Origin of the sequence: Halomonas korlensis, assembly GCF_900116705.1 — a bacterium.
GTDB lineage: Bacteria > Pseudomonadota > Gammaproteobacteria > Pseudomonadales > Halomonadaceae > Halomonas > Halomonas korlensis.
In genome coordinates this window covers 55532-110608 of record NZ_FPBP01000011.1, presented here as the reverse complement: position 1 = coordinate 110608, position 55077 = coordinate 55532, and the positions used below count along the sequence as shown (strand labels likewise).

General features: G+C 63.1%; 57 protein-coding genes, 1 tRNA gene, 1 pseudogene and 1 riboswitch (1 of these 60 running past the window's edge). Of the genes and pseudogenes, 15 read left to right on the top strand and 44 right to left on the bottom strand.

Annotation, left to right across the window (positions count from 1 at the left end; genetic code table 11):
- From betB to BM341_RS14650, 3 genes are all read left to right on the top strand, one after another.
- Window positions 1–262, top strand: the final stretch of a protein-coding gene (gene betB, locus BM341_RS14660; protein ID WP_089796812.1) for a betaine-aldehyde dehydrogenase. It extends 1208 nt beyond the left edge of the window; the window shows 262 of its 1470 coding nt (coding positions 1209–1470); its start codon lies off the left edge, out of view; its stop codon occupies window positions 260–262.
- Between the two features lie 174 nt (window positions 263–436).
- Window positions 437–2164 carry a choline dehydrogenase gene (betA, locus tag BM341_RS14655; RefSeq protein ID WP_089796811.1) on the top strand — a complete coding sequence of 576 codons (1728 nt, stop codon included), beginning with the start codon at window positions 437–439 and terminating at the stop codon, window positions 2162–2164.
- A gap of 199 nt (window positions 2165–2363) precedes the next feature.
- Entirely contained in the window at window positions 2364–4811 is a 2448-nt protein-coding gene (locus BM341_RS14650) for an acyl-CoA dehydrogenase (RefSeq protein ID WP_089796810.1), read from the top strand.
- A 98-nt stretch (window positions 4812–4909) separates the two neighbouring features.
- Here BM341_RS14650 and BM341_RS14645 read toward each other — a convergent pair whose 3' ends face one another.
- From BM341_RS14645 to BM341_RS14630, 4 genes are all read right to left on the bottom strand, one after another.
- Complete coding sequence (locus BM341_RS14645) at window positions 4910–6826, bottom strand: SLC13 family permease (RefSeq protein ID WP_089796809.1); 1917 nt, start codon at window positions 6824–6826, stop codon at window positions 4910–4912.
- A gap of 3 nt (window positions 6827–6829) precedes the next feature.
- The gene (locus BM341_RS14640) at window positions 6830–8158 is read right to left on the bottom strand and encodes an aspartate aminotransferase family protein (protein ID WP_089796808.1); all 1329 of its coding nucleotides are present in this window, start codon (window positions 8156–8158) and stop codon (window positions 6830–6832) included.
- Between the two features lie 17 nt (window positions 8159–8175).
- Window positions 8176–9153 (bottom strand): NADPH:quinone reductase, encoded by a 978-nt coding sequence (locus BM341_RS14635; protein ID WP_089796807.1) that lies wholly within the window; start codon window positions 9151–9153, stop codon window positions 8176–8178.
- 64 nt (window positions 9154–9217) lie between these two features.
- Entirely contained in the window at window positions 9218–9787 is a 570-nt protein-coding gene (locus BM341_RS14630) for a hypothetical protein (protein WP_089796806.1), read from the bottom strand.
- A gap of 183 nt (window positions 9788–9970) precedes the next feature.
- Between BM341_RS14630 and BM341_RS14625 the strand changes: the two genes are divergently transcribed.
- A complete protein-coding gene (locus BM341_RS14625; protein WP_089796805.1) occupies window positions 9971–10759 on the top strand; it encodes a glycerophosphodiester phosphodiesterase family protein in 789 nt (262 codons plus the stop codon).
- 15 nt (window positions 10760–10774) lie between these two features.
- On the opposite strand, the gene BM341_RS14620 is transcribed toward BM341_RS14625, so the two are convergent.
- From BM341_RS14620 to cobT, 13 genes are all read right to left on the bottom strand, one after another.
- Window positions 10775–12217, bottom strand: coding sequence for a cobyric acid synthase (locus BM341_RS14620; RefSeq protein ID WP_089796854.1), 1443 nt, complete (start codon window positions 12215–12217; stop codon window positions 10775–10777).
- Window positions 12218–12228: 11 nt separating this feature from the next.
- On the bottom strand, window positions 12229–12840 hold the full coding sequence (cobO, locus tag BM341_RS14615) for a cob(I)yrinic acid a,c-diamide adenosyltransferase (protein ID WP_089796804.1): 612 nt from the start codon (window positions 12838–12840) through the stop codon (window positions 12229–12231).
- A 102-nt stretch (window positions 12841–12942) separates the two neighbouring features.
- On the bottom strand, window positions 12943–13710 hold the full coding sequence (locus tag BM341_RS14610) for an ABC transporter ATP-binding protein (protein WP_089796803.1): 768 nt from the start codon (window positions 13708–13710) through the stop codon (window positions 12943–12945).
- A complete protein-coding gene (locus BM341_RS14605) occupies window positions 13710–14678 on the bottom strand; it encodes a FecCD family ABC transporter permease (protein WP_089796802.1) in 969 nt (322 codons plus the stop codon). Before BM341_RS14605 ends, BM341_RS14610 begins: the two co-directional genes overlap by 1 nt.
- Before the next feature lie 12 nt (window positions 14679–14690).
- Window positions 14691–15605, bottom strand: coding sequence for a cobalamin-binding protein (locus BM341_RS14600; RefSeq protein WP_245784287.1), 915 nt, complete (start codon window positions 15603–15605; stop codon window positions 14691–14693).
- Window positions 15586–17421, bottom strand: a complete 1836-nt coding sequence (locus tag BM341_RS14595) for a TonB-dependent receptor domain-containing protein (protein ID WP_089796800.1) — start codon at window positions 17419–17421, stop codon at window positions 15586–15588. Before BM341_RS14595 ends, BM341_RS14600 begins: the two co-directional genes overlap by 20 nt.
- 141 nt (window positions 17422–17562) lie before the next feature.
- Window positions 17563–17787: riboswitch (cobalamin riboswitch) on the bottom strand.
- A 41-nt stretch (window positions 17788–17828) separates the two neighbouring features.
- Window positions 17829–18275 carry a bifunctional adenosylcobinamide kinase/adenosylcobinamide-phosphate guanylyltransferase gene (locus BM341_RS14590; RefSeq protein ID WP_089796799.1) on the bottom strand — a complete coding sequence of 149 codons (447 nt, stop codon included), beginning with the start codon at window positions 18273–18275 and terminating at the stop codon, window positions 17829–17831.
- Window positions 18227–18868, bottom strand: coding sequence for a histidine phosphatase family protein (locus tag BM341_RS14585; RefSeq protein WP_089796798.1), 642 nt, complete (start codon window positions 18866–18868; stop codon window positions 18227–18229). Before BM341_RS14585 ends, BM341_RS14590 begins: the two co-directional genes overlap by 49 nt.
- Window positions 18820–19599: an adenosylcobinamide-GDP ribazoletransferase gene (cobS, locus tag BM341_RS14580; RefSeq protein WP_089796797.1), complete on the bottom strand. Its 780-nt coding sequence runs from the start codon at window positions 19597–19599 to the stop codon at window positions 18820–18822. The genes BM341_RS14585 and cobS overlap by 49 nt, the downstream gene beginning before the upstream one ends.
- On the bottom strand, window positions 19596–20174 hold the full coding sequence (locus BM341_RS14575) for a bifunctional adenosylcobinamide kinase/adenosylcobinamide-phosphate guanylyltransferase (RefSeq protein ID WP_089796796.1): 579 nt from the start codon (window positions 20172–20174) through the stop codon (window positions 19596–19598). Before BM341_RS14575 ends, cobS begins: the two co-directional genes overlap by 4 nt.
- A complete protein-coding gene (gene cobD, locus BM341_RS14570; RefSeq protein WP_089796795.1) occupies window positions 20171–21292 on the bottom strand; it encodes a threonine-phosphate decarboxylase CobD in 1122 nt (373 codons plus the stop codon). Before cobD ends, BM341_RS14575 begins: the two co-directional genes overlap by 4 nt.
- A complete protein-coding gene (gene cbiB / locus BM341_RS14565) occupies window positions 21289–22272 on the bottom strand; it encodes an adenosylcobinamide-phosphate synthase CbiB (protein ID WP_089796794.1) in 984 nt (327 codons plus the stop codon). Before cbiB ends, cobD begins: the two co-directional genes overlap by 4 nt.
- Window positions 22272–23318 carry a nicotinate-nucleotide--dimethylbenzimidazole phosphoribosyltransferase gene (gene cobT, locus BM341_RS14560; protein WP_089796793.1) on the bottom strand — a complete coding sequence of 349 codons (1047 nt, stop codon included), beginning with the start codon at window positions 23316–23318 and terminating at the stop codon, window positions 22272–22274. The genes cbiB and cobT overlap by 1 nt, the downstream gene beginning before the upstream one ends.
- A gap of 142 nt (window positions 23319–23460) precedes the next feature.
- Here cobT and BM341_RS14555 point away from each other — a divergent pair, with 142 nt between their 5' ends.
- The 3 genes from BM341_RS14555 (at window position 23461) to BM341_RS14545 (ending at window position 26413) form a co-directional block, all read left to right on the top strand.
- Window positions 23461–24537, top strand: coding sequence for a PA0069 family radical SAM protein (locus BM341_RS14555; RefSeq protein ID WP_089796792.1), 1077 nt, complete (start codon window positions 23461–23463; stop codon window positions 24535–24537).
- Window positions 24538–24691: 154 nt separating this feature from the next.
- Window positions 24692–26023, top strand: coding sequence for a sulfite oxidase (locus tag BM341_RS14550; RefSeq protein WP_217646245.1), 1332 nt, complete (start codon window positions 24692–24694; stop codon window positions 26021–26023).
- Between the two features lie 9 nt (window positions 26024–26032).
- Window positions 26033–26413, top strand: a complete 381-nt coding sequence (locus BM341_RS14545; RefSeq protein WP_217646244.1) for a hypothetical protein — start codon at window positions 26033–26035, stop codon at window positions 26411–26413.
- Window positions 26414–26469: 56 nt separating this feature from the next.
- Here BM341_RS14545 and BM341_RS14540 read toward each other — a convergent pair whose 3' ends face one another.
- The 14 genes from BM341_RS14540 to BM341_RS14475 form a co-directional block, all read right to left on the bottom strand.
- Window positions 26470–27261 carry a DUF2797 domain-containing protein gene (locus BM341_RS14540; protein WP_089796852.1) on the bottom strand — a complete coding sequence of 264 codons (792 nt, stop codon included), beginning with the start codon at window positions 27259–27261 and terminating at the stop codon, window positions 26470–26472.
- A gap of 49 nt (window positions 27262–27310) precedes the next feature.
- Window positions 27311–27595 (bottom strand): YeaC family protein, encoded by a 285-nt coding sequence (locus tag BM341_RS14535; protein ID WP_089796790.1) that lies wholly within the window; start codon window positions 27593–27595, stop codon window positions 27311–27313.
- A 12-nt stretch (window positions 27596–27607) separates the two neighbouring features.
- Window positions 27608–28462, bottom strand: coding sequence for a rhomboid family intramembrane serine protease (locus tag BM341_RS14530; protein WP_089796789.1), 855 nt, complete (start codon window positions 28460–28462; stop codon window positions 27608–27610).
- A 187-nt stretch (window positions 28463–28649) separates the two neighbouring features.
- Window positions 28650–29636: a metallophosphoesterase gene (locus tag BM341_RS14525; protein ID WP_089796851.1), complete on the bottom strand. Its 987-nt coding sequence runs from the start codon at window positions 29634–29636 to the stop codon at window positions 28650–28652.
- Between the two features lie 19 nt (window positions 29637–29655).
- The gene (locus BM341_RS14520; RefSeq protein ID WP_089796788.1) at window positions 29656–30555 is read right to left on the bottom strand and encodes an NAD(+) kinase; all 900 of its coding nucleotides are present in this window, start codon (window positions 30553–30555) and stop codon (window positions 29656–29658) included.
- A 63-nt stretch (window positions 30556–30618) separates the two neighbouring features.
- Entirely contained in the window at window positions 30619–31488 is an 870-nt protein-coding gene (locus tag BM341_RS14515; protein ID WP_089796787.1) for a DMT family transporter, read from the bottom strand.
- A gap of 111 nt (window positions 31489–31599) precedes the next feature.
- A complete protein-coding gene (locus BM341_RS14510) occupies window positions 31600–33279 on the bottom strand; it encodes a glycerol-3-phosphate dehydrogenase/oxidase (RefSeq protein ID WP_089796786.1) in 1680 nt (559 codons plus the stop codon).
- A 140-nt stretch (window positions 33280–33419) separates the two neighbouring features.
- The gene (locus tag BM341_RS14505) at window positions 33420–35159 is read right to left on the bottom strand and encodes an ABC transporter substrate-binding protein (RefSeq protein WP_089796785.1); all 1740 of its coding nucleotides are present in this window, start codon (window positions 35157–35159) and stop codon (window positions 33420–33422) included.
- A 56-nt stretch (window positions 35160–35215) separates the two neighbouring features.
- Window positions 35216–35488, bottom strand: a complete 273-nt coding sequence (locus BM341_RS14500) for a DUF2160 domain-containing protein (protein WP_089796784.1) — start codon at window positions 35486–35488, stop codon at window positions 35216–35218.
- A gap of 13 nt (window positions 35489–35501) precedes the next feature.
- Entirely contained in the window at window positions 35502–36395 is an 894-nt protein-coding gene (locus BM341_RS14495; RefSeq protein WP_089796783.1) for a carbohydrate ABC transporter permease, read from the bottom strand.
- A gap of 1 nt (window position 36396) precedes the next feature.
- Entirely contained in the window at window positions 36397–37278 is an 882-nt protein-coding gene (locus BM341_RS14490; protein WP_089796782.1) for a carbohydrate ABC transporter permease, read from the bottom strand.
- Window positions 37271–38371 carry an ABC transporter ATP-binding protein gene (locus tag BM341_RS14485; protein WP_089796781.1) on the bottom strand — a complete coding sequence of 367 codons (1101 nt, stop codon included), beginning with the start codon at window positions 38369–38371 and terminating at the stop codon, window positions 37271–37273. Before BM341_RS14485 ends, BM341_RS14490 begins: the two co-directional genes overlap by 8 nt.
- Before the next feature lies 1 nt (window position 38372).
- Window positions 38373–39461: an ABC transporter ATP-binding protein gene (locus tag BM341_RS14480; protein WP_089796780.1), complete on the bottom strand. Its 1089-nt coding sequence runs from the start codon at window positions 39459–39461 to the stop codon at window positions 38373–38375.
- A 496-nt stretch (window positions 39462–39957) separates the two neighbouring features.
- The gene (locus BM341_RS14475) at window positions 39958–40488 is read right to left on the bottom strand and encodes a YqaE/Pmp3 family membrane protein (RefSeq protein ID WP_089796779.1); all 531 of its coding nucleotides are present in this window, start codon (window positions 40486–40488) and stop codon (window positions 39958–39960) included.
- 235 nt (window positions 40489–40723) lie between these two features.
- Between BM341_RS14475 and BM341_RS14470 the strand changes: the two genes are divergently transcribed.
- The 3 genes from BM341_RS14470 (at window position 40724) to BM341_RS14460 (ending at window position 42938) form a co-directional block, all read left to right on the top strand.
- On the top strand, window positions 40724–41131 hold the full coding sequence (locus BM341_RS14470) for a CBS domain-containing protein (RefSeq protein ID WP_089796778.1): 408 nt from the start codon (window positions 40724–40726) through the stop codon (window positions 41129–41131).
- A gap of 323 nt (window positions 41132–41454) precedes the next feature.
- Window positions 41455–41528 (top strand) — tRNA-Gly (locus tag BM341_RS14465).
- Between the two features lie 159 nt (window positions 41529–41687).
- A complete protein-coding gene (locus BM341_RS14460) occupies window positions 41688–42938 on the top strand; it encodes a tyrosine-type recombinase/integrase (protein ID WP_089796777.1) in 1251 nt (416 codons plus the stop codon).
- A 230-nt stretch (window positions 42939–43168) separates the two neighbouring features.
- Here the strand turns inward: BM341_RS14460 and BM341_RS14455 are convergent.
- From BM341_RS14455 to BM341_RS14445, 3 genes and pseudogenes are all read right to left on the bottom strand, one after another.
- Window positions 43169–43432, bottom strand: a pseudogene (locus tag BM341_RS14455) (IS5/IS1182 family transposase); the annotation flags it as partial.
- A 292-nt stretch (window positions 43433–43724) separates the two neighbouring features.
- On the bottom strand, window positions 43725–45788 hold the full coding sequence (locus BM341_RS14450) for a right-handed parallel beta-helix repeat-containing protein (RefSeq protein ID WP_089796776.1): 2064 nt from the start codon (window positions 45786–45788) through the stop codon (window positions 43725–43727).
- A gap of 289 nt (window positions 45789–46077) precedes the next feature.
- A complete protein-coding gene (locus tag BM341_RS14445) occupies window positions 46078–46350 on the bottom strand; it encodes a hypothetical protein (protein WP_139233024.1) in 273 nt (90 codons plus the stop codon).
- Between BM341_RS14445 and BM341_RS14440 the strand changes: the two genes are divergently transcribed.
- Window positions 46337–46636, top strand: a complete 300-nt coding sequence (locus BM341_RS14440) for a hypothetical protein (RefSeq protein WP_089796774.1) — start codon at window positions 46337–46339, stop codon at window positions 46634–46636. The two genes, BM341_RS14445 and BM341_RS14440, sit on opposite strands and share 14 nt — an antisense overlap.
- Window positions 46637–46674: 38 nt before the next feature.
- Here BM341_RS14440 and BM341_RS14435 read toward each other — a convergent pair whose 3' ends face one another.
- The 10 genes from BM341_RS14435 to BM341_RS19065 all read right to left on the bottom strand — a co-directional run bounded on the left by BM341_RS14435 (window position 46675) and on the right by BM341_RS19065 (window position 51462).
- Window positions 46675–46878: a DUF7940 domain-containing protein gene (locus BM341_RS14435; RefSeq protein WP_089796773.1), complete on the bottom strand. Its 204-nt coding sequence runs from the start codon at window positions 46876–46878 to the stop codon at window positions 46675–46677.
- Entirely contained in the window at window positions 46878–47132 is a 255-nt protein-coding gene (locus BM341_RS14430) for a hypothetical protein (protein ID WP_089796772.1), read from the bottom strand. The genes BM341_RS14435 and BM341_RS14430 overlap by 1 nt, the downstream gene beginning before the upstream one ends.
- Window positions 47133–47142: 10 nt before the next feature.
- Complete coding sequence (locus tag BM341_RS14425; RefSeq protein WP_089796771.1) at window positions 47143–47682, bottom strand: glycoside hydrolase family 24 protein; 540 nt, start codon at window positions 47680–47682, stop codon at window positions 47143–47145.
- A gap of 159 nt (window positions 47683–47841) precedes the next feature.
- Window positions 47842–48468 carry a hypothetical protein gene (locus BM341_RS14420; protein WP_139233023.1) on the bottom strand — a complete coding sequence of 209 codons (627 nt, stop codon included), beginning with the start codon at window positions 48466–48468 and terminating at the stop codon, window positions 47842–47844.
- A gap of 257 nt (window positions 48469–48725) precedes the next feature.
- The gene (locus BM341_RS19070; RefSeq protein ID WP_245784286.1) at window positions 48726–48863 is read right to left on the bottom strand and encodes a hypothetical protein; all 138 of its coding nucleotides are present in this window, start codon (window positions 48861–48863) and stop codon (window positions 48726–48728) included.
- Window positions 48860–49051: a hypothetical protein gene (locus tag BM341_RS14415; RefSeq protein WP_139233022.1), complete on the bottom strand. Its 192-nt coding sequence runs from the start codon at window positions 49049–49051 to the stop codon at window positions 48860–48862. Before BM341_RS14415 ends, BM341_RS19070 begins: the two co-directional genes overlap by 4 nt.
- A 184-nt stretch (window positions 49052–49235) precedes the next feature.
- Complete coding sequence (locus tag BM341_RS14410) at window positions 49236–49547, bottom strand: helix-turn-helix domain-containing protein (protein ID WP_089796768.1); 312 nt, start codon at window positions 49545–49547, stop codon at window positions 49236–49238.
- Between the two features lies 1 nt (window position 49548).
- On the bottom strand, window positions 49549–50169 hold the full coding sequence (locus BM341_RS14405; RefSeq protein WP_089796767.1) for a replication protein P: 621 nt from the start codon (window positions 50167–50169) through the stop codon (window positions 49549–49551).
- Window positions 50153–51181 (bottom strand): DnaT-like ssDNA-binding domain-containing protein, encoded by a 1029-nt coding sequence (locus BM341_RS14400; RefSeq protein ID WP_089796766.1) that lies wholly within the window; start codon window positions 51179–51181, stop codon window positions 50153–50155. The genes BM341_RS14405 and BM341_RS14400 overlap by 17 nt, the downstream gene beginning before the upstream one ends.
- Complete coding sequence (locus tag BM341_RS19065; protein ID WP_139233021.1) at window positions 51178–51462, bottom strand: hypothetical protein; 285 nt, start codon at window positions 51460–51462, stop codon at window positions 51178–51180. Before BM341_RS19065 ends, BM341_RS14400 begins: the two co-directional genes overlap by 4 nt.
- A 492-nt stretch (window positions 51463–51954) precedes the next feature.
- Between BM341_RS19065 and BM341_RS14385 the strand changes: the two genes are divergently transcribed.
- The 4 genes from BM341_RS14385 to BM341_RS14370 all read left to right on the top strand — a co-directional run bounded on the left by BM341_RS14385 (window position 51955) and on the right by BM341_RS14370 (window position 54275).
- Complete coding sequence (locus BM341_RS14385) at window positions 51955–52443, top strand: helix-turn-helix domain-containing protein (RefSeq protein WP_089796763.1); 489 nt, start codon at window positions 51955–51957, stop codon at window positions 52441–52443.
- 1005 nt (window positions 52444–53448) lie between these two features.
- Window positions 53449–53661, top strand: a complete 213-nt coding sequence (locus BM341_RS14380) for a hypothetical protein (protein ID WP_089796762.1) — start codon at window positions 53449–53451, stop codon at window positions 53659–53661.
- A 7-nt stretch (window positions 53662–53668) separates the two neighbouring features.
- Entirely contained in the window at window positions 53669–53962 is a 294-nt protein-coding gene (locus BM341_RS14375) for a hypothetical protein (protein ID WP_089796761.1), read from the top strand.
- A gap of 22 nt (window positions 53963–53984) precedes the next feature.
- A complete protein-coding gene (locus tag BM341_RS14370) occupies window positions 53985–54275 on the top strand; it encodes a hypothetical protein (RefSeq protein WP_089796760.1) in 291 nt (96 codons plus the stop codon).
- The last annotated feature ends 802 nt before the right edge of the window (window positions 54276–55077 follow it).

The following is a 55077-nucleotide window of genomic DNA, read 5'->3' as shown; positions in this document are numbered from 1 at the left end:
GATCGAGCGCGCTAACGACACGTATTACGGACTGGCCGCCGGGGTCTTCACGGAGAACCTGAATCGCGCCCACCGCACCATTCACCGGCTGGAGGCCGGCATCTGCTGGGTCAACACCTGGGGGGAATCGCCGGCCGAAATGCCGGTGGGCGGCGTCAAGCAGTCCGGTGTGGGCCGCGAGAACGGCCTCGAAACCCTTGCCCATTACACCCAGACCAAGTCGGTGCAGATCGAGATGGGACCCTTCGAGTCGGTGTTCTGAAACCCATCCAGACCTAGCTACCCCAGGCCTCGCCTAGGGGCGCCGGGAGCAGGTCAAAGCGAGGGTCATTCGCCAGGGAAGGCGAATGTAGCGCCCAGGGATGGGTTCACAGCGCCCTCGCGAGGACCTGCCCACGGAATAGCCCCGCTTCAGTTTTCGCCTTGGAAGATCCCCATGTCCCAGATCCGCGAATACGACTACATCATTATCGGCGCCGGTTCGGCGGGCAACGTGCTGGCCACCCGCTTGACCGAGGACCCAAAGGTCGAGGTGCTGCTGCTCGAGGCCGGTGGTCGCGACCATCGCTTCGACTTCCGCACCCAGATGCCCGCGGCGCTGGCCTTTCCGCTGCAGGGCAAGCGCTACAACTGGGCCTTCGAGACCGACCCCGAACCGCACATGAACGGCCGCCGCATGGAATGCGGGCGCGGCAAGGGACTCGGCGGCTCCTCGCTGATCAACGGCATGTGCTATATCCGTGGCAACGCCCTGGACTACGACCACTGGGCCCGTCGCCCGGGGCTCGAAGACTGGAGCTATGCCGACTGCCTGCCCTACTTCAGGAAGTCCGAGAGCCGTGATATCGGCCCGAACACTTACCACGGCGGCGACGGTCCGGTGAGCGTCACGACGCCCAAGGAAGGCAACAATCCGCTCTATCGCACCTTCATCGAGGCGGGCAAGCAGGCCGGCTACCCGGAGACCGAGGACGTCAACGGCTATCAGCAGGAAGGCTTCGGGCCCATGGACCGCTTCGTCACGCCGCATGGCCGGCGCGCCTCCACCGCCCGCGGCTATCTCGACCAGGCCAAGGGCCGCCCCAACCTGACCATCGAAACCCACGCCACCACCGACGTGATCGAATTCTCGGGCAAGCGCGCCGTGGGGGTGCGCTACTTTATTAAGGACAATCTCAGGGGCAATCTCAAGGGCAATCTCAAGGGCCAGCCGCGACAGGTTCGCGCCCGCTGTGAAGTGCTGCTATGTGGCGGCGCCATCGCCTCGCCGCAGATCCTGCAGCGCTCGGGCGTCGGCAATCCCGAGCACCTCGCCGCGCTGGACATCCCCGTGGTCCACGAGCTGCCCGGGGTCGGCGAGAACCTCCAGGATCACCTGGAGATGTATATCCAGTACGAGTGCACGCAGCCGATCTCGCTCTACCCGGCGCTGAAGTGGGTCAACCAGCCGAAGATTGGCGCCGAGTGGCTGCTGCTCGGCAAAGGTGTCGGCGCCAGCAACCAGTTCGAGGCGGCCGGCTTCATTCGCAGCCGTGACGAGGAGGCCTGGCCCAATCTGCAGTACCATTTCCTGCCCATCGCCATCAGCTACAACGGCAAGAGCGCGGTGCAGGCCCACGGCTTCCAGGCCCACGTCGGCTCGATGCGCTCCGAGAGCCGCGGCCGCATCCGCCTGACCTCCCGCGATCCCCAGGCCGCCCCGAGCATCCTGTTCAACTACATGGCGAAAGAGAAGGATTGGCAGGAGTTCCGCGACGCTATTCGCCTGACCCGCGAGATCATCGCCCAGCCCGCCTTCGATGCCTATCGAGGTCGCGAGGTCTCGCCGGGGCAGAACGTCCAGAGCGATGCCGAGCTCGACGCCTTCGTGCGCGAACACGCCGAGACCGCCTACCACCCCTGCGGCAGCTGTCGCATGGGCGAGGGTAACGACGCGGTGGTCGATGGCGAAGGCCGCGTCCACGGCCTGGAAGGCTTGCGCGTGGTCGATGCTTCGCTTTTTCCCGTCATTCCTACCGGCAATCTCAATGCGCCGACCATCATGCTGGCCGAGAAGATCGCCGACCGGATACGCGGCCGTGAGCCACTGCCCCGCAGCACGGCGCCCTACCATGTCGCCAATGGCGCGCCGGCGAGACAGGCCCCACAACGCCGCCTGGCCTGAGCGCCGAGTTCCGCCGCCTCCGGCGCAACCCATCCAACACGCCCGCGTCGGCTGACAGCCGATGTGGGGCGTTTGCGTTGAGACGGCAACGATTTCGGGCATGGTCAGTTGCAGAACAATGGGCTAGTCTGTGAGAATTCAAACAACTGTTCGAAATCATTGCCCGAAACCATTGCCCACATCACGATGGAGATCTTCCATGCTCACCTTGATCCTGCTCCTGCTCGCGGTGGCCGGCCTGCTGGAAGTCATGCGGCGCGAGGCCGGCGCCCTGCCTGCTCTCGGCGTATTGGCCGTTCTCGGCCTGATCGGTCTGATCACTGGCGCCACAGTGACTAGCATCTGGCTGCTGCTCGGTGCCGCCGGTATCGCCGCCGTCGGCCTGCCGGCGTTGCGCATCCGCTGGCTGTCGCCACGGCTGTTCGCCGTTTTCAAGAAGGTCGCCCCGAGGGTATCGGATACCGAACGCACGGCCCTCGAGGCCGGCACCGTTGCCTGGGACGGCGAGCTATTCTCCGGGCGCCCGAGATGGGACCGCCTGCTGGGCGTCGAGGACACAGGGCTCTCGCAAGAAGAACAGGCCTTCCTCGACACGCAGTGCAGCGTCGCCGCCGGCATGTGCAATACCTGGGAGATCGCCAAGGAGCGGGCGGACCTGCCCCAGGAGCTGTGGGATTACCTGAAGCGGGAAGGCTTCTTCGGCATGATCATTCCCAAGCAGTATGGCGGCCTGGGCTTTTCCGCCAAGGCCCAGTCGCTGGTGCTGCAGAAGCTCTCGGTCAGCGAGACATTGATGGTCACCGTCGGCGTGCCCAACTCACTTGGGCCGGGTGAGTTGCTGCTCAAGTACGGCACGCAAGCGCAGAAGGACCACTACCTGCCGCGCCTGGCCGATGGTCGCGAGATTCCCTGCTTCGGCCTCACCGGCCCGCGCGCCGGCAGTGATGCCACCTCGCTGCCCGATACCGGCGTGGTCTGCCGGCAGATGATCGACGGCGAGGAAGTGCTGGGCCTGAGGCTGAATTTCGAGAAGCGCTGGATCACCCTGGCCCCCATCGCCACCGTGATCGGCCTGGCCTTCCGTCTCTTCGACCCCGAGCACCTGCTCGGCGACGAGGAAGATCGCGGCATCACGCTGGCGCTGATACCCCGCGACACCCAGGGCATGGAAATCGGGCGTCGACATCACCCCATTGGCAGCCCCTTCCTCAACGGGCCGATCAAGGGCCACGACCTCTTCGTGCCGCTTTCCACCATCATCGGCGGCAACGAGATGATCGGTCAGGGCTGGCGCATGCTGGTCGAATGCCTCTCCATCGGCCGCTGCATCACCCTGCCCTCCGGCGCCACCGGCACCGCTCGCTACGCCGTCGGCTGGAGCGGCGGCTTCGCACGCATCCGTCGTCAGTTCAACGTGCCGGTGGCGGAAATGGAGGGCATTCAGGAGCCCCTGGCGCGCATGAGCGCCCTGGCGTACATTGCCCGCTCCGCGGTCTATCAAACCGCCAACACCATTGATCACGGCGAGAAGCCGGCGGTGCCCTCGGCGATTCTCAAGAGCCAGCTCACCGAGTTCCAGCGGTTGATCCTGAGCGATGCCATGGATATCCACGGCGGCAAGGCCGTCACCCTGGGGCCGCGCAACTACCTGGGCATCGGCTACAGCGCCAATCCGGTGGCGATCACCGTGGAAGGTGCCAACATCATGACTCGCAACCTGATGATCTTCGGCCAGGGCGCCATTCGCTGCCATCCCTACGTGCTCGAGGAACTGGCCGCCAAGGACGCCGACAACCTCGAGTCCTTCGATCACGCCTTCTTCGCCCATGCCGGTCTGGTCTTCGGTAATGCCGCTCGCGCCCTCACCCAGGGGCTGGGCCTGGGCAGGCCGAGCACGCCCTTTGACACCGTCGCCGCGCCCTACGCCCGGGACGTCGCCAGGCTCTCTGCCGGTTTCGGCCTCTGCGCCGACGCCGCCATGGCGAGCCTCGGCTCCTCCCTCAAGCAGCGCGAGATGCTCTCGGCGCGCCTGGGCGATGTGCTCTCCAATCTTTATCTGGTGTCGATGACCCTCAAGGGCTGGCAGGAAGGCGATCAGGTCGAAGGCGAGGCAGCCCTGTTGCACTACGGCTGCACCTACCTGCTTGAGCGCGCCGAACAGGCCTTCGATGAAGTCTTCGACAACCTGCCCAACCGAGCCCTGGGCCGGCTGCTGCGGGTCCTGGTGATGCCCACTGGCCGGCGCTGGAAGCGTCCTCACGATGATCTGGCCCGCGAAATTGCCCAGGCCGTGTCGCGGGATACCGCCCTGCGTCGCTACCTGCTGGATGTGACATGGCAGCAAAACGACGGCTCACGCGACAATCCGCTGGCGCACTACAATGCCCTGCTCGCCACTCAGGAGCGCGCCGAGGCCCTCTACCGCACCGTCAACAAGGCCCACGCCAAGGGTGAAATACCGGCGCAGGCCCTGCACCCGGAGCAGCGTGTGGAAGCCGCGCTGGCCAAGGGCCTGATCAGCGAGGAAGACGCCGTCTTCATGCGCGAGCGCGAGGCCGAGGTACTGGAACTGCTCAGCGTCGATGACTTCGACTACGACGCGTTCGCCACCGACAAGGCCAACATCCTGCGTCACAATGCAGCATGACCCCGGCCGCCTGTTAACGTCCATCATCCCAAAGCGCCCAGGCACTGCCTGGGCGCTTTGGTATCTACCCTTTCAAGGACCCCGATCAAGGCGCGACCTTACAGCGGCCAGACCAGCAGAATCATCGGGATGGCCACGACCATCACTACCAACGACAGCGGCAGGCCGAGCTTCCAGTAGTCCCCGAAGCGGTAGCCGCCCGGGCCCATCACCAGCGTATTGGACTGATGTCCGATGGGTGTGAGGAAGGCGCAGGAGGCACTGACGGCGACGGCCATCAGGAAGGGGTCCGGTGAGGCATCAAACCCGTTGGCCAGGCTGGCGGCGATGGGCGCCATCAACAACGCCGCCGCGGCATTATTGATCACATTGGAAAGCAGCATTGAAAGCATAAAGAGCCCGACCAGCGTCATTATCACCGGCCAGCCGCTGCCCAATGCCAGCATCGCATCGGCGATAAGCGCCGCCCCACCGCTGGTTTCGAGCGCCTGGCCGACCGGAATCATCGCCCCCAGCAGCACGATCACCGGCCCGTCGATGGCCTGATAGCCCTCGCGCAGCGGCAGCACGCCCACCAACAGCGACACTAGGGCCGCCGTAGCAAGCGCTACCGCGGCCGGCAACAGGTCGAACAGCATGATCAAGATCGCGGCGGCAAAGATGGCGATCGAGACGATCAACAGACGCGGGTGGCCAAGGTTCAGGTTGCGATTGGCCAGCGGCAAGCAGCCCAGGGTGGCCAAGCTCTCGGTAATGTCACTGACCCCGCCCTGCAGTAACAGCACATCGCCGGCACGAAAGCGAATATCGTGGAGACGCTGCTTGAGACGTCCACCATCGCGCGCCACCGCCACCAAGTGCAGGCCGAACTGGTTGTGAAGACGCAACTGGCTGACGGTCCGGTTGATCATCATGGAGTCGTTGCGCACCACGCCTTCGATCAGCTGCAGCTCCTCGGCATCGACAACCTTGTTACGTAGCCCCTGCGTGGGCTTTTCATCCTCTCGCGTCTGGCCCTGTTCGTTTGACGCCCGAGCGCGCGTGTCGCTCTCAGTGGGTACCTCGGCGTGGTCCACCTTGGCGTCGCTCGCCTCGGCATCCTCATCCGATTTTGCACTGAGCAGGAGTCCTGCCTTGTTCTCGAGCTGCTTCATCTCCTCGGGGCCGGCTTCCACCAACAACACATCGCCCTCGCGTAGGCTGCCGTAAAAGGCATGTCCCGCACGTTGCCGACCGTCGCGCACCACGGCCAGCACCGGAATGGTTTCCTCCAGCTCGGCATGCAGGTCAGGCAGGGTCCAGCCTACCGCCTTGGCCTCCTTGCCGACTTCCACTTCGAAGAGATAATTCGCCGTATCGAACATTTCCTCCCGGGAAGCCTTGCCGGCACGCTGCGGGGTCAACCGCCACCCAAGCAGCACGATAAAGGCCAGGCCGATCCCGGCGACTGCCGCCCCCACCGGCGTGAAGGAGAACATCTCGAACGTCTCGCCGGTGACCGATTCACGATAGGTGGAGATGATGATGTTTGGCGGGGTGCCAATCAGCGTGGTCAAGCCCCCGAGCAGCGACCCGAAGGCCAGCGGCATCAGCAGCAGAGAAGGCGAAACGTCGTGCTCCCTGGCCATTCGCATCGCCACGGGTAGTATCAGTGCCAGGGCGCCGACGTTGTTCATGATCCCCGACAGCACCGCCACGGTGCCGGTAAGCACCAGCAGCTGCAGCAGGAGCCGATCGCCTGCCTTGAGCACCTGCACGGCGATCATGTCGACGACTCCTGAGCGCTCGAAACCGCGACTCAATACCAGCACCGCAGCCACCGTGATCACCGCCGGGTGGCCAAACCCCAGGAACGCCTCGTCACTCGGGACCAGGCCCAGCATGACCGACCCCAGCAGCGCAGCCAGGGCCACCAGATCGAAGCGGAAACGTCCCCAGGCGAAGGCGGCCAGTGTCAGACCAAGAAGAATGAAGACCAGCGTACTTGCCGACAGAAACGGCCAGCTATCCGACATGCTTCACAAGCTTCCCAGCGCATCGCGTATGGCGTGGTCGAGCTTGTCGGTGAGCTCGTCCAGATGAGGCTCTTCGAGGATGAAGGGGGGCGCCAGCAGGATATGATCACCGGACCGACCATCGAGTGTGCCTCCCATGGGATAACACATCAGCCCATGCCCCATGGCGGCTTTCTTGATCCTCGCATGAAGCTTGAGTTCGGGATCGAAGGGCTGCTTACTGTCGCGATCCTCGACCAGTTCGATACCCCGAAACATCCCCCGCCCGCGAATGTCGCCGATATGCGGGTGTGAACCGAAGCGCTCGACCAGGCGCTCATGCAGGCTCTCGCCCAGGCGCGTCACCTGGGGCAGGAGATGGCGATCCTCGATGGCATGCTGCACGGCCAGCGCCGCCGCGCAGGCCGTCGCATGACCGATATAGGTATGGCCGTGCTGGAAGAACCCCGAACCATTGGCAATGGCCTCATGGATCCGACGGCTGACCAGGGTGGCGCCGATCGGCTGATAACCGGCACCGAGCCCCTTGGCAACGGTGATCAGGTCAGCCGTCACGCCTTCCTGCTCGGCGGCGAAGAGCGTGCCGGTGCGCCCCATGCCACACATCACCTCATCGAGGATCATCAGGATGCCGTGACGATCGCAGATCTCGCGCACTCGAGTGAAATAATCCGGAACCGCCGTCACCGCGCCCAGGGTCGCCCCGACCACCGGCTCGGCCACGAAGGCCATCACGTTCTCCGGGCCCAGACGCTGGATTTCCTCCTCGAGCTCGGCGGCCAGGCGAATGGCGTAGCCTTCCAGGGTTTCGCCCGGTCGCAGGCCGCGATAGGCATAGCAGGGGCTGACATGGCTGACATTGATCAGCAGGGGTTCGAACTGGCGTCGCCGCCACTCATTGCCGCCCGTGGCCAGGGCGCCGAGGGTATTGCCGTGATAGCTCTGGCGGCGGGCGATCAGATGCTTGCGTTCGGGCTGGCCGATCTCGATGAAGTACTGGCGGGCAAGCTTCAACGCAGCCTCGATCGCCTCCGATCCTCCCGAGACGAAATACACCGACTCCAGCCCCTCGGGGGCGCGCGCAATGAGATGGTCGGCGAGCGCCTCCATCGGCTCGGTGGTGAAGAAGGAGGTATGAGCATAGGCCACCTGACCTATCTGATGACGGACGGCCTCGATAACGTCGGCATCGCTGTGGCCAAGGCAGGACACCGCGGCGCCGCCGCTGGCATCCAGGTAGCGTTTGCCCTGGCTGTCGATCAGATAGGGGCCTTCCCCCTTGACGGCCATCGGGTAGCGTTGCGTCAGGTTGCGGTGGAATACGTGACTCATGGCTCACTCCCTCGGGGTCAAGGCAAGAGGATCGTCGATCCGGTCGTCTTTCTAGCCTGCACGGCATCCTGGGCCTTGCCCGCCTCTTCCAGCGGGTAGCGCTGGGCGATGTCGATCTTCACCTTGCCGCTCTCCAGCATGGTGAAGAGGTCGTTGGCCATCATCTCCAGGCGCTCGCGAGTATCGGCATAGCCGTTGAGACTCGGGCGAGTGGCGAAGAGCGAGCCCTTCTGATTGAGAATGCCGATGTTGACGCCGTCAACCGGCCCCGACGAATTGCCGAAGCTGACCATCAGCGCGCGTGGCTTCAGGCAGTCCAGGGACAGCTCCCAGGTATCCTTGCCCACCGAGTCGTAGACCACGTCGCACATCTCCCCGCCCGTCAACTCGCGCACCCGCTCGGCCACGTCCTCACGGGTGTAGTCGATGGTCGCCCAGGCGCCGTTCTTCTCGGCGAGGGCCGCCTTCTCGGGCGAGCTCACGGTGCCGATCAGCTTCACGCCCAGCTCGCGTGCCCATTGGCAGGCGATCGAGCCGACACCACCAGCGGCGGCGTGGAAGAGAATCGTCTCGCCACCCTTCAGCGGGCAGGTCTGACGCAGCAGGTACTGCACGGTCAGGCCCTTGAGCAGGCAGGCCGCGGCCGTGTCGAAATCGACGGAATCCGGCAGCACCACGACCTTGTCGGCGGGTAGGGTATGGTACTCGGCATAGGCGCCCAGCGGGCCCTGCGCATAGGCGACGCGGTCACCCGTCTTGAGGTGCGTGACGCCCTCGCCCAGCGCATCCACCACGCCGGCGCCCTCGGTCCCCAGGCCCGAAGGCAGGGAGGGCGCGGGATACAGGCCAGTGCGGAAATAGATGTCGATGAAGTTCAGGCCGATCGCCTCGTTCTTCACCCGGACCTCGCCAGGGCCGGGATCGGACGGGGAGACATCGACGAGTTCGAGAACCTCGGACCCACCGGTGTGGGCGAACTGAATGCGTTTGGCCATGAAGCGCTTCCTTGGGTTGATAACGAGAAATCATGCGCTATCCAAACGCCGAACGCCCCGGCGGTCAAGTCAGGGTTTCGGGGAACGCCGCCAGGCCATCGACAAAGCGACGCTTTTCGCTCTCGAATGTTTTCGGATCATGCTTGAATTGTCGGAGTACGATCTCGTCGTCGACCCGCAGGGTCGCGGCGAGATCGGCGAGACGCCGGGCGGGGTGGCGAGAGGTCACACCGATTCGCTCGCTGTCGCCGCTGGAAAACCACCGCGTGATGCCGCAGCGGCGATAGAATGCCTCCTGATCGGCATCGGCGGCGCTCACTTGCAGCGGCGCCTTGAGCGCCAGCTCGTTGATCAGCCGGCGGCGCGGCTCGTCATCCTCGGTGAGGCTGCAGGCCAGGGCCAGCGTCATGCCCTCTCCGGTCTCGTCCAGCACCAGCAAGGCCAGCGCCAGCGGTGCTCCCTCGCCGTTCACAAGTGCCAGCAGGCGCGCGGCCTGCTCGACGAACAGCACCCGACGGGTGCCGGCAAACGTCACCAGCGGCGCCAATCCCGCCGCCTTGCCGTAATGTTCGGCACATAACCGTGCCAGGCAGGCATCGCGGTTGGCCTCGTCGGTGACATGCAAGACGTTCATTGCGCTACCCTTTGATCTCGTTATGATCACGTTCGGCGCGAAGCCTATCATAACGTCATCTCGCTGGCGCGGCGGCCATACTGCCCGGCGGCGGAGAGCCGGCGCCTTCGCGACGTTCATGCGATTGTCATTTTCCAGACACAGACTCGACCCTTGTCTTTCGCACCCTATGGGACTGCTTACATGCCGAATGCCACTACCGCCAGCGCGCTTCCGCGTACCATTGCTCACCGCGGGCTCTCGGCCCGGGCACCGGAGAACACCTTGACCGCCGTTCGCGAGGCCAAGCGGGCCGGCTGCGACTGGGTCGAGCTCGATGTGCAACTGCTCGGCGACGGCACGCCGGTAATCTGGCACGACAACGGCGTAAGGCGCTGCTCGAACACCCGCGGCAAGCTGGCGAAACTGACGCTCGACAAGGCAAGAGCCCTGGACGTCGGCAGCTGGTTTCATAAGGACTGCGCCGGCGAGCCCATGGCCACCCTGGAAGAAATGCTGGCGCTGATCGGCTCGCTCGACATGGGGCTCAATCTGGAACTCAAGGTCAACCGGGGTCGCAGCGGCCAGGCGCTGGTCGACACCGCCCTGCCCATGGCGCTGAAGGCACTGCCGGCAGAGCAGCTGGTGGTGTCGTGCTTCGACGTCCAGACCCTTTCGGCCGCGCGTGCCTTCCAGCGTGACGCCGAGCTGCTGCGCATCGGCCTGCTATACGACAAGCTTCCCGCGGGCTGGCGAAAGGAGGCCGAAAGGCTCGACGCCTTCAGCCTGCATCTCAACTGGCGCAAGCTGAAGAAGAAGGATGCCCGCGACATCAAGGACGCTGGCTATGCGCTATTCTGCTACACCCCCAACGACCCGATAGCGTTCCAACCGATCTGGGACTGGGGTGTGGATGGCGTGATCAGCGACGATCCCGCACTGTTCACCCAGTACCTGCCCGACGGAAAGCCATCCTGCTCACCCAGCCCATGATATCCAAGGGCGTTTTTAGTCAAGCAGCGCCGTGAGGGCCGCCATATCCAGGTGCGCCTCCACGGCATCGGCCAGGCGGTCCAGCTCGCGCTGGCGATGCTCGCGGTAGTCCACCGCCTCGGTGTCGGGCTGCGCCAACCCCAGGCGTGCGAGTAGCGCCCGGCACGCCAAGGGCCAGTCGAAGAGCCCATGCAGATAAGTGCCCATGACCTGGCCATCCTCGCTGACCGCGCCATCCATCCGACCGTCCAGCTCGATCAATGGACGCGCGAGCGCCGGGCCTTCGCTCACGCCGTTGTGGATCTCGTAGCCGCCTACCGGCACGCCTTCGGGCAGCACCCGCCCCTTGACATTGCGCAGCTGCTTGCCGGCCACCATGCGGGTCTGGAAATTCAGCCAGCCGAAGCCCGGGCTCGATCCTGCCGGCCCCTCGAGGCCTTGCGGGTCATGAATCCACTCACCGAGCATCTGAAACCCACCGCAGATGCCGAGCAGCTTGCCGCCATAACGCAGGTGGCGCTGAAGCGCTGGCTCCCAGCCCTGGGCGCGCAGCCATTGAAGATCGCTGCGCGTGCTCTTGCTGCCCGGCAGGATGATCAGATCCGCCGGCGGGACGGGCTGGTTCGGGCCGACGAACGTCAGCTGCACCTGGGGATGCAGCCGTAGTGGGTCGAAATCGTTGTGGTTGCTGACGCGCGGCAGGGCCGGCACCACGACGCGCAAGGCCGGCTCACCCGTGGTTGTTCTACCCTCGCGCCCGATGCTGTCCTCGGCGTCCAGCAGCAGGCCCTGCAGGTAGGGAAGCGTACCCAGCACCGGCTTGCCGGTGCGCGCCTCGAGCCAGTCGAGCCCCGGCTGCAACAGCGCCATATCGCCGCGAAAGCGGTTGACGATAAAGCCCCAGGTGCGCGCCTGCTCGGACGCGGAAAGCAGCGCCAGGGTGCCGACCAGCTGGGCGAAGACGCCGCCGCGGTCGATGTCGCCGACCAGCAGCACCGGACAATCGACCATCTCGGCGAAGCCCATGTTGGCGATGTCGTTGTCGCGCAGGTTGATCTCCGCGGGGCTCCCGGCCCCCTCGGCGATGACCACGTCGTAACGGCTCGATAACGCCTGCCAGGCGGCCATCACCGAGGCCCGCGCCTCAGCCTTGAAGGCGTGATAATCCAGCGCATCCATGTGGCCATGCACCCGGCCGCGCAGGATCACCTGGGCGCCGCGATCGGTCTCGGGCTTGAGCAGCACCGGATTCATGTCGCTGTGGGGCGCGAGCCCGCAGGCCAGCGCCTGTAGCGCGGTGGAGCGGCCGATCTCGCCACCGTCCACGGTCACTGCGCTGTTGAGCGCCATGTTCTGCGGCTTGAAGGGCGCCACCGAGACCCCGCGGCGCGACAGCGCTCGACATATCGCCGCAACCACGGTGCTCTTGCCGGCATCCGAGGTGGTGCCTTGGATCATCAGGGTACGACTCAAAGCTCGATGCCTTTCTGGGCCTTGACTCCCTGATCCTTGAAGGCGTGCTTGACGACCTTCATTTCGGTGACGGTATCGGCCAGCTCGATCAGCTGCTGGGGGGCACGACGCCCGGTGGCGACCACGTGCTGCATCGCCGGACGCGCCTGCAGGTCGTCGAGAACCCGATCGAGGTCCAGGTAGTCATGACGCAGGGCAATGTTCAGTTCATCTAGCAGCACCAGTTGGTAGCGGTCGTCGGCAAGCATGCGGCTTGCAACCTCCCACGCCGCCTCGGCCGCCGCTACGTCGCGCTGGCGATCCTGGGTGTCCCAGGTATAGCCCTCGCCCATCACGTGGTAGTCGACGCCCGGCAGGTCGCGGAAGAAGGCTTCCTCGCCGGTGCTGAACTTGCCCTTGATGAACTGCACCACGCCCACCTTCATGCCATGGCCCAGGGCACGCGCCAGCATGCCGAAACCCGAGCTGCTCTTGCCCTTGCCGGGGCCGGTGAGCACCAGCAGCACGCCCTGCTCCTTCCGTGCGTGATCGATACGCGACTGCATGATCTTCTGCTTGGCGGCCATGCGCCGGGCATGGCGTTCGGGGTCCTTGGCGTTTTCTCGCATGCTACATCTCCCGTTCAGGGTTTAGTCCAGTTCAGGGCCAGGGGGACTCGCGCCTCGCCGCATAGATAGTGGGTGAGAAACAGCTGGTGAAAAGAGCAGACCTTATCTCGCAGGGACGAAAACCGGCGCGCCATCGATCTCGGCGGTCGCCAGGCGTTGGTCATAGAGCCGTTCCAGGGCACTCGGCACCAGCATGTCGCTTGCCGGCCCCCAGCAGGCCTCGCCATCGGGATAGAACAGCAAAAGGTGGTCGCACCAGCGGGCGGCCAGGTTGAGGTCGTGCAGGCACATCAACACCACCTTGCCCGCAGCCGACTGCTCGGCCAGCAGCGCCATGACCGCCGTCTGATGGTGAAGGTCGAGATGGTTGGTGGGCTCATCGGCCAACCACAGCTGCGGCGATTGCGTGAGCACGGTGGCGATGGCAACGCGCTGACGTTCGCCTCCCGACAGCGTGTTGACCAGGCGGTGCTTCAGATGCGCGACATCCAGCCGTTCGAGCGCCTCCTCGGCGAGGCGCACGTCATCACCACCCTCCATTTGCCAAGCCGACAGGTAGGGATGGCGACCGATCAACGCCGTTTCCAGCACCGTGGCGGGAAAGCCGTCCTGGCGCTCCTGGAAGATCATGCCCAGCTGGCGAGCGACGCGCCGCCGTCGCAGGTTTGCCAACGGCTGGCCGTCCAGTTCCACTTGACCGGCCCGCGGGTCACGCAGCCCGGCCAGGGTATGCAACAAGGTGGTCTTGCCGGCGCCGTTGGGACCCAGCACGCCCCACACCTGCTCCGGCGCCAGGCAAAGATCCAGCGCCCTGCCGTCCGCTCGTCCGGGCACGTCGATCACCAGCCCGCGCGTCTCGAGTCGGCTCATCAGCGGCTCCGGTACAGCAGGTAGAGGAAGGTCGGCACGCCGATCAGCGCGGTGATCACGCCCACCGGCAACTGCTCCGGGGCGATCACGGTACGCGCCAGGGTGTCGGCCAGCACCAGCAAAGTGCCACCGGCCAGCGCGCAGGCGGGCAGGATCAGACGCTGATCGTTGCCCAGCACCAGGCGCAGCATGTGGGGCACCACCAGCCCCACGAAGCCGATGCTCCCCGCCGTGGTGACCGCCATCGCCGTCAGCAGGCTGGCGGTGATGTAGATCGTCCACTCGAGCGGGCGAACCGCGACGCCCAGCGCCGCCGCCTGCATCGGCCCGCGAGCCAGCACATTCAGGCTGCGCCCCAGCGGAAAGCCCAGCAGGCAGACCAGCACCAGTACCAGCAGCGAGGGCATGGGTGTGCGGGCATAGGCGAGATCGCCCATCAGCCAGTAGAGCATGCCCGGCAGGCGCTCGGCGGGGCTCAGCGCCAGCATCAGTGTGACGACCGCCCCCCAGCCGGCGGCAACCACCACGCCCGTCAACAGCAGCCGCGAAGGCGTCCAACTGCCGGTGCCGTGGGCGAGACCGAATACCAGCAGCGTGGAGAGCAGCGCACCGGCGAAGGCCGAACCGGAGATCACCATGCCGCCGAGCCCCGCCAGCATCGCCGCCAGTGCGCCGACTGCCGCGCCGCCGGACAGGCCCAGCACGTATGGATCGGCGAGCGGATTGCGCAGCAGCACCTGCATGAGCGCCCCGGCGACCGCCAGCAGCCCGCCGGTGGCGAAGGCGGAGAGCGAACGCGGCAGGCGCAGCTCGAGAATCAGGGTGCGCGACAGGGCATCGCCGCCGCCGCCCAGCACCGCCCACAGCTCGCCAAGCGCCAGGTTGGCGCTGCCGACGCCGGCCGACAGCGCTAGCGCCGCAAGCGAGGCGGCCAGCAGCAGCGCCAGGGGCAGGGTCAAGCGACGCATGGCGCCTCGCGATCAGCGTCTAGCACGGGCCACCTCCAGTTTCTCGCAGAGTATCCGGCTGCCCTCGAGCAAGCGCGGGGTGGGCCGCTGGATCAGCGACGGCGGCACGAAGAACAGGTTGTCGCGGTCGACCGCGGTGAGGCCGGGATACTGAGACCAGTGGTCAAGCCAGTCGCGATTCTCCTCGCCCATGCCGCCGGCGATGATCGCCTCGGGGTCGGCGTCCAGCACCGACTCGTCGTCGATGCGCGGCACCAGTCGCGACTGCTCGCCGAAGACGTTGTATCCCCCGCACAGCTCGATGACCTTGCCGATCAGGTGGACATCATTGACGGTCATCAGCGGCTCGTCCCAGACCTGATAGAACACCGGCACCGTCGCCGCGTCGGCATGACGCGCCGCGAGCCCCGACATGCCGTCGCGAAACGTCTGGGCGACCCGGTCGCCCTCGTCTTGCGTGTCCGCCAGCCGCGCCAGGCGCTCGATGCCGGTCGACACTCCCTCGAAGTCGCGCGGTTCGATGTAGAACACCGGCATGCCCAGCGACTCGATGGTCTCCAACTGCTCGGCGGGATTGCCGGTCACCCAGCCGACCACCAGGTCCGGCTGCAACGACACCAGGGTTTCCAGATCGACCCGCGTGTGGCTGCCCACCGACGTGACCTCTTTCGCCTCGGGCGGATAATCGCTGTAGGACACCACCGCCACGACCTTGTCGCCGGCCCCGGCGGCATAGGTCAGCTCGGTGGCCCCCGGCGACAGCACCGCGATGCGCTCGGCAGGCGCTTCGAGACACACCTCGCGCTGGCGATCGTCGACAGCGCAGACCTCATTGGCGTGCGATACCCCCGTCAGCCACGGCACAACGGCCAGGACGAGCCCGCCAAGACGCCGAGGCCAGGCACGCTTACTGGCCAAAGTGGACACTGACGAAGGCGGAACGGCCGGCGTTGAGATAGTCTTCACCATCCAAGAATCGGGCTGTTGCATACTCTCGATCAAAGGCGTTCTCGACGGTCACCCGGGCCGACCACAACGGCGCGAATTGCCAACCGGCGCGCAGGTTGAGCAGGCCATAGCCCGCCAGCCGGTTCTCGTTGGCCGCATCGTCATAACGATGGTTCTGAGCGATCCAGGAGCCACCCAGAGACCAGTCGCCCAACTCGCGGTCGATATCCAGACGCAGGCCCTGGGTCGCTCGGCGCCGTAGGCGATTGCCGGCATTCTCACCACTCCGGTTCTCTGGATCGGTATAGGTCAGTGCCGCCTGGAGGGTCCAGTCATCGATCTCGGCACCAGCGGATAGCTCGATACCCCGGATTCTTGCCTCGTCGACATTGAAGGGAGCAAACCTTCCGTTCTGTAAGGTGAAGGAAATCAGATCATCGATTTCGGTCTGGTAGGCTGCGATGTCCCAGAAGAGGGACTGGTACTGGCCTCGGACACCCACCTCGAAGGTTTCGGAGGTCTCGGCCTCCAAATCGGGATTCGCGAAATTGGGAAAGTACAGGTCATTAAAGGTCGGGGCCTTGAACGCCGTGCCGTAGCTGGTGCGCAGGGTATGGAAATCATCAAGCTCATAACCCGCTGTCAGGCTACCGGTGACTTCCTCACCAAAAGCCTCGTTGTCGTCATGCCGCAGGCTGGCCTGAAGGGAAAGCGGCGTAACGTCCAGCAGCCCCTGAGCAAAGACCGCCGTATTGTCTCGACTATCCTCTTCGAAAGCCGTCGTGCCGCTAACCCTGTCTTCGCTGTGTTCGATGCCGGCGACCAGTTCATGGGCTCCCAGGTACAGGGTATTCTCCCAGCGCGCCGTTCGGGTTCGAGTATCGAATACCGAATCCCCGAAACTATCGACCGTGTCACTCTCATCCCTCGCTTCACTCAAGCTGAGGCGACTGCGCCAATCATCCGTAAGGGGTGCCTCGGCATAGACACCTGCCACCTGCTGGACAAAGTCGGTGTCTCCACCATCGAATTCGGTATTGCCTCTAGAGCGGAGTGCCAGAACACCAAGTTCAGCGCCGCCGTCGAAGGTATGCGCTACTCGAGCCAGGGCCGAGGTGCTGTCGTAGCCCTTGTCGTCTCCCCCGCGTCGAACGGGTGCGCCATCCGTGTCGAAACGGCTGGCGGCAAAGCTGTAACGCGTGCCGTCACTCTCTCCGGAAAATGTGGCGCTGCCTCGCTGGGTGTTGAAGGAGCCTCCACCCAGAGAGACACCGGGACTGGGGCCACCCTCCTCCGCTTGGCGCGTGAATAGCTGTACCACGCCGCCCACCGCGTCGGCGCCGTAGAGGCTGCCGCGCGGCCCCCGCACGATCTCGGCGCGCTCGAACAAGCGAGGGTCCAGGAACTGCCAGGCGGCGGCGCCAGCGGTAGCCGATCTCAGGCGAATACCGTCGATCAACAAAACGTTCTGGTCGTTGCTGGTGCCGCGGATATAGACGCTGCTGTTCTTGCCGAAGCTACCATTCGAGGTCACATCAACCCCCGGCTGGCCACGCAGCAGGTCGGTCATGCTGGCGGGGTCCTGACGGCGCAGGGTGGCCTCGTCGAGTACCGTGACCGAGGCCAGGCTCTGATCGGCGGTACGCGGGGCAAGGGCCGCGGTGACGACCACGGGGTTGAGGCGCTGGGCCTGATCGCCGGAGCCGGACGTCTCGGTCTGCGCCTGAACGGCCAGCGGAAGGGTCGCCAGGCTGAAGGCAGCCAGGCCATGCAGCGCAGAGGTTCTGGTTTTCATGGGGATTCCCTTGCTCGCCGTACTCACCCGTACGGCAATATTTTTTGCAGTCACCGGGACGGCAAGGGATCGAGGAGGAGGGACAACCAGCAGAATGTGCAACGGCGACGCCAGCCCTGCCTCGACGTCGCCCACCGCGACCCGGCATTGAACTCTCGGGCCGGTCTCCGGGCTGACGAGCGGAAGCAGGGTTGAACCTGGCTTCCCGAACGGCTGCCTTCCCGTGCCTTTAGCACAGTGGCGTAATAGCCGTTCTTGTCTCGATCACCGTTGCGGGGGCAGCGTCGGGATGGCCTGGAAAGGCGCACCGACTTCCCGTTTCACTGGCAGCAACTTGCCACCAGCACCTGAGAGAGAGCGTAACCTAGCAACCTCCAGCCAAGCCGTCAACGCGGGTCAACAGCACTTCATGCTGTCGGCACATCCGCTGATAGACGGTGCACGAGACCATGACGCACATACCAGACCGCCTCGCAGCAGGCCGCCGCGTCCTGGGCCAGCCACCCGGCCAGGTCGCGAAGCCGACGCTCTGCCCTGTCGATCGGCACGATGCCGCGGCCCATTTCCGGCAGGATCAATAGCACGCTGACGGCCGTCTCGCGCTCGAGGTCCCGCCAGTTTGCCAGGAGCGTGCGCAATCGCTCTCGGAGCGAATCATCCGCCGGTTCCTCGACAAGCCAGGCCGCCAACCACCGCTCCCAGCCTTCCAGTACCACCACGCCCTGACGGGGCAGGGACTCACGCCATGCCTCGAGGGCCTTGCCGTCGTAGGCGGAATGCCAGCAGGCCCCGGGGAAGCGCGACCTTACGGCGTCTCGCTTGCCGGCGCAGGCACCGCCGATGAAGAGCTGCATTGCCAGCCTCCTGATGAATTGACGAGCACGAAAAGGCGACCCTGGGCCTGGGTGACATTACCCTCCCAGAAGTCGATGGTCTCGAAGCGCCGGCGCAGTTCGCGGATGACCCCGCCGTGCGACACCACCAGCACGCGACGCTGTCCGCCGCCTTCGGCCGCGGCGAACACCTCGTCCAACCAGTCGCCGAGCCGCTCGCGCAGGGCGAAGGTGGACTCGCCCCCCGGCGTGGGCTGCTCGCCCCGGCTGTCGATCCAGGCGCGGTAGGCGGGATCGTCCTTGAGCTGGTCATAACACAGACCTTCGTAGTCGCCGAAATCGAGCTCGCGCAGGCGGGCATCGACATGCACCTCGGCCATCGGCTCGCGGCCCTCCATGACATGTGCCAGGGTCTGGCGACAACGCGTCAGGTCGCTGCAGTGGATGGCGTCGAAGTGCTGGGTCGCCAGGCAGTCCCACAGACGATCGAGCCCCGCGGTGGCCGCCGGCCAGTGCAGCGCGATGTCACGACGGCCCTGGTAGCGGCGCTCGAGATTCCACGCCGTTACCCCATGACGGACCACCACCAGCTCCAGGCAATCAGCAGCAGGCATAGTTCTCCTCCCTCAATGGCGGCACCGACCATATCGCCGTTGATGCCCTTGAATGTTCGCATCATCAGGCCGCCATAGCCCACCAGGAAGATGAGCAGGCCGGCCACCATCCACAGCCAACCCCACAGCAGACCCGGCGATACTCCAATCGACCAGAGCGCCATCAGCACCAGCGGCAGCGCGGCAAAACCGACATCGCGATGCCTCAGATGCTGTTGCCAGGCCCAGGCCAACCCCTCGCGCCGCGCGCAGGGCGCCACCCCGAGCAGCGCCACCGCACCAAAACGGCCCAGCGCCGGCACGACGACCAGAAGCCAAAGCGGCATGCCGCTATCCAGCAGCGCCCACAGCAGCATGCCTTTCCAGGCGAGCAGGAAGACCAGCGACAGCATGCCGAAGCTGCCGACCTGGGGGTCCTTCATGATCGCCCAACGGCGCTCCAGCGGCGTGTTGCTGCCCAGCGCATCGGCGATGTCCATCAGCCCGTCGAGATGCAGCCCGCCGGTGAGCGCCACCCAGAGACTGAGCAGGACCAGCGCCAGCAGCGGTGCCGGCAAGCCCTGCAGGAGCAACGCGACACCCGCCAGCAGCGCCCCGATCAGCGCGCCGACCAGCGGATAACAGCGCAGCGCCCAGCGGCTCGTCTCGCGGTTCCAGGGACATTCGATGGGCACCGGAAGCCGCGTCAGAAACTGGATCGTCAGCAGCAGTCCATACCCGGCGGCTCTCATGTCCCCTCCCAGGGGTTTTCCCACGCGATTTTTCCCGAGTTCTTCAATGAGGTCTTCCACTCGATCGGGTAGCCGGCGATCACTTCGATCACCCGGTCGGCCTCGCGGGCCAGCTGTCGGTGGCGACGTTGCAGGAAGGCGAGATAATGCCAAACCGCCGGATCGCGGGGCGGCAGGTCCTCGTTGAGATCGTTGGAAACCACGACCAGACCGATAGTCTTCAGCCGGGCCTTGTCGAGCAGGGCCGACAGCATCCGCCCGCCCTCTGCCTCGGGTAACCCGCTGCCATACAGCCACTGGCTGGCCCAGAGCGTCAGGCAGTCGAGCAGCACCGTACTGCCCGCCTCCACGCCGGCCAGCGCCTCGTCGAGCGCCACCGGCGCCTCGAGGGTGATCCAGCCATCGCCGCGCTCCCGGCGGTGACGCGCGATCCGTGCCGCCATTTCCGCGTCCGACGCCATCGCCGTGGCCAGGTAGTAACGTCGCCCGCCGTGCCGGCGATGCCATTCCCGCGCCAGCGTCTCGGCGACCTGACTCTTGCCGGAGCGCGCCCCGCCACTGACGAAGGCGATCATGTCGGGCCTCTCGCACCCAGCACCGCCAGCAGGCGGTCGTTGTCGGCGCGGCTCCTCAACGCCAGGCGCAGCCAGCCACCGTCCAGGCCGGGGAAGTTGCGGGTATGGCGCGTCAGGATGCCCGCCTGCAACCACGCCTCGAAGAGGGCGTCGGTGGTGCTCGGCCCCGCCGCCGGTTGCAGCAGGAAGAAATTGGCTCGGCTCGGCACGACCTTGAGCCCCGCCGCGGCCAGCCCGGCCTGGAGGCGAGGCTGCTCGACCCCGAGCCAGTCACGGGTGCGAGCCCGATAATCATCATCGGCCAGCAGCGGCGCCACCAGCTCGGCGGCGAAGTGATTGACACTCCACGGCATCTGCAGGCTTGCCAGGCGCGACACGCTCGCCGCATCGCCCAGCAGGTAACCGAGGCGCAGACCGGGAACGGCATAGTGTTTGGTCAGGGAGCGCAGCAGCAAAAGGTTAGGGTAGCGCGCCAGGAGGGACGTCAAGCGCTCATCGCCCATCACGAAATCGACGAAGGCCTCGTCCACCACCAGGTGGCAGCCATGCCGCTGCGCCGCGGCCAGCATGGCCTCGACCCGCTCAAACGGCACCAGCGTGCCGGTGGGATTGTTGGGCCGGCAGAGAAACAGCACGTTGCAGCGCGACATGGCCACCCGCGCCGCCGCTTCGTCGAGTTCGAAGCACTCGCCACTGAGCGCGACCTCTTCAATCGCCAGCCGATAATGGCGGCAGGCCCGCGCGTATTCCGTGAAGGTCGGCTCGACGATGGCCGCGCGTCCGCCGGCATGCCGGGCGGCGGCGAGAAAGATCGCTTCAACCCCGCCGTTGGTCAGCAGCACCTGCTCGGGGGTCACTCCCTCGTGCTCGGCAATGGCGCGGCGCGCATCGCCATAGTCAGGATCGGGATAACGGCCAAGCCCCTCGCAGGCCGCGGCCAGCCAGCGACCGAGCCAGGCCGGCGGGCCGAGGGGATTGAGGTTGGCACTGAAATCCGTCACCGCATGATCGGCGGGGAGGCCGAAACGCGCGAGCAGCGGCGCAACCTGCCCGCCATGCTCGGGCCACGCCGCGCCAGGCAACGGCGCGTCCGAACGATGTGCCTCTGAGCGACTCATAACCACGCCTGCCTCGTCAGTACTGCCAGGATCATCAACAGTGTGAAGACTACCCAGCCACCGTGCATCATCAGCACCGCGCGAGGAATATGCGCGACGCCGAGTGGTTCACGCACCACCCCCAGGGTCGGGCGATGCGAGGCAACGCCGGCGTAGGTGCTGGTACCGCCGAGTTGCACGCCGAGCAGCCAGGCCACCATGGCTTCCGGCCAGCCGGCGTTGGGGCTTGGGTGGCCCGGCGCGTCGCGCCAGGTGCCGGCCAGCGCAGCACGTCGGTGCATGCCGGGCATGACCAGCGCGGCGAGCCACAGGCAAAGGGCCGTCAGTCGCGCCGGCAGCCAGTTGACCAGGTCATCGAGCCTGGCGGCGGCAAAACCGAAGTCGGTGTAACGCTTGTTGCGATAGCCGATCATCGAATCCAGGGTATTGACGGCCTTGTAGGCCAGCGCCAGCGGCGCACCGCCGATCAGCGCCCAGAAAAGCGGCGCGGTAATCCCGTCGACGGTGTTCTCGGCCACGGTTTCCACGGTGGCGCGGGCAATCTCGCGCTCCTGCAGGTCGGCCGTATCGCGGCCCACGATCATGCCGAGCGCTCGTCGCGCCGCGGGAAGCTGGCCATGTCGCAAGGGCTCGGTGACGGCGCGCGCGGCCTTGCCCAGTCCCTTGATCGACAGCGTCGTCGACAGCAGCCACAACTCGGCCACCAGGGCCAGCCCGGCGTGCAGTCGAGAGAGCATCAAAAGCCCCGCCCAGGTCACCAGGTAGACACCGATGACCACGCCGACGGTCAGCATCAGGCCATTGCGGCGCCGAATCGACCCCGGGCCGCGATTCCATAGCCGCTCGCCTTGGCTGATCAGCTTGCCGATGGCGACCACCGGATGCGGCACCGCAGGCGGGTCGCCGACGAGCAGATCCACGACGATCGCCCCCAACAGCAGCCAGAGTCCCCAGAGCGTCAAGGGTTCGACGGTCACCATCACCGCGTGTCGCCCGCGGCCACACCGGCGGCGTCGAAGGTTGCCATCTCGGCGAGCATGCGGGTGGCCGCCTGCAGCAGCGGGAAGGCCAGGGCGGCGCCGCTCCCCTCCCCCAGCCGCATCTGGAGATCCAGCAGCGGCGTCGCCGCCAGGGCCGACAGCGCTACCTCATGGCCGGGTTCGCAAGAACGGTGAGCGAAGATCAGATAGTCACGTGTTGCCGGGCAGAGCCGACACGCCAGCAGCGCGGCCACGGTGGCGATGAAGCCATCGACGAGGACCGGACGGCGACGCGCCGCCGAGCCGAGGAAGGCCCCGGCCATGGCGCCGATTTCCAGCCCGCCCAGTTTGGCCAACAACTCCAGGGGATCGTCCGGATCGGCCTGCCTTGCTGCGATGGCGCGTTCAATCACGGCCGTCTTGTGGGCCAGGCGGCTCTCGGCAATGCCGGTTCCCGCGCCGACCAGCGGCCCGACCGCCTCCCCGGCGAGCACCGCCAGCATCGCACTACTCGCGGTGGTGTTGGCGATGCCCATTTCACCGACGATCAGGCAACGACACCCGGCATCGATGGCGCGGTTTGCCGCGCGAACGCCGATGTCGAGTGCCTGGCGTGCCTCGGCGCGACTCATGGCATCCTGCCGGGTGAAGTTGGCGGTGCCGGCCCGGACCTTGTCGACCACCACCCCTTCCCCGGGCAGCTCGGCGGCCACCCCCACGTCGATCACCTCGAGGCGCGCGCCGATCTGGCGGGCGAAGACATTGATCGCCGCCCCACCGGCCACGAAATTGGCCACCATCTGGGCCGTCACGTGCTGGGGAAAGGCCGAAACACCTTCATGCGCTACCCCATGATCGGCGGCGAACACCAGCACCGCGGGCGGCGTCACGTCCGGAAAGGCGTCGCCGGTCATTTCCGCCAGGGCGATGGCCAGCTGTTCCAGTCGGCCCAGGCTCCCTGGCGGCTTGGTCAGGGTGTCGAGGTAGCCGCGCACCCGATCGCCAGCGTCGCGATCGAGGGGGGGAATGGCGTCCGGCGTGAACATCGAGGGGCCTCTTGTGGGCGGGTGAGTGGTAAATCGCTCATGTTAACAGAGTCGCGATGCCGCTCGAATGGCGTTGCCTTACCACTGACATGCGCGGCATTCGTCTCTATGCTGTATATAGATACAGAAAAAAGGACGTACCATGACCTCCTCGCCGCCCAAAGATGTGGCGCGCAAGGGCCGCGGCGCCACCTTTGACCCCCACAACCGCTTCGCCCCGACTACCAGCGAGCCGGTCGACGACGGCTGGTGGCAGGACGCAGCACCAACGAGCCTGGCCACCGAGGTACGCGACGAAGCGAGCAAGAGCGCGCTGTCGTGGAATCGCTCGCCGGACCTGCCCTTCGACCGCTCGCTGAATCCCTATCGTGGCTGCGAGCATGGATGCATCTACTGCTACGCACGCCCCAGCCACGCCTACTGGGACCTGTCGCCGGGGCTCGATTTCGAGACCCGCCTGATCGCGCGTACCGGCCTCGTCGAGCGCCTGTCCGAAGAGCTCTGCAAGCCGGGCTATGTCTGCCGGCCAATCAACCTGTCCGGCAATACCGACTGCTACCAGCCGCTCGAGGCCGAGCGCCGCACCACCCGGGCGATACTCGAATTGCTGCTGGCCTGCCGCCACCCGGTAACGCTGGTGACCAAGAGCGCGCTGATCCTGCGCGACCGCGACTTGCTGGCAGCGATGGCCGAGCGGCGCCTGGTAAGAGCCTTCATCAGCCTGACCAGCCTGGATGCCGAGCTCAAGCGCACTCTCGAGCCGCGTACCGCCTCGCCGCAGGCAAGGCTGCGGGTCATGCGCGAGCTCAGCGCCGATGGCGTGCCGGTCGGGGCGCTGATCTCACCGCTGATTCCCGGCCTCAACGACCATGAGCTGGAACGCCTGCTCGACGCCGCCCAGCGCGCCGGGGCGCAGACCGCCGCCTGGATGCTGCTGCGCCTGCCGCACGAGGTCGCGCCGCTGTTCGAGGACTGGCTGAAAACCTACTACCCCGAGCGTGCCGGCAAGGTGATGAGCCTGATCCGGCAGTGTCGGGGCGGGAAGGATTACGACGCCCGCTTCGGACATCGCATGCGGGGCGAGGGTGTATTCGCCGAACTGCTGGAGCAGCGCTTCCAAAAGGCCAGCAAGCGATTGGGCATGGGCCAGCGCAGCGAGATGGGCCTGGACGTCAGCGCTTTTCGCCCGCCTCACGCCCAGGGCGATCTGTTCCAGTGAGGGGCCGAGCTTTCATACCATGATTTCCTGCTATGCTGGAATATCGTAAGGCCTGGAGTGATGGAACACGCCGGCACGACAACCACAACACCGGCCCGGCATGCGCACAGGACGTCCAGCCCCCTGCATGCCAGAGCCCGCCAGGAGTCCCGCCATGACACGACTACCCCCCGATGCCAAGACCCGCGGCATCCATGAACTCTATGCCGAGGATCCCGAAGCCGCGGATCGCAAGCTCTGGGACCGCGAGGTCGACCCCGTCAGCCGCCGCGGCTTCCTGAAACGCTCCAGCCTGCTTGCCATGGCCGCCGCCGTGGGGGGCTCCATTCCCTTCGCCGACCGCATGCCGGGTGGGCTCATCCCGGCGGCGCTGGCCCAGAGCGACGAGCCCTTCACCCTGGAGGGCAAGGAGGGGCTGACCGTCCTCAACGACAGGCCCATCAACGCCGAGACCCCGGCCCACCTGCTCGACGATGACATCACCCCGGCGAAGCACATGTTCGTTCGCAACAACGGCATCCCGCCGGCGGTGGAGGATATCGACGTCGATGCCTGGCAGCTGGAAATCGGCGGAGAGTCCTGCGAGAACCCGCAGACATTTTCTATCGCCGACCTCAAGGAGCGATTCGAGCATCACACCTACCAGCTCCAGGTGGAGTGCGGCGGCAATGGCCGCAGCGAGTACGTGCCCTCGGCCAGCGGCAACCAGTGGACCACCGGGGCGGTGGCCTGCCCCACCTTTACCGGGGTTCGCCTGCGCGACGTGCTGGAGGCCTGCGGGATCAAGGACGACTCCGTCTACATCGGCTACTACGGGGCCGATGCCCATGCCAGCGGCGATCCCGACAAGGACCCAATCTCTCGTGGTGTGCCCATGGAGAAGGCCCTGGAGGACGAGTCGCTGATCGCCTGGGCCATGAACGGCGAGGATATCCCTTACCTCAATGGCCACCCGCTGCGCGTGGTGTGTGGTGGCTGGCCGGGGTCTGTCTCCGGCAAGTGGCTGCAGCGCATCGTGATCCGCAACCAGAAGCATGACGGCGCCAAGATGGCCCCCCCTTCCTACAGCGTGCCCAAGCATCCGGTGGCGCCGGGCAGCAACGTGCCCAATGAGGACTTCGAGACTATCGAGTCGATGCCGGTGAAGTCGCTGGTCACCTTCCCGAAGTCCGGCATCGACCATGCCCTCGGCGAGGCCATGGAGATTCGCGGCCACGCCTGGGCCGGCGACCTGGCCGTGAAGGAGGTCCACGTCTCCCTCGACTTCGGCACCACTTGGCAGAAGGCCGAGCTGAAGGAACCGCCCAACCGCCTGGCCTGGCAACGCTGGACCACCACGGTGGAGTTCCCCGAGCCCGGCTACTACGAGGTCTGGGCCAAGGCCACCGACGAGGAGGGCCGCGCACAACCCATGGTCGTCCCGGGCTGGAACCCCAAGGGTTATCTCAACAACGCCTGTCACCGCATTGCGGTCCAGGTGGCCTAGGAGGTAACCATGAAGCCTTTACACGCACTCGCCATGCCGACGCTGGGGGCGGCCCTGATGTGCCTCCCCCTGTTGGCGGGGGCCCAGGAGACGGACCCGGATACCGGACTGCTCAAGGCCGAAGGCTGGGAGACGGTGCGCAACAACTGCACCGCCTGCCACTCGGCCAAGCTGGTCACCCAGAACAGCGGTTCGCGCAACCACTGGCAGTACCTGATCCGCTGGATGCAGGACACTCAGGGACTCTGGGAGTTCGAGGACGAGACCGAGGAGGCCATCCTCGACTATCTCGCCGAGTATTACGGACCCAAGGAGGACACCCGACGCCCGGCGCTGCCGCGCACGCTGATGCCGGACAATCCCTACCCCACCGTCACCGATCCTGGCTGACCTACGGCGTGGCGTCCTACGACAGGCTCCTCGCGAGGGGCCTGTTTTCTTCAGCGTCAGACGGAAACCTTGACCTCGTAGCCGGTGTACTTGCGCAGGTTGATCACGCCGCTGTCGAGGATCAGGTACTGGCCCTTGAGGCCGAGCAGGGTCCCCGATATGCGGGGCGTCTTGTCGAGGTTATGCGAGGCCACCTTGGTGGGATATTCGAGTACCGGATAGTCGAAGGCCACCGGCGAGTCATCGAGCACCTGGATCGCGTCGTCACCGAAGCGCTCGCGCAGGTTGGCCAGCCCGCCCTCGAGCCGTGCCAGCAGGCGGTCACGCTCGGCGGCCAGGTCGAGCGCGACGGTATCGCCCTTGAGCATGGCCCGCCAGTTGGTGCGGTCGGACACCTCCTCCTTGAACAGCACTTCGACGAACCCCGATTGCTGCCGGGTCTCCACGCGCAGGATCGGCAATGCCTGCACGGCGCCCTGATCGAGCCAGCGCGTCGGCACCTGGGTCGCGCGCGTGATGCCCACCTTGAGGCCCGAGGCATTGGCCAGGTAGACGACGTGCGGCTGGAAGCAGTGACGCTCGCCCCACGCCGGCTCGCGGCAGGTGCCCGCGAAGAAGTGACAGAGCTCGGGCTTCATGATGCAGGTATCGCACTGCGCGAGTTTCTTGAAGCAGGGGTAACAGTGCCCCTGGGCAAAGCTCTTTTTCGTCGCCCGGCCGCAGTGGGTACAGGCGATGGCACCGGTCCATTCCAGCGACAGCGGCTTGCCGAGCACCGCGTTGAGATCGCGGCGATGCTCGCCGGCCCGCAGGGTATAGCGAGCCGGAGCTCCCGGTTCGATGGCCATCTTGCTCAGGCAACCCTGGAGGAGCGTCACGCTCTCGATCAGCGACACGTCAGTCACCGGCGGCGTCCCGGGCCAGGCCCGTCATCTCCGGCGACACCCCCGCCCCGCTGCTGTCGGCGCCGCAGGTACGGCGTTCGAGATAGCCGACCCGCTCGTGCTCCGGCACCTTGTTCTCGGCTTCGTAACGTATCACCGCTTCGAGACAAAGCGCGGTCTGTTCGGCGCTCAGCATGCGGCCATCCGGCCACTTACGCAGGGAGACCGCCTGTTTGAGGCTTTCGTAGATGGCCGGGGTCATCTGCTGAATCATTCGCTCGAAGGTCATATCGCTCATGGCATCGTTCTCTCAGGAGTGTCGACGGGCTCGGCTCGAATGATACCAGCCCAGCACCAGGCCCACGACCAGCCCGCCCAGGTGGGCCTCGTTCGCCACGTTGCCGAAACCGACCCATGCCGCCAGGTCGGTCATGGCGAACACCAGCCAGCCGAGCATGAGCACCACCAGCATCTGCGGGACGAAGAAGCCACTATGCGGAGCGCGACGCGACATCAGCCAGACATAGGCCAGCAACGCAAAATCGACGCCTGACATCCCGCCGAACAGCACCGTGCCGGTGGCGTACTGGGCCAGGTTGGCGCCGATGCCGGCCACCAGCAGGATCGTCAGCATGCGCAGGCTGCCCTGCAGCCGTTCGACCTGGCGACCGAAATACCATAGCCACATCATGTTGAAGATCAGGTGCATCCAGCCGAAGTGCAGAAAAGCCGGCGAGAGCAGGCGCCATACTTGCCCGGAGCTCATCGCCTCGGACAAGGTGCCGACGGCCAGGCTACCCGTCGGGCTCACCCCCAGCGGCACGATGGCCAGCATGGCGATAACCAGATCACCGAGCACCGCCATCGCCGCGAACACGCCCAGGCAGATAATTAGGGTGGCCGCACTGACCGGCGCCTGGCGCAGTGGCCCCAGCAGGTCCGCGATGCCGTGACGCGTGGGTGGCGGCGTGTCCGGCATGAGCGAGTCGCCGCGCTGCCAGCGATGCAACAGACGCAGCATCGACTCCTGTTGGGAAGGATCGACCAGCCATAGCACCTGGCCATCGGCCTCCTCGGTCACGCGATGGCCGATGCGGTGCGCCCAGAGTGCGCGTCGCAACTCGCGCGCATCGGCATCCGGTGGAAGGACAATCACCCGGTACATGACGACTCCCGCGCTGATCGAGGCAAAAAGTGTCCTCGCTCATCGCCCGCAAGCGAGCGTGCATAAAAAAACCGGCGGAGGGGGCCGCCGGATAAGAGCAAGGAATCATTCAAGGGAACACCTACTCTGATGGCGTCGGCGGGCAGGAGTTCAGTCGCAAGTAACATTATTTGCGTAACGTTTTGTATCAATCGAAATCGATCTCCCATGGCTGTGGTCTCGCCTCCTCCTCTCTCGGCACACTGATCCAGACCAGGTGATCCGCATCGAGTCGACGCTCGCCGCTCCAGCGGTAGGCCACCAGACGGCCGAACTTGACGGCACTGTAGTCCAGACAGGCAATGTTAGACGTCGGCAGGGCCGGCACGCCCTCACACCAATAATGACCAATGAACAGGGGCGGTTGTTCGGGACCATAATAGCTGAGCCTGGCGGATTCCTCGTGCGTCAACTCGCGCTGTTCCAGATCGCCGGGCAGGTTGTCGGGCTGGAAGACGACGTCGCCCCAGGTTTTCGGCTGGCGGGCCCAGAAGTGGGTACGAAAGCTGCGCCGGGTGAAGCCATCGCCGGAGTGAATCTGCACGCCCTCGGGCAGCGGGATATGCATGCCGCGTGTCAGACGGTCGAGAATGCGGTAGGCACGAGTGCCCGGCGTGACCGACTCGACCAGAAAGGCCTTGTCGATGCGGCCATCGGGATGGTCGCGCCGCAGGTCGTCAATCAGCGGCTGGTCCCAGCAGGCATGCACGACGCGCAAGCCATCGCGCTCCAGGCAGAGCGGGATGGTCAGGAACCAGTCCAGGGCCTCTTCCCATTCCTGGGGATGATCACGAAACTGCTCAAGTGTCTCGTTGATGATGCGATTGTGTCGCGGGCTGTGTTCGCGCAGCCAGTCATGGCCATGGCTGGCTGGACCACGGTGACAGTAGGCCAGGGCATTGACTTCGTGGTTGCCCATGACGATCTCGGCCTCACCCTCCTCCACCATCCGCCGCGCAATGCTGACCGCGAGCCGAATCCGGGGGCCGCGGTCGATCAAGTCGCCGAGGAAGATCACCCGCCGACGAGGATGCCGATAGACCCCGCCACGCTGGTGATAGCCCAGCTTCTCGAGCAGCGCCGCCAGGGTGGCGCCGCAGCCGTGCACGTCGCCGATCAGGTCGTAGCCTTCGATCTTCGCGGTTGCTGTCACGTCAGTCCCCCAGGCGGTTGCTCCAGCCCAGCTTGCTGCGCAGGACCTCGTAGAAGTTGTGCCCCAGCGGATGCACCAGCTGAACGCGCTGCGGCTTGCGGCGGATCACCAGTACGTCGTCGGGTTTGGCGACCGCACGCGTCTGACCGTCGCAGCTGATGTGGGGGTAGGTCTGGTTGGTTTCACCGATATGCAGGCGAATCTCACTGGCGGCATCGATGGCGATGGGCCGGCTCGAGAGCGTGTGGGGGAACATCGGCACCAGCGTGATGACCTCAAGCTTGGGGTGCATGATCGGTCCCCCACCGGACAGTGCGTAGGCCGTTGAGCCGGTCGGCGTGGCGATGATCAGGCCATCGCTGCGCTGGCTATAGACGAACTGGCTATCGATGAACAGCTCGAACTCGATCATCCGCACGGCCTTGCCCGGATGCACGACCACCTCGTTGAGCGCATCGCCATCGCCGACCGACTCGCCGTCGCGGAAGAGCTCGGCATCGAGCAGGAAGCGCTCCTCCAGTTCATAGTGCCCGTCCAGCACCTCGCCGACGCGCACTTCGAGCTCATCGGGTGAGATGTCGGTGAGAAAGCCCAGGCGTCCGCGATTCACGCCCAGCACCAGAGTGCCGCTATGGCAGAGCGTACGCGCGGCGCCGAGCAGGCTGCCGTCGCCACCGACCACGATCACCAGATCGCACAGCTCACCAAGCACCCGCCGGCTGGCCTCGGGATGACCGTGATCGAGCAGTACCGTGGCGGTCCTGTCCTCGATGATGACGTGGTAGTCACGCTCATCGAGAAAGCGGATGAGACGCTTCAGGGTCTCGACAACCTTGGCACTGCCCAGGCGGCCGATCAGGCCGATATTCCTGAACCTGGGGTTGTTATGGGGGACATCCATGCGCTGATCTCTCGCGTCGCGACCGCTCATTATGGCGTTTGCCCGGCGGGCGGGCAAACCGGCTCAGGCCGGTTGTGCGGTGCGTCGGCGCTGCCACCAGTCGTTGACCAACAGCGATACCACGATGATCGCCCCACCCAGCGCCAGCCGTGGCAGATCCGCATCGCGATTCCAGATCACCAGATTGACCAGCAGGCCAGCAGGAATCAGCGCGTTGTTCATGATCGCCAGCGTGCCGGCATCCACGCGGGTGGCCCCAAGGTTCCACAGGAAGTAACCCAGCCCCGAGGCCACGAGCCCCAGCCAGGCCAACACGGCCCATTGCATGCCGGTCGTGGGCAGCGCCTCGCCACTTCCCAGCACGGCGAACGCCGGCAGCGCTACCCCGAGCGCGCCGAGGTAGAACCAGGCGAAGATGTTGTGCCGAGGCAGCGAAGCCGGCAATGCAGAGGAGAGCCGCCGATATCCTACCTGCCCCAGCGCGAAGCAGATATTGGCGCCTTGTACGACCAGAAAACCGAGCCAGAACGTATCGCTGACTCCTTGATAGCGGATCACCGCCGCCCCGATGACCGCCAGCGCCGCAGTGACCAGATGGAAGGGCGTAAAGCGGCCGAACAGGGCGTCATCGATCAAGGTGACATAGATTGGCGTGAAGATGGTGAACAGCAGCACCTCCGGTACCGACAGCAGCAGGAAGGATTGATAGAAGAAGATGTACATCACCCCCAGCTGCACGGCGCCCAGCCCCATCAAGGCGAGCCGCAGTCGCCCCGTGAGCAGCGACGGCCGCAGGAAAGGCAGAAACACCAGCGTCGCCAGTACGACCCGGGTGAGTACCGCGAAATAGCTGTCGACCTGCCCGGCCAGATAGACCCCGATCAGCGAAAAGGAAAAGGCCCACAGTGCCGTGACACCGACAAGATAACCCACAGTAAACTCCAATATTTTTCAAAGTTGACCGGCAGTATATCGCTCCGCTTGGTTCATGCAAGACGCTAGCTCTTGAGCAATTCAACCGTGCCTCGGGCAGTGCGCCGGCCGTTACCAGTGAAGCTTTTCCGAGCGGGCCGGGTTATCGCTTTCGGCTTCGGGGCTCAGGGTTTGCAGTAGCGGGTCGGGCTCCTCGGCCAGGTACTCGTCGAGCCGCTCGCGCGCCATGTCACCGAAGAGGATCTCGCAAGCTTCGACAAGGCCCGGCGAATGGCGAATGGTATCTTCCGGCACCACCAGCGAGATCTTGGAGCGACGACGCAGGAAGTCCTCGAGACGCGTGATCATTTCCCGGCGCCGGGCATGGCTAAGCTCGCAGCGCAGGTACTCCGTGCCGGCGATCAGCACCTCGCCCTGCCGAGGGTCCTGGCGGATATCCTCGAGCATCTCCATGGCCTGGGCGCCGTAGCGGCGCCATAGGCGGTCGCTGAGTGGCTCGGACGCCTCGGCCGAGGTCATGGCATCCAGATCCATCAGTCTGGCCTGTTGCATGAAGGCCTCCCTGACGGCCCTGTCGGGCTCGCCGTACCAGCGGAAGTCCGGGAAGGGGACGTCCACCCCGAGCTTGCTCACTTCCTCGACGATCTCCTCCCCGACATTGAGACAATCGGTCAGCTTGCCGCCGAAGATGCTCAGGTGACGGCTCTCGGCATCGATGTCGACCGCATGCTTGCGCGACAACTGCAGGAAATCACGATCGCCGCCCGAGCTGGCCTTGACCGCCAAGGGGCGAACGCCGCAACGAGTAGCGATGATGTCGCTCGTCTGGAGCGGCTTGACGAGGTTCAGGCGCTTGTTGATGTTGTCGAGGACGAAGGCCACATCGTCGTCGGTCACGCCGACTTCGGGCTTCTCGACCCGGGTGTCGGTCGTGCCCACGCAGGTCCTCGGCCCCATGGGGATGACGAAGAACAATCGCCCGTCATCGGCAAAGAAGGCCAATACGCGACCACTCTCGGTCAAGCGCGGCACGATCAGATGGATGCCCTTGGAAAAGACGTGCTGGTAATCGGTCTTCTGCCCGGAAAGACTGTTGTGCTGGTCGACCCAGGGGCCGGCGGCATTGACCATGACGCGCGAGCGTATCGCGAAAGTCTCGCCACTTATGCGGTCTCGTACCTTGGTGACCCAGCGGTCCTGCTCGCGTTGCGCGCCCAGCGATTCCACGTAATTGGCCGCCACTGCGCCGAAATCCAGGGAACTGCGCACGAAGTTGAAGACGAAGCGCGCGTCGTTGTCGTGTAGATAGGCATCGGAATACTCGAAGCCGCCCACGGCGCCATCGATATTGATGATGGCTTCTTCTTCCTTGATCCGCTTGGGTGAGAGGAACTGCGGTATTCGGGTAAAGGCGTTGCCGATGAACCAGTACAGCCAGGCGCCGGCCCAGAGATACAGCGGGTGATAGCGAAACCCGCGGGTGATGGTGGTCAAGAAGCGGATTTCCTGAACCGTCGAGGGATAGCTCTTGATCAGGTGATTTCGGCTCTTGCACAGCTTGCGGACCAGGGCGAAATCGCGGCTTTCCATGTACTTGATGCCACCCCAGACCAGATTCGAGGAATGCATGCTGGTACTGCCGGCGAAATCGCCACGATCGATCAGCGCGACCTTGACGCCCTTGCCGCTGAGCGCTGCCGCCGCCGATGCGCCATTGATCCCGCCCCCGACGATCAGCACATCGAATTCTCGCTCGGCGAGCTGACGAATATTATTCTGGCGAAGTTGCATATGAGGCCCTTCTTCAAACAAGAACCCCGCTCAGCGTGCGCCGAGCGGGGCCATGGTCCCGTTCGGGCAACCGGTCATGTCACTGTCTGGGTCTCCCGCGAGGGAAACCGGGATGGGCCGGCTGGCCCATCCCTCGAGCATCAGCGTGATCCGGCGGCCATCCAGTCTTCCATCATCTGGTCGTAAGGCACGGTCTTGCCTTCCGGCATCTCGTTGTCGAGCTTGGCCTTGGGCGAACCCTCCTGCGAGAGCCAGTATTCCGGGTCGCGTTCTTCATTGAGCACCGGCGAGTAGGTCTCGAACACCCGCGCCCGCGCCAGGCGCGCCATGATGCTGTCGAGATCCGCGGCGAGATTATCCAGCGCCTCCTTCGGCGTGATATCGCCGCTGACCGCCGGGGCCAGGTTCTGCCACCACAACGGTGCCATGCGCGGATAGTCCGGCACGTTGGTGCTCGACGGCGTCCACATTGACTCGTTGGGGCTGCGGTAGAACTCCACCAGACCACCCAGCTTGGGTGCCATTTCGGTCATCTGCTCGGAGAAGACATCGGACTCACGAATCGGCGTGAGCCCGGCCATCAGTTTCTCCAGGGAGACCGTCTTGGCGGTGGTGAACTGCGCATACAGCCAGGCGGCAGTGCGGCGATCCTCGGGGGTGGAGTCGAAGAAGGTCCAGGAGCCCACGTCCTGATAGCCGACCTTCATGCCCTCTTCCCAGTAAGGACCGGTCGGTGAGGGCGCCATCCGCCACTTGGGATTGCCGTCCTCGTCGGTAACCGCCACGTCGGGCGAGGTCATGTCGGCGGTGAAGGCGGTGTACCAGAAGATCTGCTGGGCGATCTGGCCCTGCGCCGGGACCGGTCCGGCTTCACCGAAGGTCATGCCCTGGGCTTCGGGCGGCGCATAATCGCGCAGCCAGTCGACCATTTTGGTTACGGCGAACACCGAGGCCGGTGAGTTGGTGGCGCCACCGCGACTCACGCTGGCACCGACGGGCTCACTATCCTCGTTGACGCGAATGCCCCAGTCATCCACCGGGTTGCCGAAGGGCACGCCGGGGCTGCCCATGCCGGCCATGGAGAGCCAGGAGTCGTGGAAACGCCAGCCCAGCGACGGATCGCGGCGGCCATAATCCATATGGCCGTAGACCGTCTCGCCGTCGATCTCACCGACATGCTCGGTAAAGAACTCGGCGATGTCCTCGTAGGCCGTCCAGTTGGTCGGCACGCCCAGGTCGTAGCCGTAGATCTCGCGGAACTGCTCCTGGAGATCCTCGCGCTGGAACCAGTCATGGCGGAACCAGTAGAGGTTGGCGAACTGCTGGGTCGGCAACTGGTAGATGTTGCCATCCGGGCCGGTGGTGTACTGGATGCCGATGAAGTCGTCGAGGTCCAGGGTCGGCAGCGTGTAGTCGGCCCACTCGTTTTCCATTGCCTCGGAGAGGTTGATGGTGGTGCCGTAACGAATATGGGTGCCGATGGCATCCGAATCGTTGACATAACCATCGTAGATGTTGCGGCCCGACTGCATCTGGGTCTGCATGTTATTGACCACATCACCTTCGCCGATGATGTTGTGCGTGATGTCGATACCCGTCAGCTCGCTGAAGGCCTCGGCCAGCACGTCACGCTCGTAGACATGCGTGGTCAGGCCTTCGGAGACGACGTTGATTTCCATATCGCGGAATGGCTCGGCTGCCTGCGCGAACCACTCGAGCTCGGCAATCTGCTCGTCGCGAGTCAGCGTCGAATCCTGGAAGTGCTCATCGATCAAACGTTCGATGATGGCACTGGTATCGTGGTTATCGGCGTGCAGCGAGCCGCTTGCCATCATCACGCTGGCAGCCAGCAGAGAGAGTCGCATTCTTGTCGGTTTCATAATGACCTCTTCGTGTGTGTAGCTCGTCCGTGAGCAATTGACTCCATGGCTTTGCATCAGCCCCAGCGCATCAGTATCAATAACCAGAGCACCGATGCGCCCAGTGCCAACCAAATACTCAGCGGCGTGAAGCCCACCACCGCGAGATGGATGTATGCCGCTGACAACAGGCCGATAAACAGCCGATCCCCCCGCGTGGTCGAAATCGGCAAGAAGCCCTTGCGCTCGACCGTTGGCGACACCACTTCCCACATCGTCATGCCAGCGAGCATTGCCGCGATGGCAGAGAAGAAGATCGTCGTGGGTACTGTCCAGACCATCCATTCCATGACGCTTCCTCCCTCAGGTGCGGCCCAGGGCGAAGCCCTTGGCGATGTGGTTGCGGACGAAATAAACCACCAGGATGCCCGGCAGGATCGTCAGCACGCCGGCGGCGGCCAGCGTGCCCCAATCGATCCCCGAGGCCGTGGAGGTGCTGGTCATTACCGAGGCAATCGGCTGGGCTCCCGTCGAGGTCAAGGTGCTGGCCAGCAACAGCTCGACCCACGAGAACATGAACAGGAAAAACAGCGTGACGCCTATCCCTGAGCTGATCATGGGAATGAAGATCTTGACGAAGAATTTCGGAAAGCTGTAACCGTCGATGAAGGCCGTCTCGTCGATTTCCTTGGGCACACCGCTCATGAATCCTTCGAGAATCCAGATCGCCAACGGGATGTTGAACAGGCAATGCGCCAGCGCTACGGCAATGTGCGTATCGAAGAGCCCTACCGTGTAATAGAGCTGAAAGTACGGCAGCAGAAAGACCGCGGGCGGTGCCATGAGGTTGGTCAACAGCCAGAAGAACAGATGCTTGTCACCGATGAACCTGAACCGGCTGAAAGCGTAGGCCGCCGGCAGCGCCACCAGAATGCTGATGAACATGTTCATCACGACATAGGCGATCGAGTTCAGATAACCCATGTACCAGGTGGAGGTGGCGAATATCTTGCCGTAGTGCTCGAAGGTGAAATTCTTCGGCCACAGGGTCAGCCCGCCCAGGATCTCGGTATTTGACTGAAACGACATGTTAAGAAGCCAGTAGATGGGCAGCAGCACGAACACCAGATACAGGCCCATCAGCATCTTGGGACGCCACCGGCGCGAGACCGAACGTGATTTCCTTCTGCGACTGGCATCCGCTGCTGCTGCGCGCTGGCGAACCGCCGAGGGGGTATGGGGCATGGAATCCGTCATGTCAGACTCCCTCCTCTTGTTTTTCTTTCTGCATGTTCATGATCGCGGTGTAGAAGACCCAGCTGACCAGCAGGATGATCAGGAAGTAAATCAGTGAAAATGCCGCCGAGGGGCCGAGGTCCTGCTGGCCGATTGCCATGGTGGTCAGCGACTGACTGAGAAACGTCGTCGAGCTACCCGGCCCACCGCCGGTCAAGACGAAGGGTTCGGCATAAATCATGAAGGAGTGCATGAAGCGCAGCAGCACACCGATCACCAGCACATTGGTCAGCTTCGGCAGCTGGATGTAGCGAAATACCGACCATTTGGAAGCCCGGTCGATACGCGCCGCCTGATAATAGGCCTCGGGAATCGAGCGCAGTCCGCTGTAGCAAAGCAGAGCGATCAACGGCGTCCAGTGCCAGACGTCCATCAGGATGATGGTGCCCCAGGCATCCACGGCACTGCGCGTGATGTTGTAGTCGTACCCCAGCTCACGCAGGCCCCAGCCCATCAGGCCGATATCACCGCGGGTAAATAACTGCCAGATACTGCCAACCACGTTCCAGGGAATCAGCAGCGGCAAGGTCACCAGTATCAACACGGCCGAGGCCTGCCAGCCTTTCTTGGGCATGATCAATGCGATTCCGATACCCAGCGGCACCTCGATCGCCAGCACCGTCAAGGAGAATGCGAACTGGCGCAACAGGGCGGCCTGAAGCGTGGGATCGTTGAGCATCTGCGTAAACCATTCGGTCCCCGTGAAGAAACGGGTATTGGAGTCGAACACGTCCTGAACCGAATAATTCACGACTGTCATCAACGGAATGATCGCCGAGAAGGCGACAAGCGCCAGCATGGGCAATATCAGTAACCATGCCTTGTTGTCATAGACTTTATTCATGGTTTATCTCCACACGGTACTCATCGACATACATCCCGATGCGCTCTTGTGGAAAACGGATAAACGCCTTCCCTTTAGGTGTCGCTTGATCCTCATCGATACGGGCTTTGAGCAACACGTCACCAAAGCGCAGCGACAAAACTGAGTAAGTTCCCAGATCCTGGGCGCCGGTTACCTCCACCTCCATGCCACCGTCTATTGGCGTGTCATGCACTTCGATGAAGTCGGGGCGGATGCCCAGCTTGATATTGTCGGAATGCATATTGGCGATGATGTTGCAGATATGCTGCCCGACCGGCACCACATCATTGCCACTGAACAACTGGCCGTTACGCGCCCGGACATCGAGGAAGTTCATTCCCGGGCTACCGATGAAATAACCGACGAAGGTATGCGCCGGCTCCTCGAACAACTGGCGTGGAGTACCGAACTGCACCACCTGCCCTTCGTACATCACCGCGATCCTGTCGGCGAACGTCGAAGCTTCCAACTGGTCATGAGTCACGTAGACCATGGTGATATTGAAGCGCCGGTGAATTTCCTTGAGCTTACGACGCAGTTTCCATTTCAACTGGGGATCGATGACGGTCAGCGGCTCATCGAACAGAATTGCCGAGACATTCTCGCGAACCAGCCCGCGGCCCATGGACACTTTCTGCTTCTCATCGGCCGTCAGGTTCTTGGCCTTGCGCTTGAGCTGAGGGGTCAGTTCAAGAACCTCGGCGACTTCGAGCACCTTCTGGCGAATCTTCTCTTCGTCGATCCCCACGTTTCTCAGCGGAAAGGCAAGATTGTCGAACACCGTCATGGTGTCGTAGACCACCGGAAACTGAAAAACCTGCGCGATATTGCGCTGCTCGGGTGGCAGATCGTTGACGCGTTGGCCGTCGAAGAGCACCTCGCCACTGGAGGGCTGCAGCAAGCCGGAGATGATGTTCAACAGGGTCGATTTTCCGCAACCGGAAGGGCCCAGCAAGGCATAGGCGCCGCCCTGCTCCCATACGTGGTCCATCTCTCGGATGGCATAGTCCTCGGCAGAGGTCGGGTTCTTCAGGTAAGAATGCGCCAGGGTCTTGAGCGTGATTTCCGCCATGTCACATACCTCCCAGATGAGTGGGGATGTGAACGACCGCCCCTTGCCTGTCGAAGGCATAGACCTTGTGCGTCGGGAAGTAGAGCGATACCGGATCATCGGGGTCGAATTCGTGAACACCCTCGAGCAGCACCGTCATATGGAAGAGCTCGTTATGGACGTGCAGAAATGTCTCCGAGCCGCTGATTTCGGCAACGTCGACCGTCATCTCGACCTCGATGTCATCGGCCGCCTGGCGCTCCAGGGTGATATGCGAGGCACGAACCCCGAAACGGTAGTCCCCCGGCGCCAATGAGCGCAGGTCGTCGTTGATCGGGAAGCGGATGCGATTGTCGAAGCTCACCTCTGACCCTGCGATATTGCCTCGGACGATATTGATAGGTGGTTCGGAAAACATCTCGGCCGTCTGGATATCGCGCGGTCGGTGATAGACGTCTTCCGTACGCCCGTACTGCAGCAGCCGCCCCTCATGCAAGACAGCGGTGTTCCCGCCGAGCGCCAGGGCTTCCCCGGGCTCGGTGGTGGCATAGACGGCAATACAGTTGCGCTGACTGAACAGTGCGTTCAACTCCTCGCGCAACTCCTCGCGTAGCTTGTAGTCAAGGTTGACCAGCGGTTCATCGAAGAGGATGACGTCGGCATCCTTCACCAATGCCCGCCCCATGGCGGTACGCTGCTGCTGGCCACCGGATAGCTCGAGGGGAAAGCGATCTAGAAAATGTTCGATATGCAACATTTCGGCCGTTTCGCGAACACGTCGATCAATTTCCCCGACGCTGATCTTGGCCAGCCTCAGCGGAGACGCGATGTTCTCGTAGACGTTCAATGCCGGGTAATTGATGAACTGTTGATAGACCATTGACACATTGCGACGACGGACCGAGACGTTGGTAACATCCTCGCCATCCATCAGGATGCGCCCGCGGGTTGGTGCCTCCAGCCCCGCCATCAGGCGCATCAGCGTCGTCTTTCCGGCCAGGGTTCGCCCCAGCAGGACATTGAACGAACCCGGTGCGAGTTCAAGGTTGACGCCTTCAATGTGCGTGGCACCGTTGACCACATGATCGATGTTTTCAAGGATCAGGGACATTGTGTCCTCGTTGTCATCGTTGTTCTGCTGCGTTAGCGAAGGCTGCCGGGCTTTATAGAGTCAGGCCCGCCTGCCATGAATGCGAGTCAGTCAACTGTCACGGCAATGAACGGCGGTCTCGGTGAGACACTTGACGACACCACTAGCGGTAGGTGTTGAGAAGAGCAGCATGTTCGGTACCCGTATTGTCGTTATGAAGGGTCGGCATTCATGAGCGGTGGAAGGAGCTGCACGCCAGAATGTTCCTTTTCAACCATGAATAACCATAAATGTTCACTTTCGATAACGAGACTAGCCTAGCCGAGATTGCCGGGCAATGGGCAGAGCGACCGTAATGCCTTATACGATGGTCTATACAACGAGCCGACAGGAGAAGAATTCAAGGCAGGAAAGGTAGGAAGGCAAAGAAAATTCAGGAAGATAGGTCACAAAAGTCAAAAACGCAGGCTCGCTGCATTTTCGCAACCGATCATGACATGGGTTGTCAGGAAAACCCTCAGCCACGCTGACCCTTGAAGAGCCACCAGAACGCATGCCCCACCCCAGGCAACCATCCCAGAATCGTAAGCAGCCCATTAACAGCAATGCGCATACCTCCCCCGCCAGAGAGCCCCACTGCCAGAGGCGGCATCAAGATGGCTAGCATGAACAGGGCGAAACGTGGCGCGCCAGGTGTGCTGGCGACAGGTGACGCAGCCTCGTGGGCTTTGGGCGTCTGCTCATCACGGTCGACCCGCACAGCATCGCCGGCAGCAGGTGTAAAAGATTGCACAGCGCTCTGGTCGGAGTGCTCGACCGCTCGACGATGCGCCTCATGATCGATCTTCTGATCGAGCTGGTCGGCGGCATCGGCCAGAGCCTCATGGTGTTTTTCCCAATCTTCCCAATCATGCGGGGTCCCGGCATGGGGCGGTTTTCCTCCTGCCTCGCGCGCCCGGGCCCAAGCTTTCTCCTCCAATGTGTTGGGACGCTCCGGTTCGCGCCCAGCGTCGATCCCCTTGCGAGTCATGTATTCTCGAGCATCCATGTGACATCTCCTTCAAGCGTATCTCATCGCCAATGGCGGCATTGGCAATGACTCAGTGTGGCATATTGGAAATCTATGCCTGACGGGGGTTCCTTGGCCTCCGGACAATCCGAAAGTGAAACGTTGGCGGTTATCGATGTCCCTGTCATCATGCCTCAGACGTGTCGGCTATGCTGTACTCGAGGCCGGGTCAGGCACCCGGATACCGGCATCTATGCAGCTGAGGAGAAATGCGATGCTCAACAAGGCCCCTACCACCGTTCGCGAGATCATGTCGCGTGACTGCTATCGAGTGACCGGCAAGACCTCGATCTCGACTCTGGCCCAAGGCCTGGCGCTGCATCGCTTGCCGGGCGTTCCCGTCGTCGATGAGCGCGATCATCTTATCGGCTTCATTTCCGAGCAGGACGTGCTGGGCAAGGTCCTGGAAAGCTCTTACCTGAATGAGGAGCCACCGCTGGTCCGTGAGCTGATGCGCAATGAGGTATTGTCGGTCTCGCCCAACAAGAGCATCAGCGATCTGGCTCAGGAGATGCGCGGCGCAAAGCCCAAGGTCTATCCGGTCGTCGAACAGGACCGTCTGGTCGGTATCGTCACCCGCCGCGATGTACTGAGTGCCGTGCTGCGCATGCGCTACAGCTGAGCTGGCCTGCTATCTAAAAAACTCCTACCACTAGCCTAAAAGTTCGCCACTTGCCCAAAAGAAAGCCGCCTCGTGAAGAGGCGGCAAGCAAGGATCGAATAAGCTAGCCAAGTCAACAGTATTAGCGACTGCTATCGCACTGTTGGCCTGTACTAGGTCTGACAGCGCTTGACGCAAAAGTTCTCGCTGCGGCTGAATTTTTCTTCGAAGCTGCCAGACTGTTTCGTATGGGGCCGCCGACACAGCAGCATCGATCCACCGAAAGGGAAAACGCGACACGCCTTGCAAAGGCCAACGCCTTGGAATTACTATCAAAAAGCCTTGCGGGTGTAGCTCAATGGCAGAGCAGAAGCTTCCCAAGCTTAAGACGAGGGTTCGATTCCCTTCACCCGCTCCAATGGGCTGTACGAACACCCACGGATATCCCGCACGATCCCTCTGAAAGCCGCTAACTACCTGCATCTGTTGTCCAATCTTGCCCGGTCATTATCGGGCATAGCGCAAGGCAGCGTGTATGGGATAGTGTATGGGGTAAATCCAACCATACACGGCCAACATGAAACGCACCGCTATCAAACGCCGCCCGCTGGCCGACACCGTTCTGCAAACCCTTGAACCCGAAGCCAAAGAGTATCGGGAGAGCTACGGCGTGGATCGGCTGTACTTAGTGGTGTCGACCACGGGGCGTAAGCGCTGGGAGGTACGTTACAAAAAACCGGCCACAGATCGCTGGGCGTGGATGGGAATCGGTGGGTATCCGGACACCACAGCGAAGCGAGCTCGCCAGGAAGCGCAGCGAATCGCCGAGCTGGTGGCCGATGGCATAGACCCTGTCGAGTTCCGGCGCGGCGCCCAGGTGCACCCGTTCAAGGAGGTCATCGAGGCGTGGTATCAGGATAAGGTCGACAAGGGTCGCGCCGAGAAGACGCTCAAGGGGATCCGCTACTGGCGAGACAACGACGCCCTACCCGCTCTGGGATCCAAGCCGATCGACAAGATCACCCGCGGCGACTGCGCAAAGCTACAGGCGGCAATCGAGGAGCGCGGGGCCTATAATACGGCAGAGAAGTCGCGTACCTGGCTAAACCAGATTTTCGGGCGCGCCATCGCCATGGGGCACACCGAGAACAATCCGGCGAGCAACCTGACCGACATCGCCGCCCATCCACCGAAGGAACAGCGCTACCCTCACCTGGTGGAAAAGGATCTGCCGGAATTCCTGCGGGCCCTGGCCGACTCGCCGAGCAAGATGATCGTGCGCACGGCGGCATGGATGGTGGTGCGCACCGCCTCGAGGCCGGGCATGGTTCGTTGGGCTGAATGGGATGAGATTGAGGGAGATGTGTGGCGAGTGCCCGGGCAGAAAATGAAGATGCGCCGTGACCACGTGGTGCCATTACCACGCCAGGTGCTTGAGAATCTGAAGGCATTGCGACCCATGACAGGTCGCTCGCGCTATCTATTCCCGGGTGAAGGCGCCAAGTCGCCGGTCATCTCCGACATGGCTATCAACACTGCCTTTTCGCGGATCGGCTACCGGGGGCGAATGACGGGGCATGGATCGCGGCACACGGCAAAGACACTGCTCAGCGAGCACGGCTGGCCCGCTCAATGGACCGAGGCGCAGCTCGCTCACACGCCCAAGGGAATGGAAGGGATCTACAACCAGGCCGCTTACCTGGAGAATCGTCGGAGGATGATGCAGTGGTACAGCGACTACCTCGATGCGCTTGCCGGGGGTACCACCGATGGGGATTCTTCACCAGTACCCGGCGTATCGAACGAAACCGCCGCCCCCACGCTGTAAGATTTGCCATTCATGAAGGCTCATGAATCAACACTAATAAGCCGGCCCTATCATCCTGTTACTTTTAACCAATGGAGTACCCTAACCCCATTAGGGAACCGCATAACAATTCGGTCCTGTGCGATGCAAGCGCCAAATTGGCCCCCTCACCGCCTCAGCGGTCATTATCTGGTCCCTTCAGGTGGGTCTGTTTTTCGTGGCTGTCGAGTTATTCAGCGACCCGGCCGGGTTCAAGGCATATTGGTTCCATCAAAACGCTCTTGACATCGTGTGGCCCATACCAGGTTGCCGAGGGCGAATAGGGTGAATAGCTGCGCCTGGTGCTTGGCCAGTCCCTTGTAGCGCCCCTTCCGGTAGCCGATGAGGTTCTTGATGATATGAAACGGGTGCTCGACCTTGGCACAGATGCTGGCCTTGGCCTTCTCGATTGCCAGCAGCAGCGTTTTCATCGAGCTGTCGCCCATCTCCTTGTTGGCGCCGCGCTTGGCGGCAACTGTTGATTGTACTCATTTAATTTCCTTGTAACGCAATAGTGTATGACGCAGCGGAGCTTCACTTGTTTTCTAGCGATAAGGATTGGAACAATTGCGGGAATACGAATGGGCCATACTTCGCCATTAGCTCGAGAAGGGGAGGCATTCAAGGCGCGAGTCATAGGGGTATAGGGCCATCCAAGCTGACGCTGGCCAGGTCAAAATTTTTGGCCGCAGCAGCGCCAGGCACAAAAAAGCCGCCTCGAGGGCGGCTGAGTGGTGTGGTGCTTGGGCTAGCAACTAAAATTACCTTTCAGATTGCTCCGTTGTTGGTGGAACGTACATTGCTCGACGAGCCGCTGACATCCATCAGGTTACCGTGAATTACGCCAGACACGTCGGAGTCGATGCTGATCACATCATCCCCGCTCACTGAGGTGTTGCCGTACACATTGACCCGCTTGGAGTTGCGGAGAAGGATGGTTCCCTTCTCGATCTGGTTCCCGCCAATAGTCACACCGTTGACCTGACGATTGCTGATATACGCATCGTTGATCGCCCGCGGCTTGCCGCCATCGTCCAGGTTGCAATTGAAGTAGTTGTGCATGATGCGGGTCGAGGTCGATATCTCCTGGTCACGCTCGTAGAAGCTGCCCAGGCAGATTCCGTTGCGGACCTGCTGCATGTTGTTGCCCATCAGCTCCATCTGGCGGTGACGGTCGAGCAGGAAGCCGTTCCGATAGCCACGGATCTCGTTGCCGATGTAGCGCACGCCGTACCCGGAGGCCGAGCGAAAGCCATGCAGGCCACCTAGCCCGCCGCCGGTATTGCCGATGGCGGTGTTGTGCGACATCAGGATGTGCTGGGCGCCACCCTCGGTGCCAAAGCCAATCTGTCCGCGCAGCGCCAGGCAGTCCCGCACCGCGACCCGGAACGACGAATTCCAGAAATCCGAGTCGATCTCGTTGACGTAGTCACCAATGCCATACCCGGAGACGAACAGGCCATAGGAGCTCGGATCTTCGAAGCGCATGCGCTCGACCACGGCATCGATCAGACCATCCAAGCGCACCAGGGGACCGTCATCGGCGCGTGTTTTGTCTGCCCCGACGAGGCCGAAGTCAGCCAGATAGCAGCCCTGCCCGATCTCGCCGTTGCGACTGGCCGTCAGGCGCATCGCATAGAACTTGTCGTCGTCCCATTGGTCGGTCGGGCAATCGATGGTGGTGTCGTGCATGCCACGCCCGACGAGCCGCTGACCGGAGTGTAGGTAGACCGTATTGTCGATGGCCCAGTATTCCTCGTCGATGAAGCCGGTGACGTTGTCGCTAGCGCAGTTGTCAATGAACTGTTGCAGGCGATCACGGCCGACAGACGCATCATCGGTCGCCTTGATGTCCATCTGCTTGTTGCTGACCTGGCGGCCGACGACGTTGATCACCGGGCCGGTGCCACTGCCACTGCCACCGCCACCGCCTGATTCGCCCTTGGGGCCACGCGGGCCGGCAGGACCCATCGGACCTTCAGGACCCATGGGGCCTTCAGGACCCCTGGCCGGATCGGTGGGCTCTTCGGGCTTCGGCACTGGCTCAGGTTTCGGCTCAGGTTTCGGCTCAGGTTTCGGCTCGGGCTCTGGTTCCGGCTTCGGCTCGGGCTCTGGCTCAGGTTTCGGCTCAGGTTTCGGCTCGGGTTTCGGCTCAGGTTTCGGCTCGGGTTTCGGCTCGGGCTTGGGCTCCTCGCCGACCACGCCACCCGGCAGCGGGGCGGCATCGCCATCACTGCCGTACGCCAGGTAGGCGATGTCCATTGTGCGCTCAGGAGATGCTGTCAGAACGAAGGCAAGACCCGGCACCACGGGCGAGGAACTCTTCCAGGTGATGGTCTTCGCCTTGGCATCGGCACGTTTCTTGGCACCGAAATCGGGGGCTTTCATGTCAGCCGCCCACATCTGCAACTCGACGGTGTCACCCTTACGGCGCATCGCCACCCAAGTCCAGCCTGGCTGGCTGGTGCCATGGGCGAAATTGACCTCAGTTTTCAGGTCGCCGTTCCAGGCACGCAGGGTCGCATCGACCGGGTTGTTGCGCAGGCCGCCGATGATGGCATTGCCGCTTTTATCACTGAATGCCAGCGCAGCGATGTGATCGCTGTCTCTGGGGCGATAGATCAGCGCGACGAGGTCGTACGCCTTGCTCGCGACGGGGTCGGCCAGGGCGTAGAGATTGACAGTCGAGCCACCAGTACAGTCGTAGCGCAGCACGCTACCCCCCGGCGTGCCGGACTGTGCGATAACACTTGTGTCCACGCTACCCACCACACGGGTCATTGACGTGGTGAAATCACCTTTGCCGTCAAACCTGTTGATTCCTGTCGTCATTACGAAGTCCTCTACTCAGTGTGTTCGCTTTGAATCGAAGGCGCTCTATCACCACGGCGCCCAGCGAACGGTCATAAAAAAGCCCGCACGAAGGCGGGCAAGTGTGATCTTGGCGCTTAAGGCCAAGCTTTTGAGTGAGCGGCTAACTGTCTGTCTCGTTCACAATTCGCCAGCCCCACTCGGTGAATTACTTATAGGAAATGTGTCGTCGCAAGCAGCCAGAACACCTTCTGGCGCTGACCCACACAGATACCAGCATGTAACAGAAGCGCTGGATGATCCGGGGGTGTCATTCGTCGGTGCCCGCATCGCTAGCGAGGATCACCTCCACGGCCGCCCGATCGGCGTTGGCGCGGCGTCTCAATTTTTCGTAATCAGCGATCAGCGCCAGCAGGTCGCGGTGATTGATCATGCTCACCCCCGGGGGCTCCAGCGGCGCCGTCAGGTGATGCGGCACCGTCGGCGTCACCATGATCGGTACCGTTCGTATCTCGGAGGCGGCGCAGCCAGTCATCAACAGCAGTAGGCACAGGCTCAGCAGCCCAATCATGAAACGCGGCATCGTCGTCTCCCATATTGTCAAGGGCCTGAAGATGCCCGTGAATTTCGGTTTGAGCGCTGGCCAGGTCCTGCTCGCGCTGCTCGAGAGCGCCCACCAGCTGGCGGGCGTTCTTACGGCGCCACTCCAGCGCGCTCTCCAGGGCGGCGACCTCTCCCCGGGTGCTTATCAGTTCGGCCTGGGCCGCATCGCGCTGGGCGGTGACCCGCTCCCATTGCAGCCAGCCCAGGCCAGCGAGGATGGCGGCCAACAGGCCGGCCCATACCCAGACCGGTACCAATCGCAATAACGCCATTAGGGCAGTCCTTCCAGTTTGCAGTAACGCCATTACGACAGCCCTTCTTGTTTGATAACACGCGCCACCGCCGCGGCCACGGCCGTCGCCGAAGCGATCGACGCGAACACGCCTTCGGGAACCATCCCCTGCCACACCGGCAGGATCGCCTCGACGGCGCCCAGTGCAGCCGATGCAATCGCCAAACGGATGCTCCATAGCTTCATCGCATTACGAGATTTAGGAATTAACTGCATTACGACTCCTCCTCCGCTCGATTTGTGTTGCGGGCGATCTGGAACAGCAACCGATTCGTCTCGACGTTCTGCGCCTGTATTCGCATTTCCAGCTTATCGAGGCGCTCACGAATGGCTTTTATATCGTCTTGGTGCCGGCGAAAGAGAAAACTCGCGAGCGTAAAGATTCCCATTATCAAGACCCCGAGCGCCCATCGCAGGACGCTCGGGGTCTGAGTAAAAATCATATCCCAGACATCGGGCATCTTATCCATGGGGTCCTCACTAGCCTCTGTGATCCTCAGCACGCCCGCCAGCCTGGCGGTAAACGCTCTCCAACTCGTCGATCGCCACTTCTCGCTGGCCGTAACCGGCACCGGGCAAGCTCGCCCAGATCGCGCTGCAAGCATCAATGGCCTCTTTTAGCTGGTCGTCTTTCACCAAGCGAAGGGCACGGCACTGACGGATCAGCTGGATAGCGCCAGCATCCTGATTGGCCGGGGAGAAGTCGCGATAGCCGAAGCGGCGAACCAGATCGTCCCAGGTGCTGATGAGAAACTGGTACCGCCCGGCGGCCGTGGACGAGATCCCATAGCGCGGCAGATGGATGCTTTGGCGCGGGTGATCGTCATAGCCGTGGAAGACACCGCCGCCGACGATCACGTTGTAACCATCCTGCGAACCAAAGCCAGTCGTGCCTTCGGCATGCGCCAGCATGTGCAAGAATGCCGACACGTTGCCCACGCGCGTATCGACGGGCGCCGGAGGCTCAAACGGCAGTAACTCAGCCTCCGCATACCAATGGGCAGGAGGATAGGCAGGCATAGCATCATCCTAGGGAAAGGCCCCGCGGGCGGAGCAAGGCACAAGGTGGCCCACGTTCGAAAAGGGGATGGCCGTCCTTGGCAGGGGCAAACGCAAACGCCCCACCGGGCGACCGGCAGGGCGTTGTAGTGAACTGCGTTTGGCGTCTAAATCGTCAATCTATACATATGGTAGCTCAGCCGTAGAGAAAACACAAGATGTTGATTCATCGCTCACTGACTTTCGTAATTTAAGGCGCGCCGACTTGGCTGCATCCTTCAGCGCCTGGGCGTTATCGAACATCCCCGCCGCCGCGCCAGGCGGCCACCCCAGGTATTGCACCCAAGGCCGGGGATTAGCCACGATCTGCTCGTAGCTCATGCCGCGGGGGCCATTGCAGCGGCGATCGCCCTTGGCGGTCTGGATCAGTACCGCCACCCGCTGGCGGAAGGTCAGGCCGGAAGCTTCGATAATGCGCCGCACCACTTGGTGCGCCTGGTGGTTCGCGATGCCGCGGTGGTAAAGGTCGGCCAGTGGTTCCCTCGCCTTGGCTGTGCCACCCGCCGGCTCGCCGATGCGCGCCGTGGAGCTGATGTTGTGGTAACCCTGCAGGTGCTCGTCCCCATAGAGCGTGCGTCGCTCGACCTCCATATCCAGCAGCCGCGCAACAAAGGAACGCGCCGCCTCGTCGGTGTACTCAGGATGGCTGGTCTGCGCCAGCTGCCCATGCTTACGCAAGCTCAACCGCTGATAGTCCACGCTCGCCCCTCTTTCAGCCCGGGGTGTCTTCATTGCTAGTGCTGGCATGCCCATTGCGCTCTCCTCGTTCTATTCGTTGCGTGCCTGGCGGCACCTCGCGAAATTTTTAACCGACCGTATCCACCGAGGCCATGCTCTCCGGCCGGCCTGTGTATTACTGCAAAAGCCGCTTCGCCTCTCCCGGCAGCGGATCAGCGCCGCCTGCTCCTGCCTTCTCAAACCATCGGCCGAGCGTACGTGGTGCCATCCCTTGTTCCGCGAGCGCTTGCGACGTGGTTTGCCGGCCGAGGGGTGGATGCCCCAGCTCATGCCACTACCTCTCGCGCTTCGATCAGTGTCAGCCGGCCGGTGTGGAATCCCCCGGTGTCGATGTAATGGACGTTGCCCAGGGTCTCCGGTTGGTCGTAGGCCTGGTCTTCCAACGGATGATTGGCTTCAGTCATCGACCACCTCCTATTAAGTTCGCCAGCCAGCCGAGATGTTTGCCGATGGCGTAACTGATATGCGCTACGCCTTGGACGAACTTGGCATCGAACCAGTAATTGTCCTGTTCGAGTTCAAAAGCGTATCGGTAGAGTTGCGTTGCACGCTGGAATCGCCGCATACCTGCCTCGTAAAGCCAATCACTCATCGAAATGCCCTCCCAGGTGCGGCGCGGCTGCCGGCGCGACAGCCCCGACACTGCTTGTGATCAATGCGCCGCGGGCGGCGCGGGTCGTGGTCAAGCTGTACCGACTCCGAGAAATGCCCGTGCGGGCGGCATACGCCACAACCCGGGCACAGCCGGCTCGAGGGACGTGTCAGCGGTGCGGTGCTCATTGCTTTGCTACCTCCGGCTCATCTTTCTTGCTCCTGCCAAGGGCCAACACCTGCTTGGCGGGCTTGCCCACCGTGCCCACTACATCGATCAGCCCTAGGGCGAGCAGCTCATGGCAACGCGGGCAAATCGTTTGCAGCGAGAGTCCGGAATAGTCGGCGAGCTGCTGGCGCGTGGCTGGCCCAAGCTGGCGCAGGACATCAAGGACTCGCTGCTGTTGCGCGCTGGCTCGGCCGGAGCGGCGCACCTCGTCAAATCCTTCACGCTTGACCTCGTTGCTGGTTGGTTGCATTACGGCGGTGACGGTCATGTCAGGTCCTCCCCAGTGCGGCACGCATGGACCGTAGGCCCTGGGCACCACTCATCGAATGCGGCAGGCCCGCGGCCTCCGCCTGCTGTTGTGCTTGCTCACGCCCTGCCCGCGCGGCCAGTTCCGCCACGCTGCGCTGGCGGTCGCTCTCGAGCAGCTGGCGCGGTGTCAGGTCCTCCCCCGCCATCACCCGGTTGACCAGGGCGCCGTAGTGCTTGGCGAAGCGGCGCTCGAGGCGATCGACCCGGCTTGGCACCACGCGAGCAATCTCCCACCAGCCCACGGCACTGCCGGCCAGGCGCACCGCCTCGTGACTCCAGCGATGGTCGGCGGGATGATGGGCGTGAGCGCTCACCTCGGCCCAGGCCTCAGCGGTGGCCGTCATGCCGAAGTCCGCCGGCTGCGGCGCCAGCAGCGCGACCAGGGCCGGGATCGTCGGCGGCCAGGTACTGCCCCCGCGCTTGAGTTCGCTCATTCCGCGTTCCAGCACCTGCCGGGTCGGCAGCGTCGGCCAGCGGGCCAGTTCCTGCGCCAGCTCGCGGCGGCTCAGTTTGAGCAGGTCCGCACTCGGGAACGCACTCGAGAACGTCCTCGGGAAGATCGCCTCAAGCCGGGTGAACACCTGGCTGACCAGCGCCGTGATTTCCTCCTTGCGCTCCGGGCTCAGCGTCGTCGTCGGGCCACATGCCGTCGGCCCAGCTTTGGTCGTGCGGGTTGGCGAGCTGTTCGGCGATGCGGTCGCGCTCAAGGTTGCGGTCGTATCCGCCAGCAGCTGGTTGGCGTTGCGCATGGGGGATTCCTCCGGTAGCGGGTGAGGCGGCGCGCAGATCGTTGCGCAGCCAGTCGACAAGCTTGGCCGTCCACGCCGTGGCGCTGTGCTGGCGCGCCGGGTGATCGGCGTGGTGGGCGGTGAACTTGGCCAGCTGGTGGGGGGCGGCCGTCAGATCGTCAGGCAGGCCGGCACGCTGACAGGCCATGGCCAGTTGCTCGGGGTCGGGCTGCCAGTCCAGGGTCATCGGGTGACGGCGGGGCTGGCTCGGCGGTGGGGGGCCGTCGTCAGTCTGCTGAGCGGCACGCTCGAACACGTTCGGCTCGCTCGCGCCAGAGAGAGGGGGTACTCTCTGTAGTAGTCTCTGTAAGAAATCTCCGTTCGGGCAGTTCTGTGCACTCCCGTTGGGGGATTGTTGATTCTCCGCTTGGGCGTTTTCAGTTTCTCTCGATGGGAGATTGTGGGAATCATCAGGGTTTGCGGGATGTTCTGGCGGCTCGTCATCGCTCAGCGCCTCGGCCAACCGGTGGGCCAGTGCCTCGGTATTCACCCAGTACCAGGTCTTCGCGGGGACACCCTTGCGCACCTCCTCGAGGACCCCGATCCGGATCAGCTGACGGCGAGCGGTCACCTGCTGCTTGGCACTCATGCCGGTTTCGGCTTCCCAGCTGTCGCTCTCGCCCTGCTGCTCTTTCCAGAACCAGCCATCCCGTCGGCGAGCGGTGGGCGTGTTGCAGAGGAACAGCGCCTGGCTCAGGAAGATCGCCGCCGCCACGGTCACCCCGGGCAGCTTGGTGAAAATAGGCTGATAGGCCACCGGGCGACCCAGCAGCGACGGCAGCATGGCGGCAGTGATGCATGTCATACCCGCTGCCCCTCGACCTGCGCCAGCTCGCCACGGCACTGCTGGGCCAGTTGCAAGTGATCACGCCGCGCCCACTCGAACTCGCCGCGCATCCCGCGGTGAAGGTAGGCGGAGAGGGCGTGAAGTTCGGCCATCGCGATGTGGTATCGCGCCCGGTGACGACGAGCGCCAGCGTGATCGTTACCGCACTCGTCGGCCTTGATCTCGAGCTCGAGTCGATGGCTCTCTTCGATCAGCGCCGCGCGGCACTTCGATAAGGGCGTAGTTTCGGCGTAGTTCATGTTCTCTCCAGCAGGCGTGGAAATAGCGAGGTGGCTACAGGCGTCGGCCCATGCGACGTATCGCGCTAGGCGCCAGCCCCCCGGTTCGCTGCAGGCTCGAGATGGAATCGCTGTAGGTGGTGCCACCCGATTGAACGTGCTTCAGATCGGAATCCGGAACGCGCCCTTTGCGAGACCAGTCATAAACGGTGGTGACTGCCAGGCCGAGCTGCTTTGCCACCTGCGCAGGACCTCCACAGTCGATGAGCACGTCACGCAGTGTCACTGGGCGAAGGGAAGGTGAGCGGTCACGCTCGTTGACGAGCCGCGGTGGGGTTCGTGCTGGGTTTGACATGCTTCCGGCCTCATACTTGATTACTACGTAAATAATACGTAAATAACGTATATAGGCAAGAATTTTATATATCAGATGAATTACAATTACGCCGATTGCCGTTAAAATGCTGGAATGTTTGTAATACGATACGAAAAATGCCGCGGAGCTAACCGTTGATGTCCGAGCAACAAGCCCCAGAACCTTCCCGGGCGCTGGTGTGGGAGAGGGTCAAGAAAGCGGCCCAGGCATTCCACGACCATCACAAGGAACGTGGGACGTCAAAGCTGATCTCCCATGATTCGGAGCTGTCCCCTCAGTACGTCTCTGACTGGAAGTCGGAGAGGTCGCCGATCCCAATGACCACGCTCGCGAAGCTGGCCTCACTGTATGGTGTTAATATGGGATACCTGGCTGGCTATACAGACGATCCCGAACCTCGGGTGTCAAAAGACGACGCTCAAGATGGCGCGACAATGGTTGAGCTGGTTGAGCTGGCAATAAAAAAGTCCGATCGGCCCGTTGATGCAGGCATGGCGACGACGCTCTGCAGCATTGCTCTCTCGATGCTGAGATCCGGGGAATCCCGGGCCACTATCCTGGGAACCTTGATTTTCGAAGCCGAAAGCCAGTCGGGTCACGACAAGCCACCTTCGAACGGTCGCTGAACAACAAAGCCGCTTTTGCAGGCATGCGCGTCAGCGCTGAATTCGGGTTCTGGAAGCGGATCGGCCAACCCGAGGCAGATACCGGCTGGCCTTCGATTGGCATTCAAGGAAGAGGTTGATGAATATCTGCCTTTTGTGCGGAAAAGGCAGATCGCCTGATAAGCCCTATAGCCTCACCTTCAATGTCCGCATGGATGTTCCGGGCAGAGGAAGAGCCCACCTGGTTAAGGAGCCAATGGAACGCTTGTATGCAGTAATGCTTCTTTATGAAGCCTACGTCCCATGCTTGACGCTATTCTGACCCGCCCACAAGGCGGGTTTTTTGCGCGCACTACAACCTCATCCCAACAATTATGCGTTGCAAATGCAGTTATTAGCATTAGGCATGTAACCACACTTTAGTACTATGTAGACTAACCATACCCCTGAGGGGTGGCCTAATACATCTTTCCATTGTACTGTATAAAAATACAGTCCGTCTCTCAGGTTGGGCGAATGAAAATGAAGCACGCACCGGAATCCCCCAGCGCGACCACGAAAAACGCAGCAGACGAGTACTCCGATAATCGGCCGGCGCCAGCCCAGGTGCTCCATGTTTCCGAGAGCGTGCGACGCGTCTTGGCCAGCCATTACGATGGCGCCAATTACATGAGCAATAACGAATACTCTTAGCAGCAATCACACCCCCGCACTAAAAAACCGGCCCAAGCGCCGGTTTTTTTTGTCTGCATAGGTATGCGTATCACTGGATATTTTACGCATATATACGTATTTTTATATAAAATACGTAAGAGCCCTCCGTGATGCTAACAAAACGCCAAACGCAGATCCTCGAACTCTGCGCCCAAAGGCCACACAGTGGAAAAAACTGCTGTCATCCTAAATTGCTCGGTAGGCGCCGTGCGACGCCAGATTGTTCTCGCCTGCGCCAGGGTCGGGCTGCGAAACGTGACCCGGCTCCGTGTCCACCGCACCCAAGAACAGTTCTGCAAGGAAGCATAACTCATGGCCATTACCACCATCGAGCAGGCTCTTTCCAGCATGGGCGACGAGCTCAAGACCCAGCAGGTCGCCAATCAGGCTCGCGACGCCCTCGACTCCGGTCACTTGTTCGAGATCGTCCTTGCCGTGCGCTCGGCCAAGCAGGGTGTCGTGGTCACCATGGAAACCCGTGAAAGTGTGATCAAAAAGTTCCCGACCTTCATCCGGCTGCAGTGAGAGAATAATGACCACCTTAACCGAACTCTCGACCGTCCATCGTCTGCTGATCTCGCGGATTACCGATCTCGCCATCGATGTCAGCCTCGCCGGGCGGTACCACGCCCATGTCAGCCTCACGCCGAGCTGCTGGGATTTCAGCGTGTGCGTCTGCCCCGCTGACAAGACAGTCACCAGCGCTATCTACGACAAGCAAGTGCACCTCCACAGGCGGGGCACCTCAGAAAGTGCGCCCGCCAACGCCCTGCCCGAGATGATCGCCAAGCTCGAGGACCTGCTGGCAGAGGGGCAATCGTCGTGAGCCTGACTAACGCCCACACCGCATGTTCCCCCATACCTCGCTCATCACCGCGTTGCAGATCCTCGCCCTGGCTGGCGTGGGCTGGGGCCTGGTCTGGGCCACCGGCACCGGCCGCCAGGTAGAGCAAGCCGCCCTTGAGGACTACTGCCACGCTGTGGTGTTGTGGCAAGCCGAGGCGGCCCGGGACATCGCGCCCCAGGTGCGCACCGGCCATCCGGACTGGAAAAAGATCGCCGCCGTCAATTGTCAGAGGTTGCGACCGGCAGGCAGTCGTCATGGAATCCTTGATAACTCTACGAACAGCAACTCTTGATGTTCCTGCGCACGCGGGATGTGTGCAAGAAATCGGGCGTGAGCGCACCACACTTTTCGACCTGATGGAGAACGGCCCGGCCTTTCCTCGGCCGAGGAAGGATGGCACATCCCGCCAGGCGCCGAACTACTGGCTGGAACATGAGGTCGACGAATGGATGCGGACCTGGTGGGAAAGAGCGAAGACGCTCTGACCGCCCTGCCCGGCGATCCCTACCCGATGTTACGCCCATCAGATATGCTGGGCGTATCGTTAAACAGGGTGAGCGGTGGCCAGTCGGCAGCAGCATGTATGGCCTCGTGTATGGGTCAGCTGATTATCCGATTCAGAACGAGGAAATACGGGGCGCTTCGATTCCTTCACCCGCTCAAGCAGCCTTTTAACCTTTTGATCTTAAAAAGATTTCCCGCCTTTCATGGGTTTAGGTGCTACAGGAAATGGCTACAGAAGTGGCTACACTTGATCTCCGCTCCAGTGATACCCTCATCTTATCGACCACCATGCGATTGGGGGAGTCATCTCTGAATGACCGTCAAGGCGTTGGTCCTGTCGATTTCCTCATGTGGCGGGAAGTGCAGACACACATGGATTCGAACTGCATGTGATCCATCGACTTGGTGGGGGCTTGAGTGTCTGATTCCGTGTGAACGCTACAGCGACAGCGAAACGGGAATCCTGCCAATGGTCTCCCAACTATACGACCACCCAGGCTATTTTGTGGCGAATATCCGAGATGGTATTGATGTATATAGAGCAGCGCGATTACCCACGGTGCCCCTGGAGCTGGACCCATGGCTGGTCA

What these genes read in the sequence shown, in the direction of transcription:
- betA (WP_089796811.1), top strand. Translation starts at nt 437, where the DNA reads ATGTCCCAGATCCGCGAATACGACTACATCATTATCGGCGCCGGTTCG.
- BM341_RS14650 (WP_089796810.1), top strand. Translation starts at nt 2,364, where the DNA reads ATGCTCACCTTGATCCTGCTCCTGCTCGCGGTGGCCGGCCTGCTGGAA.
- BM341_RS14645 (WP_089796809.1), bottom strand. Translation starts at nt 6,826, where the DNA reads ATGTCGGATAGCTGGCCGTTTCTGTCGGCAAGTACGCTGGTCTTCATT.
- BM341_RS14640 (WP_089796808.1), bottom strand. Translation starts at nt 8,158, where the DNA reads ATGAGTCACGTATTCCACCGCAACCTGACGCAACGCTACCCGATGGCC.
- BM341_RS14635 (WP_089796807.1), bottom strand. Translation starts at nt 9,153, where the DNA reads ATGGCCAAACGCATTCAGTTCGCCCACACCGGTGGGTCCGAGGTTCTC.
- BM341_RS14630 (WP_089796806.1), bottom strand. Translation starts at nt 9,787, where the DNA reads ATGAACGTCTTGCATGTCACCGACGAGGCCAACCGCGATGCCTGCCTG.
- BM341_RS14625 (WP_089796805.1), top strand. Translation starts at nt 9,971, where the DNA reads ATGCCGAATGCCACTACCGCCAGCGCGCTTCCGCGTACCATTGCTCAC.
- BM341_RS14620 (WP_089796854.1), bottom strand. Translation starts at nt 12,217, where the DNA reads ATGATCCAAGGCACCACCTCGGATGCCGGCAAGAGCACCGTGGTTGCG.
- cobO (WP_089796804.1), bottom strand. Translation starts at nt 12,840, where the DNA reads ATGCGAGAAAACGCCAAGGACCCCGAACGCCATGCCCGGCGCATGGCC.
- BM341_RS14610 (WP_089796803.1), bottom strand. Translation starts at nt 13,710, where the DNA reads ATGAGCCGACTCGAGACGCGCGGGCTGGTGATCGACGTGCCCGGACGA.
- BM341_RS14605 (WP_089796802.1), bottom strand. Translation starts at nt 14,678, where the DNA reads ATGCGTCGCTTGACCCTGCCCCTGGCGCTGCTGCTGGCCGCCTCGCTT.
- BM341_RS14595 (WP_089796800.1), bottom strand. Translation starts at nt 17,421, where the DNA reads ATGAAAACCAGAACCTCTGCGCTGCATGGCCTGGCTGCCTTCAGCCTG.
- BM341_RS14590 (WP_089796799.1), bottom strand. Translation starts at nt 18,275, where the DNA reads ATGCAGCTCTTCATCGGCGGTGCCTGCGCCGGCAAGCGAGACGCCGTA.
- BM341_RS14585 (WP_089796798.1), bottom strand. Translation starts at nt 18,868, where the DNA reads ATGCCTGCTGCTGATTGCCTGGAGCTGGTGGTGGTCCGTCATGGGGTA.
- cobS (WP_089796797.1), bottom strand. Translation starts at nt 19,599, where the DNA reads ATGAGAGCCGCCGGGTATGGACTGCTGCTGACGATCCAGTTTCTGACG.
- BM341_RS14575 (WP_089796796.1), bottom strand. Translation starts at nt 20,174, where the DNA reads ATGATCGCCTTCGTCAGTGGCGGGGCGCGCTCCGGCAAGAGTCAGGTC.
- cobD (WP_089796795.1), bottom strand. Translation starts at nt 21,292, where the DNA reads ATGAGTCGCTCAGAGGCACATCGTTCGGACGCGCCGTTGCCTGGCGCG.
- cbiB (WP_089796794.1), bottom strand. Translation starts at nt 22,272, where the DNA reads ATGGTGACCGTCGAACCCTTGACGCTCTGGGGACTCTGGCTGCTGTTG.
- cobT (WP_089796793.1), bottom strand. Translation starts at nt 23,318, where the DNA reads ATGTTCACGCCGGACGCCATTCCCCCCCTCGATCGCGACGCTGGCGAT.
- BM341_RS14555 (WP_089796792.1), top strand. Translation starts at nt 23,461, where the DNA reads ATGACCTCCTCGCCGCCCAAAGATGTGGCGCGCAAGGGCCGCGGCGCC.
- BM341_RS14550 (WP_217646245.1), top strand. Translation starts at nt 24,692, where the DNA reads ATGACACGACTACCCCCCGATGCCAAGACCCGCGGCATCCATGAACTC.
- BM341_RS14545 (WP_217646244.1), top strand. Translation starts at nt 26,033, where the DNA reads ATGAAGCCTTTACACGCACTCGCCATGCCGACGCTGGGGGCGGCCCTG.
- BM341_RS14540 (WP_089796852.1), bottom strand. Translation starts at nt 27,261, where the DNA reads ATGGCCATCGAACCGGGAGCTCCGGCTCGCTATACCCTGCGGGCCGGC.
- BM341_RS14535 (WP_089796790.1), bottom strand. Translation starts at nt 27,595, where the DNA reads ATGAGCGATATGACCTTCGAGCGAATGATTCAGCAGATGACCCCGGCC.
- BM341_RS14530 (WP_089796789.1), bottom strand. Translation starts at nt 28,462, where the DNA reads ATGTACCGGGTGATTGTCCTTCCACCGGATGCCGATGCGCGCGAGTTG.
- BM341_RS14520 (WP_089796788.1), bottom strand. Translation starts at nt 30,555, where the DNA reads ATGGATGTCCCCCATAACAACCCCAGGTTCAGGAATATCGGCCTGATC.
- BM341_RS14510 (WP_089796786.1), bottom strand. Translation starts at nt 33,279, where the DNA reads ATGCAACTTCGCCAGAATAATATTCGTCAGCTCGCCGAGCGAGAATTC.
- BM341_RS14505 (WP_089796785.1), bottom strand. Translation starts at nt 35,159, where the DNA reads ATGAAACCGACAAGAATGCGACTCTCTCTGCTGGCTGCCAGCGTGATG.
- BM341_RS14500 (WP_089796784.1), bottom strand. Translation starts at nt 35,488, where the DNA reads ATGGAATGGATGGTCTGGACAGTACCCACGACGATCTTCTTCTCTGCC.
- BM341_RS14495 (WP_089796783.1), bottom strand. Translation starts at nt 36,395, where the DNA reads ATGACGGATTCCATGCCCCATACCCCCTCGGCGGTTCGCCAGCGCGCA.
- BM341_RS14490 (WP_089796782.1), bottom strand. Translation starts at nt 37,278, where the DNA reads ATGAATAAAGTCTATGACAACAAGGCATGGTTACTGATATTGCCCATG.
- BM341_RS14485 (WP_089796781.1), bottom strand. Translation starts at nt 38,371, where the DNA reads ATGGCGGAAATCACGCTCAAGACCCTGGCGCATTCTTACCTGAAGAAC.
- BM341_RS14480 (WP_089796780.1), bottom strand. Translation starts at nt 39,461, where the DNA reads ATGTCCCTGATCCTTGAAAACATCGATCATGTGGTCAACGGTGCCACG.
- BM341_RS14475 (WP_089796779.1), bottom strand. Translation starts at nt 40,488, where the DNA reads ATGGATGCTCGAGAATACATGACTCGCAAGGGGATCGACGCTGGGCGC.
- BM341_RS14470 (WP_089796778.1), top strand. Translation starts at nt 40,724, where the DNA reads ATGCTCAACAAGGCCCCTACCACCGTTCGCGAGATCATGTCGCGTGAC.
- BM341_RS14460 (WP_089796777.1), top strand. Translation starts at nt 41,688, where the DNA reads ATGAAACGCACCGCTATCAAACGCCGCCCGCTGGCCGACACCGTTCTG.
- BM341_RS14450 (WP_089796776.1), bottom strand. Translation starts at nt 45,788, where the DNA reads ATGACGACAGGAATCAACAGGTTTGACGGCAAAGGTGATTTCACCACG.
- BM341_RS14440 (WP_089796774.1), top strand. Translation starts at nt 46,337, where the DNA reads ATGAAACGCGGCATCGTCGTCTCCCATATTGTCAAGGGCCTGAAGATG.
- BM341_RS14445 (WP_139233024.1), bottom strand. Translation starts at nt 46,350, where the DNA reads ATGCCGCGTTTCATGATTGGGCTGCTGAGCCTGTGCCTACTGCTGTTG.
- BM341_RS14435 (WP_089796773.1), bottom strand. Translation starts at nt 46,878, where the DNA reads ATGCAGTTAATTCCTAAATCTCGTAATGCGATGAAGCTATGGAGCATC.
- BM341_RS14430 (WP_089796772.1), bottom strand. Translation starts at nt 47,132, where the DNA reads ATGGATAAGATGCCCGATGTCTGGGATATGATTTTTACTCAGACCCCG.
- BM341_RS14425 (WP_089796771.1), bottom strand. Translation starts at nt 47,682, where the DNA reads ATGCCTGCCTATCCTCCTGCCCATTGGTATGCGGAGGCTGAGTTACTG.
- BM341_RS14420 (WP_139233023.1), bottom strand. Translation starts at nt 48,468, where the DNA reads ATGCCAGCACTAGCAATGAAGACACCCCGGGCTGAAAGAGGGGCGAGC.
- BM341_RS19070 (WP_245784286.1), bottom strand. Translation starts at nt 48,863, where the DNA reads ATGACTGAAGCCAATCATCCGTTGGAAGACCAGGCCTACGACCAACCG.
- BM341_RS14415 (WP_139233022.1), bottom strand. Translation starts at nt 49,051, where the DNA reads ATGAGTGATTGGCTTTACGAGGCAGGTATGCGGCGATTCCAGCGTGCA.
- BM341_RS14410 (WP_089796768.1), bottom strand. Translation starts at nt 49,547, where the DNA reads ATGACCGTCACCGCCGTAATGCAACCAACCAGCAACGAGGTCAAGCGT.
- BM341_RS14400 (WP_089796766.1), bottom strand. Translation starts at nt 51,181, where the DNA reads ATGACATGCATCACTGCCGCCATGCTGCCGTCGCTGCTGGGTCGCCCG.
- BM341_RS19065 (WP_139233021.1), bottom strand. Translation starts at nt 51,462, where the DNA reads ATGAACTACGCCGAAACTACGCCCTTATCGAAGTGCCGCGCGGCGCTG.
- BM341_RS14385 (WP_089796763.1), top strand. Translation starts at nt 51,955, where the DNA reads ATGTCCGAGCAACAAGCCCCAGAACCTTCCCGGGCGCTGGTGTGGGAG.
- BM341_RS14380 (WP_089796762.1), top strand. Translation starts at nt 53,449, where the DNA reads ATGGCCATTACCACCATCGAGCAGGCTCTTTCCAGCATGGGCGACGAG.
- BM341_RS14375 (WP_089796761.1), top strand. Translation starts at nt 53,669, where the DNA reads ATGACCACCTTAACCGAACTCTCGACCGTCCATCGTCTGCTGATCTCG.
- BM341_RS14370 (WP_089796760.1), top strand. Translation starts at nt 53,985, where the DNA reads ATGTTCCCCCATACCTCGCTCATCACCGCGTTGCAGATCCTCGCCCTG.